Genomic DNA, 42,666 nt, shown 5'->3' with positions numbered 1-42,666 from the left:
GCTCGGCTGCGCCCGGCTGACGCCGGTCTTGAACGGGCGATTCGTCATAAGACGAATCTTACATCAGCTCGACCCGCCGATTCTTGCCCAGTCTCCATGCAATTCTCGTCATCGCTGCCCCGGATGCTGGCGGCGGACGAATCAGCGCGCCGCTCTCCGAGCAAGTCTCGGGTCAGGGCAGCAAACGCACCAGTACGCAAGATCACCTGTGCGCGGGCACTGCTGTGTCGTCGACCCAGCCGCGCTGCAAGGCGAGCACGCGAGGTCCAGCGGCGATGGAGCGCTCACCTGCTCCATGCCCGAAGCGGGTGAGAAATTCAGGACTTTCGGTGAGAAATGGAAAATGGCGCGCCCGACACGATTCGAACGTGTGACCTTTGCCTTCGGAGGGCAACGCTCTATCCAGCTGAGCTACGGGCGCCTGCGGGCCTGGATAGCCGATCGGGGCGGGCCGGGCAAGCGGGGCTGCCGCGCGAACGGCGGGAGACCGGACCGGGCGTGCAGGCGGGCCGGCGCTCGCGGAAGTGGTCGCAGCTGGCCGTCCGGCCGCCCGCCGCCCCTTCCCAAGCCGGCGCCGGGGCCCTATGACGGCGGCCGCCCCCTCGCCCGACCCCGAAAAATCCCGCGGAGCCGACCCATGAAAGTCGACGGCAGGCACACCCGCACGATCTGGCTGGAGCCGGACGGCGTCACGGTCGGCACCATCGACCAGCGGCTCTTGCCGCACCGCTACGTCACGGTGCGGCTCGCGACGCTCGCCGACGCCGCCGAGGCGATCCGCTCGATGCTGGTGCGCGGCGCCCCGCTGATCGGCGCCACGGCGGCCTACGGGGTGTGCCTGGCGCTGCGCGAGGACGCCTCCGACGCCGGCCTGGAGGCCGCCTGCGAGACCTTGGCCAAGACCCGGCCGACCGCCATCAACCTGCGCTGGGCGCTCGGCGAGATGCTGGCGGCGGTGCGCAATCTGCCGCGCGAGGCTCGGGTGGACGCCGCTTACCGGCGGGCGGCCGAGATCGCCGACGAGGACGTCGCCATCAACGCCGCGATCGGCCGCCACGGCCTCGCCCTCATCGAGGCGATCGCGGCCCGCAAGGGCGGCGCCCCGGTCGAGATCCTCACCCACTGCAACGCCGGCTGGCTCGCCACCGTCGACTGGGGCACCGCCACGGCGCCGATCTACATGGCGCACGACAAGGGCGTGAAGCTCCACGTCTGGGTGGACGAGACGCGGCCGCGCAACCAGGGCGCCTCGCTCACCGCCTGGGAGCTCAGTCACCACGGGGTGCCCTGCACGCTGATCGCCGACAATGCCGGCGGCCACCTGATGCAGCACGGGCAGGTCGACATGGTGATCGTCGGCACCGACCGGGTGACGGCGCAGGGCGACGTCTGCAACAAGATCGGCACCTATCTGAAGGCGCTGGCGGCACACGACAACGGCGTGCCGTTCTACGTCGCCCTCCCCTCCCCCACCATCGACTTCGCGGTGTCGGACGGCGTCGCCGAGATCCCGATCGAGGAGCGCGGCGCGGAGGAGGTGACGCTGATGGCCGGCAAGACCGCCGACGGCCGCTTCGAGACGGTGCGCATCGCGCCGGACGGGGTGTCGGCCGCCAATTACGGCTTCGACGTCACCCCGGCCCGCCTGGTCACCGGCCTGATCACCGAGCGCGGCGTGCTGGCGCCCGACCGCGCCGCCCTCGCCGCGGCGTTCCCGGAGCGGAGCGGCGGGCCCGGCTAGACTCGGCTGTCGTTCCGGGGCGCGGACCGTAAGGTGCGCGAGCCCGGAACGACGGTGGCGGTCTCACCGGCTCGCCCGGTCGAACTGGCGCAGCAGATCGTTGCCGCGGCGGACCGCCGAGGCGAGCGCGTCCCTGGCGGTCTTCCTGCCGGCGAAGGCGAGCTCCAGCTCCTCCTCGATGACGTCGCGCACCAGGATGAAGGAGCCGAGCCGCAGGCCGCGCGAGTTGTCGGTCGGCGGCTTGAGCGTCACCTCCTCGATGGCGATGGCGGCGCCCGGGTTGCGGTCGTAGAAGCCCGCCGCGCGGGCGTGCTCGTAAGCCGCGCGGCTGACCGGCAGGTAGCCGGTCGCCTGATGCCAGCGCGACTGCACCTCGGGCCGCGCCAGATAGGCGAAGAAGCGCGCCGCGCCGCGATACTCGGCCATCGGCCGGCCGCGCAGCACCCACAGGCTGGCCCCGCCGATGGTGGAGTTGCGCGGCGCCCCCGGCACGTCCGGCCAGTAGGGCAGCATGCCGTAGCCGACGTCGAACTTCGCCTTGGCGCGGATGTCGGCGGCGAGCGCCGAGGAGCCGATGAAGATGCCGCAGGTGCCGGAATGCAGCATCGGCTCGGCCGCGGTGCCGCGCCCGCCATAGGCGTAGATGCCGCTCTTCTGCCAGGCGGCGAGCGCCGCGACGTGGCGCTCCAGCACCGGATTGTCGAGGGTGAGCTCGGCCCCCGGCCCGGCGAGCCCGTTCGCCCGCGTCGCCAGCGGCACGTCGTGGAAGGCGGAGAAGTTCTCGACGTTCACCCAGGACGGCCAGTGGGTCGAGAACCCGCACGTCACCCCGGCGAGGCGCAGCCGCCGCGCCGCCTCCTCCACCTCCGGCCAGGTGCGCGGCGGCCGGCGGTCGTCGAGCCCGGCGGCCCGGAACAGGTCGCGGTTGAAGTAGAGGATCGGGGTCGAGGCGTTGAACGGATAGGACAGCAGGTTGCCGGCCGGATCGGAGTAGAAGCCGGCGATCGGCGGCAGCACCGCCGCGGCGTCGAACGGCTCGCCCATGTCGCGCATCAGCTCGTAGAGCGGATACACGGCGCCGCGCGCCGCCATCATGGTGGCGGTGCCGATCTCGTTGACCTGGACGATCGCCGGATGGCTCTGGGTGCGGGCCGCGAAGATCGCCGCCGTCACGGTCTCGGTGTAGCTGCCCTTGAACACCGGGACGACCCGGACGGCGTCCTGCTCGGAATTGAACCCCGCGACGACGCGGTCGATCTGGCGGCCGAGCTCGCCGGCCATGGCGTGCCAGAACTGGACCTCGATCGCGGCCCGGGCCGGGCCGGCCCCGAGCGTCGCGCCCGCCCCGGCGCCGATCGCGGCGCCGATTCCGGCGAGGACGCGCCGCCGGTCGGGCGCCGGGCCGGCGGCCCGGCCCGAATCACGCGGCGCGGCCGGCTCGCCGGGTGGACTCGCGCCGCTCGGCATCGGCATGGACATCGTAACGCCACCGCGGTTCGGGATCGTCGGGCCGGGCGCCGGCGGGCGCCGGGCCGTCAGGATGGCCATCCGATCATGGTTTCGCTAAAATTTCGAGGTTCACGACGACGAGCCCCGATGGTCCGACGACAAGGCGGTGCGAATTTGTCGCCAGCAAGGAGCCTCCGTGTCCCCACCCCGGGCGCTGCCCCCGGGGTGCCCGCCGTCCGGTTCCGGGCGGTCCGGATCCCCGTGCGGCCCCTGACCGCCCTCGCCCGCGCCCTCGTGGCCGCGGCGGCGCTCGCCGCCGGTCTCGCGGCCGGTTTCGGTGCCGCGCCGGCCGCGGCGCGCGAGTTCCGGGTCGCCGACACCCAGGTCGAGGACTATCCGACCGTCCAGGCCGTGCTCCACATGAGCCGGCTGATCGAGGAGCAGACCGGCGGCCGCCATCGCCTGCGGGTGTTCCATTCGCGCCAGCTCGGCGAGGAGCGGGACACGATCGAGCAGACCCGGGTCGGCGCCATCGACCTCAACCGCACCAACGTGGCGCCGATCGGCGCCATCGTGCCGACCGCCGACGTGCTGTCGCTGCCCTTCCTGTTCCGCTCGACCGCGCATCTGCACAGCGTGCTCGACGGCCCGATCGGCGACGAGATCCTGCGGAGCTTCGAGGCCTACGGCTTCGTCGGCCTGACCTTCTACGACTCCGGCGCCCGCTCGCTCTACACCCGCGACCGGCCGGTCCGCGGCATCGCCGACATGAAGGGCCTGCGCATCCGGGTGCAGCAGTCCGACCTGATGGTCGCGATGGTCGAGGCGCTCGGCGCCATCGCCGTGCAGCTGCCCTACGGGCAGGTCGAGACCGGCCTCGCCACCGGCCTGATCGACGGCGCCGAGAACAACTGGCCGTCCTACGTGACCACCGGCCACTACCGGCTCGCCCGCAACTACACGCTCACCGAGCACACCATGAGCCCGGAGGTGCTGGTGATGTCGCTGCGCGCCTGGCGGAGCCTGTCGGCCGAGGACCAGGCGATCTTCCGTAGCGCCGCCCGCGCCTCCAACCGGGTGATGCGCGAGCAGTGGAACACGCTCGAGGAGCATTCGCGCGCCCAGGCGCGCGCCGCCGGCACCACCATCGTCGCCGACTTCGACCGCGCCCCCTTCGTGGCGGCGATGGCCGCCGTCAACGCCCGCGTCACCGACCCGCAGCTCCGGCGGCTGATCGACCGCATCCGCGAAAGCGAGTGACCTTTGAGTGCGTCTCCGACGGTGCAGAGCGGACCGGCCGACCTGACGCCCGGGCAGGCGTCGATCGTGCCGCAGCCGGTCGCCTCGCCCGCCGCGGCGGCCGACCGGCGCTGGTTCGATCTGGAGCGGCTCGTCCGGGCGGTGCCGATCCGCTGGCGCATCCTGTCGATCGCGGTGCTCAACACCGGCGTCGTGATCGTGCTCGCCGGGCTGATCTGGAACGGCGCCGTGGCGCTCGGCCGCGCCTGGGACGAGGTCCGCGAGGTGCGCGAGTCCGACGCCGTCCTGGTGCTGCTGGAAGGCGAGGCCGGCCGGCTGCAGAACCTGATCCACCGCTACATCAACGAGCCCGGCCCCGAGATCCTCGCCGAGATCCTGCTGGTGCGCGAGGCCGTGCTCGGCACGCTGCGCACCCGCCGGCCGGCCGACCCGATGCTGGCGAACGGCATGGAGCGGCTCGCCGGCGTCACCGAGAAGTTCCTCGACGGCTTCGGCGAGCTGCGCGCCGTACAGAGCGCCATCACCCGCGTCTACGAGGACGAGGTGCTGCGCCCGGCCCGCGAGATGGCCGGCCTCTACTCGATCGTCGAAGGCGCCGCCGGCCGCCGCGAGGCGCTGATCTGGCCGGCGCTCGGCAAGTCGCGCGACGCCTTCACGGCCAGCCTGGTGGCCGCCAACGCCTACTATCTGTCGCTCGATTCGAGCGCGGCCGCCGAGGCGCGGCGCAACCTGGAGACCATCGAGCGGACCATCCCGGTGATGTCCGACCTCGCCTCCGAGGACATGCAGCGCGCCGCCCTGGAGGCGCTCGGGCAGCGCGCCGCCGCGTTCCGCCGGGGCCTGTCGGCGCTCGCCGAGCGCTTCGCCACCCGCACCCATCTGCTGCGCACCGGCATCGACGGCAACCAGGCCTCGATGATCTCGACCATCGACACGCTGCAGAAGGAGATGCGCGGCCGCGAGGCGCGCGCCCAGGCGATGCTCGAGCGGACGCTCGATGCGATCTACCGCCAGGTCGTGCTGGTGGCGACCGGGTTCCTGATCGCCATCCTGGTCGGCGCCGCGGTGGTCACCCGCTCGATCCGCAATCCGCTGCGCGAGCTGATGGCGGCCATGCACGCCATCGTGGCCGGCCATTACGGGCAGGTGGTCCGCTCCACCCGCGAGACCGACGAGATCGGCGCCATGGCGCGCGCCGTCGAGGTGTTCCGCGAGAACGCCATCGCCAAGCGCCAGGCCGAGAACGATCTGCGCGCCGCGAAGGAGAACGCCGAGAAGGCGCTGGCCGAGCTGCGCACCGCCCAGAAGAGCCTGATCGACGCCGAGAAGCTCGCGGCGCTCGGCGGCCTCGTCGCCGGCGTCGCCCACGAGGTCAACAACCCGGTCGGCATCAGCCTGACGGTCGCCTCCAGCCTGGTGCGGCGCTCCGAGGTGTTCGCCGACGAGATCGCCAAGGGGCCGCTGCGCCGCTCCAAGCTCGACGACTTCGTCGCCGGCACCCGCGACGCCGCCCAGCAGCTGGTCGCCAACCTGCACCGCGCCGGCGAGCTGATCCAGTCGTTCAAGCAGGTGGCGGTCGACCGCAGCCACGCCGAGCTGCGCGACTTCGACCTGCGCGAGGCGACCGAGCAGATCGCCGCGAGCGTCCGCCCGGTGCTGCGCAAGGCGCAGCTCGCGCTCACCATCGAGGTGCCGGCCGGCATCGTGATGGACAGCTATCCGGGCTCCTACGGGCAGGTGCTGACCAACCTGTTCCTCAACTCGGTCGCCCACGGCTTCCCGGACGGCCGCACCGGCACCATCGAGGTGCGGGCCCGCCCGCTCGGCCCCAACCATGTCGAGATCATCGTGGCGGACGACGGCGCCGGCATGAGCGACGACGTGCGCCGCCGCGCCTTCGACCCGTTCTTCACGACGCGACGCGGCCGGGGCGGCACCGGCCTCGGCCTGCACATCATCCACAGCCTGGTGACCCAGAGCCTCGGCGGCCGGCTGACGCTCGACACCGCGCTCGGCCACGGCACGACCTTCCGCATGGTGCTGCCCCGCCGGGTGGCACGCATCGACGGCGCCGCGGCCGCCCTCCAGACGACGGACCAAGCCCATGGCTGACCACGACGACATCGTCGACATCGTCGAAGACGGCGACGACCGGCCGCTCGACAGCGGACCGCGCTGGAAGATCATGGTGATCGACGACGAGCCGGCCGTGCACGACGGCACCCGCTTCGCGCTCGCCGACTACACGCTCAACGGCCAGGGGCTGGAGATCCTCTCGGCCTACTCGGCCGAGGAGGGACGCGCGCTGCTGCCCCGCCACCCCGACACGGCCGTGGTGCTTCTCGACGTGATCATGGAGAGCGAGACGGCCGGGCTCGATCTCGTCGACTTCATCCGCAACGAGCTGAAGAACGAGACCATCCGCATCATCCTGCGCACCGGCCAGCCCGGCCAGGCGCCGGAACGGCGCGTCATCGTCGACTACGACATCAACGACTACAAGGCCAAGACCGAGCTCACCGCCGACAAGCTGTTCACCTCGCTCACCGCGGCGCTGCGCAGCTGGCAGCAGCTGCAGCGCATGGTGGAGACGCGGCGCGGCCTGGAGATCATCGTCGACGCCGCCTCCACGCTCTACGACTTCAAGTCGATCCAGCGGCTCGCCGAGGGCGTGCTGGTGCAGCTCGCCTCGCTGCTCAACGTCGACTGCGACGGCATCCTGGTGGTGCACGAGAACGGCCGCGAGAACCCGGTCTCGGTGCTCGCGGCGGCCGGCTGCTACGCCCGCCACGTCGGGCAGAACGGCGTCTCGGCGCTCGACGCCGACCTGCGGCAGGTGGTCGAGGAGGCGTTCCGGCGCCGCACCCACCAGTTCACCCCCGCCTGGTCGGTGCTGTTCATCCGCACGTCGAGCGAGCGCGAGGTGGTCGTCGTCCTGCACGTCACCCGCCCGCTCTCCGACACCGACCGCACCCTGGTCGAAATCTTCACCAGCAAGCTGTCGATCGCGTTCGACAACGTGATCCTCTACGAGCAGCTGCAGGAGGCCAACACGCGGCTCGAGGACCGCGTCAACCAGCGCACCCGCGAGCTCACCTCGGCGAACCGCCGCCTCTCCGCCCAATGGGCCCGGCTGCAGCGCGCCAACGCCTTCAAGACCGAGATCCTGGGCACGGTGGCGCACGACCTGCGCAACCCGCTGTCGGTGATCATCGGCCGCGCCGAGATTCTGGAGCGCATGGTCACCAGCCCGGCGCTGACCCCGGACGCCGCCAGGGCGCAGATCAAGCACATCCACAACGCCGCCGACCGGGTGGCCGACATGGTCGAGAGCCTTATCGCCGACGCCATGACGGACGCGCTCGACATCACCATCCGGCGCGACCCCGCCGACCTCGCCACCGTGGTGCGCGACGTCGCCGAGGCGAACCAGCCGCTCGCCGCCAAGAAGAGCCAGGTGATCGACGTCTCGATCGAGGCCGGCCCGCCGGTGCTGTGCGACGTCGACCGCATCCGCGAGGCGATCGACAACCTGGTCAGCAACGCGATCAAGTACAGCGTCATCGGCGGCCACATCGAGGTCGGCCTCGCCCACGGGCCGGCGGGCGCCCGCATCCGGGTGAAGGACTCCGGGCCCGGCATGACGCCCGAGGACCTCAAGCGCCTCTACGGCCGCTTCCAGCGCCTCTCCGCCAAGCCGACCGGCGGCGAGACCTCGATCGGGCTCGGCCTGTCGATCGTCAAGCGCATCGTCGACCTGCACGGCGGCACCATCACGGCCGAGAGCGCCGGCGAGGACCAGGGCACGACCTTCACGATCGCCCTGCCGGCGAAGCCGCCCGAGGCGGAAAGCGAGGTGGCGGCGGCGGGGTGAGGGGCACGGCCGGCGCGCACCGAGGCCGGCCCCCTCTCAATTCCTTAAATCCCCCCGTGTAGGCTCGCCGCACCCCGTCGGTCCGGAGCCGCCATGCTCGCGCGCGAACTGCTCGCCGTCCTGTCGCTGCTCGTCGCCAGCGTCTGCAGCGCCGCGCTGCTGACCGCGCTGCGGCTGCCGAGCGACATGGCGCCGCTCGTCTTCGCGGCCCTCTTCGCCGCCGCCGCGGTGGCATTCCGCCGGCTGCCGCTCGCCGCCGCCCCGGCGCCGCTGCGCTGGTTCGAGGCGGCGCTGATCGGCTGGGCGGCGCTGACCGGGCTCCTGCGGCTGGTGCCCTATGCGGCGCAGTCGCTCACCGGCCGGCTCGCCGCCGCCGTCCACTGGGACGACAACTGGCACGTCCAGGAGCTGGCGAGCCTGGTGAACAGCGAGCGGTTCCCGCCGCTGCTCAACTATCAGCCCGACACCCATCTGCATTTCTATTACGTCGCCTGGATGCCGGCGGCGGCACTGGCCGAGATGCTCCAGCGCTTCGGCCTCCCGGCGATCAAGCTGGCCTACGGGATCGGGGCGCTGCTGCTCGCCCTCTCGGCCGCCACGATCCTGGTCGCCTTCCTGCGCCACGTGCTGCCGGCGGAAAGGCGCGGCGCGGCGCTCGCCGCGCTCGTGGTCGCCGCCGCCGTGCCGGACGGCGTCGCGCTGCTGATCCGCTGGACCGGCGGACTCGCCGGCACGCCGCCGGCCGACTGGCTCGCCCATGCCGAATGGTGGCAGCGCGATCTCGGCGTCCCCAACCAGCTCTCCAGCCTCACGACGCTGCTGGTCTGGGTGCCGCATCACCTGATCGCCGGCGCGGCGCTGCTGCTCGCCGGCGTCATCGCGACCGAGCCGCTGAGCCTGAAGCCGCGCCCCTCGATCGCCGCCATGGTGGCGGCCGGGCTGCTGGTGGCGTTCGCGGCCTTCGCCTCGGTGTTCGCGCTGATCGGCGGGCTCGTCGCGCTGTCGCCGCTGCTGGTCCGCTTCGCGGCGCGGCCGCAGACCCTGGTGGCGCTCGCCGCCGCCGCGCTGGTGTCGGCGCCGCTCGCCTATCTGTATCTCAACGCCGACTCGGCCGGCGGCTTCCGGGTCCTGCTGATCTACACGCGCTGGGCGGAGACGTTCGGCGGCGCTGCGGCCGGCCTGACCGGCCTCGCCTTCGCGGCCCTGTTCCTCACGGCGGAGATCGGCTGGCTCGCCTGGCTGGCGCTGCGGCCGCCACCCTCGCCGCTGAAGAGCCCGCTCGGCCGGTGCGCGATCGCCGCCACCCTGTTCGTCGCCTCGACCGTGGTGATCGGCTTCTCGGGCGCCAACAACTGGGCGATGCGCGGCGCCATCGTGCCGGTCGTCGTGATCGCGACCTGCTGGGCCGCCGTGCGGGCCGACGCCGCCGAGGGCGCGTTGCGGCACGGGTCACGCCCCGCGCTCGCCGCCGTGCCGATCCTCGTCTCGCTCGCCGCCGTCACGCACGTCGCCGAGATGGCGCGGCACGGCCGCGACAGCGTCGCGGCGATCGACTTCGCGGGCGAGACCGAGGCCTGCAAGGCGCGCATCATGGCGGCCAATGCCGGCCCGCCCGGCCCGGTCGATCCCACCGGCTGGGACTGCCGCGCCATCTACAGCCTCTACGGCCTCGAGCGCCCGTTCACCAAGCGCGACCTCAGCCAGCCCGATCGCGAGCTGATGGGCCGGGGGCCGTGACGATGATCGGTTCGTCGTCATTCCGGGGCGCGAGCGGCAGGTTTGCGAACCCGGACTCCAGCGGCAGGTTCGGCGCGCCCGGCTGGAGTCCGGGTTCGCACTTGCGGTGCGCCCCGGAATGACCAGCAGCGGCCTCACCAAGTGTACGCCACCCGGCCCGTGATGGTGCGGCCGTTGCCCCAGTAGCAGCCGAAATAGCCGCAGCCGGAGACGTACGCCTCGTCGGCGATGTTGGCGATGTTGAGCGAGAGCTTGTACGGGCCGGTCGTGTAGGACGCGGCGGCGTCGAACAGGATGTTGGACGGCAGGTAGTTGGCGTTGGAGTCGAGGTCCCAGCGGGCGCCGACGTAGCGGATGCCGCCGCCGAAGCCGAAGCCGGCCAGCGGCCCGGTCCTGATGGTCTGGAACAGCCAGAGATTGGCGGCGTTCTTCGGCACGTTGGCGGGCCGGTTGCCGGCGTATTCGCCGACCTCGATCTCCGCCTCCGTGTAGGTGTAGTTAGCGATCAGGTCGAGCCCTTCGGTCAGGTTGGCGAGCGCCGAGAGCTCGACGCCCTTCGAGTGCACCACGCCGGTCTGAACGGTCTGGCTGACGCCGCCGACGAGCTGGGTGGTCAGCACGTTGGTCTGCTCGAGGTCGTAGACGGCCGCGGTGAAGAAGCCCTTGAACCAGGTCGGCTGGTACTTCACGCCGGCCTCGTATTGCTCGCCCTCGGACGGCTTGTAGGTGTCGCCGAGATAGTCGCTGCCGATCACCGGCTGGAACGAGGTCGCCCAGCTCACATAGGGGGCGAGGCCGTTGTCGAACAGATAGGAGAGGCCGACCCGGCCCGTGAAGGCGCGGTCGCTCTGGTCCTGGACCGCGCTGGTGCCGGCGAGCGGGTAGTTGGTCGTCGACTCGGCAGACGCCCAGTCGTGACGGACGCCGAGGGTGAGCAGCCACCTGTCGAGCTTCACCTGGTCCTGGGCGTAGAGCCCGGTCTGCATCAGCGTGCCGTCGACCTTGGAGGCGTACCAGACGTTCTTCGGGATGGCGACGCCGTAGGCGGGCGCGAACACGTTGGTGGACGGCGCGGTCCCGAACTCCGACAGGGTGTCGAGCGTGTGATGGCGCACGTCGAGGCCGAGCAGGACCGTGTGCGACAGCGGGCCGGTGTCGAACTTCGCCTGCAGGTGGTTGTCGATCGTGAAGGTGCCGTAGGTCTCGTCGTTGTAGGAGGCGCCGCGATTGGCCGTGTCACCGCTCAGGCTGGCGAAGTACAGGTTCTGATAGTCCCAGGTCTGGTACAGGTAGCGGGCGTTCTGGCGGAAGATCAGATTGTCGACGAAGCGGTGCTCGAACTCGTAGCCGATGCTGGCGATGGTGTTGCGCGAGTGGTCGAAGTTAGGGTCGCCGAGATTGGTGCTGCGGGGCAGCCGCACGCCGGAGAGGTTGGAGTAGAGGGTGTATTGGGCGGGCAGGCCGACCGGCGAGCTCCCGTCGTCGTGCTGCACGTTGGCCAGCACCGTGAGCGTGGTGTCGGCGTTCGGCTTCCAGGTGACGGCCGGCGCGATGAAGTAGCGGTTGTCCTTGGCGTCGGTCGCCTGGGTGTTGCCGTCGCGGGCGAGGCCGGTGAGCCGGTAGGCGAACTCCGAGGTCCCGGGCACCGGGCCGCCGAAGTCGAAGGCGCCGGTGTAGCGGTCGAAGGTGGCGCCCTCGACCATCGCGGTGCCGAAGCTGGTCCAGGTCGGCCGCTTGCTGACCAGGTTGATCATGCCGCCCGGATTGCCCTGCCCGTACAGCACCGAGGAGGGGCCGCGCAGCACCTCGATGCGCTCGAGCCCCCACGGGTCGATCGAGGTGGTGTCGTTGGTGCCGCGCATCAGCTTCAGGCCGTTCAGGTACTGGCTCTGCGCCGCCGAGAAGCCGCGGATGATCGGAGCGTCGAAGCGCGGGTCGAAGCCGAACGGCTCGGCGACCACGCCGGCCGAGTAGGTCAGCGCCTCGCCGACATTGGTGACGGCGCGCTGGTCGAGCTGATCGCGGGTGACCACCGAGATCGACTGCGGGATCTCGCGGATCGGCGTGTCGGTCTTGGAGCCGGTGAGAGTACGCTCGGCCACGAAGCCCTTGTCCGGGCCGGTCGGCGACTGGCCGGGACGCTCCGCCTCGACCGAGATCGGCGCCAGCTCGCTCGCCGTCTGGGCGGCGAGCGCCACCGGCAGCAGGCAGGCCAGCGCGACGCCGCCGGCGAGACGCGTGAGGACAGTCTTGGTTACGCTCGTGGACATGGCACCCCGCCGATTCGTCGTCCCGGGGCCGGCGGACTTGTGAATTGTTCTAATTCAATTCCAGCGGCCCCACCCCTCGTCGAGGCTTGTCATACCAACAGCAATACCGGACGGATTGTCTATCCCTGTTCCTCGTTGAACGGTCCTGGCTCCTCCGGTAAACTTCAAACGACGTGTGTTCCGCACGAAACAAAGCAGAACTCTTCCAAAAAACACACCCTGGACACCTGTCCCTGGACACCTAACCCTGGATCATCGTTCGACGCGAGACTCGAGACACCCCCGATGAGCTTCCGCCCCAACATGACCAGCCGCATCGAGGGCATCTCGGTCCTCGACGCCCTGCGCTGGCGCCGCTGGTCCGGCGCCGTGGCCGATGTCTGGCACGCCGCCTGCGCGGCCGGGGCGCGCGGCGAGTACGTGTCGCAGCATCCGCGGCTGTTCGTGGTGCTCGATCGCGAGGGCGGCGACTCGGCGCTGCGGCTCTCCGCCCGCGGCACCGACCTGCCGGCGCCCCTGACGGCGCATGCGATGAGCTACATCCCGGCCGGGGTGCCGATCTGGTCGCGGGTCGACGCCTCGATGCGCATCCGCCACCTCGACATCCATTTCGACGTGGCGACGCTCGCCGAGCGGATCGGCGAGGCGCCCGACCGCACCGCGCTGGCCACGCCGCGGCTGCAGTTCACCGACGAGCGCCTGTTCGCGCTGGCCCGGCTGATCGCCGAGGACTGCTGCGGGCCGGACGCCCGCCACGACGTCTACGGCGACAGCCTGGTCACGGCGCTGTTCGTCGACCTGATGCGGCTCGGCCCGTCGCCGGCGCTGCGCCGCCGCTCGGCGCTGTCGCCGCGCCAGCTCGGCCGCGCCACTGCCTACATCGAGGAGAACTGCCTGCGCGCGCTGCGGCTGCAGGAGCTGGCCGATCTGATCGGCCTGTCGCAGTCCTATTTCAGCCACGCCTTCAAGGCGGCGACCGGCGTGCCGCCCTACCAGTGGCACATGCAGGCGCGCATCCGGAAGGTGCAGGAGATGCTGGCCGGCTCCGCCCTGCCGCTGACCGAGATCGCCGTGTCGGCGGGCTTCGCCGACCAGGCCCACCTCACCCGCGTGTTCCGCCGCCACGTCGGCACCACGCCGGCCGCCTGGCGGCGCGACGTGCGGACGTGAGGGACAGCTCCTGCGCGCGAGAGTCGGGTCGCGGCGCCGGCGTCACTCGTCCTTCCCTCTCCCCTCGCGGGAGAGGGTTCAAAACGACGCGAGACAGGGCCGCCTCTCAGCACGCCGCGGCGAGCTGCTCGCGCAGGTGGGGATACTTCTCGGTGAGCAGCGAGCCCGGATAATAGGTGGGGCGGAAGGCCGGCTGCGCCCGGATCGCGGCGAGCCAGGCGCCGACCGCCGGGCGGTCCGCCCACAGATGCGCGAGCCGGATGTCGTCCATGCGGACGATCACCGGCATCACCGAAATGTCCGCGAGCGTCGGCGCCGGGCCCTGCAGGAACGGCCCGCCGCTCCTTTCGATGGCGTCGGCCATCCGCACCACCGTCTGCCCGAGCTTCTTCAGCGCGAGCGTCATCTCGGCCTCGGGGAAGCCGGTGCGGCCCATCGACAGCAGGAACTCGCGGCGCAGCGGCTTCGACTCCGCCATCGCCCGGAACGCCTCCTCGCTCATCGCCTGGAAGTGCGGCAGGAAGGCGAGGTTGTAGCTCGGCACCCGGATGGCCGGCGCCGGCACCTCGTCGGCGAAGCGCATCAGCGACCGCATCGTCGCGCGCGCCACCGGGTCCTCCGGCACGAGGCGCGGCGCCTGCGGGAAGACCTCCTCCAGGTATTCCATGATCACCGAGGAATCGATCACCACGGCGCCGTCGTGCACCAGGGTCGGCACCACGCCGTTCGGGTTGAGCGCCAGATACTCCGGCTTCAGCTGGTCGCCGGCGAACAGGTCGAGCCGCCGTTCCTCGAAGGCGAGCCCCTTGGCGTTCAGCACGAACCGCACCCGCTGGCTGCAGGTCGATTGCGGCGCGTCGTGGAGGATGAGGGCCATCGGCGTTCGCTCCCGTCTGTTCTGGTTGGCCGGGAGGCTCGCAGGCGGACGGGGCGGACGTCAAGGCCGGGACGCGCGTCATTCCGGGGCGCGCCGACGGCGCGAACCCGGAATCCAGCTTCGAGCCCGGGTGGTCGCGGCTGGAGTCCGGGTCCGGCGCTGCGCGCCGTCCCGGAATGACCGGAGCAAGCCGCCGGCGCTACCGCCGCCCGCGGCGCTGAGGCAGGCTCACCTCGAAGGTGAAGCGGTCGGCGCGGGCGAGGGTCTGGCCGATGATGGTGGGGGCGCCGCCCTTGGTGGTCATCGTGTAGTCGACCTTCATCATCGGCGAGCCGGCCGGCAGGCCGAAGCGCGAGGCGTGCTCCTCGGGCAGCGCCGTCGAGGAGAACTCGCAGCGCAGGTTCTCGACGTCGATCTTGCGCTGCTTGAGCAGCGGGAAGATGAAGGTCTCGGACAGCGCGCTGCGCAGCTGCTTGGCGAGCCGCGGCCGGAACCACCACGAATGCAGGGCCACCGGCTCGTCGTTGGCGAAGGTGAGCTTCTGGTGCAGGAACACGCGCGAGCCGCGCGGCACCCGCAGGCGCGCCGCGATCTCGTCGTCGGCGTCCACCTCGGTGAAGCCGATCTCCTCCAGCCGCGGCGCGAAGCCGGCGCGGGCGATCTCGTCGCCGATCGAGCGGTCGGGGTCGCCGGCGAGCACGCGATGGATGCGCGGCTTCTCCTTGACGAAGACGCCGAGGCCCTGGTGGCCGCGGATCAGCCCCTCGTAGGTGAGCTCGGTGAGGGCGCGCCGCACCGTGATGGCGCTGACCTCGAACTCCTCCATCAGCTCGCTGAGGCTGGGGAGCCGCTCGCCGGGCGGATAGGTGCCGCGGGCGATCCGGGTCCGCAGCGCCGTGGCGACGTCGTGATACAGGAAGGAGCGGCGAGTATTACGCATTTTGATAAAACTTGTCAGGTCGTCGGGGACCAGCGACCGAAAGTGCTCGGAGTCGGACGGCGGCCGGCGAATCGCCGCACCACTGGCGCACGACTGCCGGTTCTTGCCACGATCGGGGCGAGCCTGTCGATTGCACTTTCGCGCTTTTCCCGGATTCTGTGCGCGCGGCCGCCATGCGGACCCACGCACTGTCGACAGGTCAGGGCGTTTCCGGCGTGCTGCGGAACAGCGGGCGGCCGGCGGTGCGCCGCGCCGCGATCTCGTCGGTGTCGGCGCCGAGCGCCGGCGACGCCGCCGCATAGGCGAGCGGCGTGCGCGACATGAGGATCGGCGTGCGAACGCCGGGCACGCGGCCGGCGGCCGTGTCGGGCGCCGGCAGGTCGAGCCGCAGGCCGCGCGCCACCACCTGGGGATCCGAAAACACCTCGGCGACGTCGTGGATCGGCCCGGCCGGCACGCCCACCGCCTCCAGGGCGGCGAGGAGGTCGTCGCGCCGGCGCGTCGCCGTGATCGCGGCGATGGCGGCGGACAGCTCGGCCCGCCCGGCGACCCGGCCGGCATTGGAGGCCCAGCGCGGATCGGCGGCGAGCCCGGGCGCCTGCAGCACCTCGCACAGCCGCCGGTACTGCCCGTCATTGCCGACCGCGATGACGAGATGCCCGTCCGCCGCCGGGAACACCTGGTAGGGGACGATGTTCGGGTGGGCATTGCCCATCCGGTTCGGCGAGCGGCCCGAGACCAGGAAGTTGAGCGCCTGGTTGGCGAGCACGCCGACCATCGAATCGAGCAGCGCCATGTCGACGTGCTGGCCGAGGCCGGAGCGCTCGCGCTCGATCAGCGCCGCCTGGATGGCGACCGTCGCGTAGAGGCCGGTGAAGATGTCGGCGAAGGCGACGCCGATCTTCATCGGCTCGCCGTCGGGCGCGCCGGTGAGATGCATGATGCCGCCCATCGCCTGGATCAGATAGTCGTAGCCGGCCCGCGACGCGTACGGCCCGGTCTGCCCGAAGCCGGTGATCGAGCAGTAGATCAGCCGCGGATTGACGGCCTTCAGGCTGTCCCAGTCGAGCCCGTGGCGCTTCAGCCCGCCGACCTTGAAGTTCTCGATCAGCACGTCGGCCTCGCGCACCAGGTCGAGCACCAGCGCGCGTCCCTCCGGCGTCTCGAAGTCAGCGGCGACCGAGCGCTTGCCGCGGTTGGTCGAATGATAGTAGGCGGCGGCGCCTTCGCGGCCGTCGCGCTCCGGCACGAAGGGCGGCCCCCAGGTGCGGGTGTCGTCGCCGCCCTCGGGCCGCTCGACCTTGATCACCTCGGCGCCGAGATCGGCGAGCAATTGGCCGGCCCACGGGCCGGCGAGAATCCGGGCGAGCTCGAGGACACGGACGCCGGCGAGGGGAGACTGCGACATGGCGGGCACGCGGTGACGGACGTCGGAGGACTGTGGTAGCAAGGAAGCAGATTTCTCGCGTGGAGGCGAGCCCGATCCGGTTCGCCGCCGCGCCGGAGAGGTTGCGCCGCCCCGCCGTGTCGTTCCACCCGACGATTTCGCCGACGGATTTTTTTGATGACGGACCTGCCGACCGGCCCGATCGCCCTCCACGTCTCCGGATACGGCCCGCCGCTCGTGCTGCTGCACGGGCTCGGCGGCGACCACGGCTTCTGGGACTTCGCCGCACCGCTCGGCGACCGGTTCCGCCTGGTCGCCTACGACCTGCCGGGGCACGGCGACACCGCGGTGCCGGACGGCCCCTACACGATCGAGGACCTGTCGCAGCAGCTCGCCGACCTGTTCCGGGCCCAGCACATCGGCCGCGCCCATGTCGCCGGCATCTCGCTCGGCGGCCTGATCGCCCAGCATTTCGCCGCGCATTTCCCGACCCTGGTCGACCGGCTGGTGCTGATCGACACCATCCCGCGCTACACGGTCGAGATGCGGGCCGGCTGGACCGAGCGGGCCGCCGCGGCCCGCGCCCACGGCGTCGCCGCGCTCACCGAGACCCTGCTGCCGATCTGGTTCTCCGACGCGGCGATCGCGGCCGGCATCGCCGGCGTCGGCTATCTCCGCGACACCCTCGCCCGCTGCCCGGCCGAGGGCTACGCGCTCGCCTGCGAGGCGCTGGCGAACGCCGACCTGCTCGCCGAGGCCGGCCGCATCGCGGCGCCGACCCTGGTGGTCTGCGGCAGCGACGACCGGGCGGCCTTCGTCGAGGCCGCCCACTGGCTCGCCGCCACCATCCCGCACGCCCGCTCCGCCGTCATCCCCGGCACCCGCCACGCCTCGGTGCTGGAACGCCCCGACCTCGCCCTGCCGCTGCTGCGGGAGTTCTTGGGCGGGGAGTGATTTGCGGCGGCTTCCGGCTGCTGGTCGGGCACGGCCGTTTCTTCCCTCTCCCCTCGCGGGAGATGGGAAGAGAGCGGCGCAGTCGGGAACGCCTGCGTCGATCGGCCCGGAGCCGGAGCGCGCTCAGCTGGCGCCGCGCCAGCCGATATTGGCGGAGATGCGCTTGCCGGCCTCGAGGATGCGGCGGATCTGCTCCGGCGTCGGGCGGGCCGGGACGAACTGGATCAGGTCGATGATCGCCACGGTGCCGACGAGTGCGCCGGTAGCGTCGAAGATCGGCGCGGCGATCGCGTTCAGCCCGACCACTGCCTGGCTCGGCGCCGTCGCCCAGCCCTGCTTCCTGATCTGCTTGAGCTCCTCGCGCAGCACGTTCGGATTGGTGACGGTCTGCGGCGTGTTGGCCGGCAGCGTCTTGCGCAGCAGCTTCTCACGCGGCGCATCGGGGCCGAAGGCCAGCAGCAGCTTGCCCTGCGCGGTGGCGTGCGCCGGCAGCAGCGAGCCCGGCTTGACGCCGATCTCGAACGGCTGCGTACCGGCCACCGTGGACAGCACCCGCAGCCCGGCGAGCTCGACCTCGGAGAGCGTGACGGCGTGACCGAGCCGGTCGCGCAGCTCCTCCATCACGGTGCGGGCGGCGCTCATCAGCTCGAAGTTCTCGCTGACCACCCGGCCGAGCGCGATCAGCCGGCCGCCGGTGCGGTAGCGCTCGGTCTCGGTCTCCTGGATCACGTAGCCGGCCGCCATCAGGGTCTGCAGATGGCGGTAGATCCGGCTCTTGGTGGTGCCGAACACGCGCGCCAGATCCGTCACTCCGACGGTCGAGCGGCGCTGCGCCAGGTATTCCAGAATCTGCAGTGCGAACACCACGGCCTGAACGCCGTCACCCGGTTGCGACCCAGAAATCCGCGGCATCGGACTGCGCTCTCCTGCAACGACGGCCCCGGGCCGGCGGGCGCGGGCCTGCTTCGAGGAATGCCCGGCGGCACCGGCCGGGCGGCACGGAAGTCGTCGAACGTCCGAAGCGGAGCCGGTCGGGGGGAGAACGGACCCGGCCGCAGCGGTGGGATGCCGGCGGTGCGGCCACGCGCCCTTCGGCACCTGTTTGTCCTATGGATCAGGTCGACGCGAAGCACAAGCACCGGTCGCGGCGATGGCGGCCCGCCGCCGGCGTCGCGGGGTCGCAGGCCGGCGCGCGACGCCGGCGGCACGGGACCCGCGCGGAGCCCGCCGCCCGTTCCGTAATGCAAAACGCAGTTCTGAGTTCGAGAACGCCAGGAGTGACCGCCCCGGCCGGCCGCGAAGCCCTGCCGCACGGGCGTTTGGCGCGCCGGCCCGGCGGGCCGGAGCGGCCGGGCCGCATCCCGGCTCGACAGCGGCGGGCGCTTCGGCTCCAATCCCCGCGCCGGCCCCGGCTCCAGTCCCGGGCCGGCGCCGGCTCCGTCCGGGCCGGCCCCGAAGGGCCCCGCAGAAGGGCCCGCTCCCCGAAACGCGCGGCGGCCGCAGCGGCCGCCGGAAGGAGGACTCATGCGCTTTCGTCCGCTCGCCGCCGTCGCGGCCCTCGCCCTCGGCGCCGCCCTGGCCGCCGGTCCCGCGCCGGCATCGGCCCAGGACTGGCCGTCGCGCCCCATCACCATGGTGGTGCCCTTCGCGGCCGGCACCACCTCGGACGTGATCGGCCGGGCGCTGGTCGAGCATCTCGGCCGCAGCCTCGGGCAGACCGTGGTGATCGACAACCGCAGCGGCGCCGGCGGCAATATCGGGGCCGCGAGCGTCGCCAAGGCGCCGGCCGACGGCTACACGATCCTGCTCGCCACCACCGGGCAGGCCGCGACCAACAAGCTCATGTACAAGGACATCACCTACGACCCGCAGAAGGACTTCGCGCCGGTCGTGCTGATCGGCCGGGTGCCCGTGGTGGTGACGGCCCGGCCGGACCTGAAGGCGGGCACGCTCGCCGAGCTGATCGCGCTCGCCAAGGCGGAGCCCGGCAAGCTGACCGCCGGCTTCCCCGGCAACGGCACGCTCGGCCACATCACCGGGCTGCTGCTGATGGCGAAGGGCGACATCAAGCTCGGCCAGGCGCAGTACCGCGGCAGCGTGCCGATCATGACCGACCTGCTCGGCGGCCATATCGACGTCGGCATGGACTCGATGGCGGCCTATGTGCCGAACATCCGGGAGGGCAAGCTCAAGGCGCTGGCGATCGCCAGCCCGCAGCGCTGGAGCGGCCTGCCGAACGTGCCGACCGCCGCCGAGTCGGGCCTCCCCGGCTTCGAGGCCGCGGTGTGGTACGCCCTGCTGGCGCCGGCCGGCACGCCGCCGGCCGTCATCGCCAAGCTCAACGCCGCCACCAACAGCTTCCTGCAGACCGACCAGGCCAGGCAGATGTTCGACCGCCTCGGCGTCATCGCCGCCGGCGGCACCCCCCAGGACCTCGCCGCCTACCAGCAGGCCGAGATCGCCAAGTGGGGCCCGATCATCAAGGCAGCCAACATCTCGTTCTGAGGCGAGGGACCCGGGCCACACGGCCCGGGCCCCGTCAATTCGGGGACGCGGACCGCAGGTCCGCGCTCCGGGCCACCCGTCAGGGTGGGCGGTCGCCGATGGCGGCTCACTCGCGCTGCTGCGGCTCGTCCTCGGAACGGGTGATCACATGGCCGCAGCGCTTGCATTCGTAGGAGACGAGCGCCGGATTCGCCCCCAGGCGCGGCAGGCTGCGGGCGTAATGCATCCTGGCGCCGCAGACGACGCAATGCGGCCGGCGCGCTGGACTGTCGTCGGACGGAGTCATGGCCCCACACTCGGTTGCGGGGCGTATTCGAAATCCGTTTTCAGCCGTGGCACAATTCAGGGCAGTTACCTAGTCCGAAAGCCCCCTTGCCCACCGGAGCGGCACCGCCGCAGCCGGACCGGGTCCCGAATCACCCCCGCGCCCGGCCCGGCCCCCACGGCTCCCTTCACCCCCAGGAGGCCCCGATGACCCGGATCACCCGCACCTGCCCGCCCGACATCCACGCGCCGTTCTCGAACTACTCGCACAGCGTGAGCGTCGAGGGCGCGACCCGGCTGGTCTTCTGCGCCGGCCAGGTGGCGGCCGACCCGTCCGGCACGGTGCTGCCGCCGGACGACTTCGCCGCCCAGACCGAGATGGTGATGACGAACCTCGGGAAGGCGCTCGCGGCCGGCGGCGCGACCTTCGCGGACGTCACCAAGGTGACGATCTACGTCTGCAATCCGCACGACGTGCCGAAGGCCCGCGCCATCCTGCGCGACTGGTTCGGCGACAGCCCGCCGGCCTCCACCCTGTGCGTGCTCCGCGGCCTCGCCAACCCGAACTTCCTGCTGGAGGTCGAGGCGATCGCGGCGGTGTGATCTGTTTCCGGGTGCCCAGCTCCCCCGTCATTCCGGGGCGCACCGCAGGTGCGAACCCGGAATCCAGCGACAGTCTCCGAATCCTCGGCTGGATTCCGGGTTCGCCGCGGAGCCTGTGCTCGGGCGGCGCGAAGCGCCGATCCGAGTGCGGCGCCCCGGAATGACCGCCACCTGATCAGAGCCCTGTCCGAGGCGCCCCCTCACCACCGGTACTTCACGCTGCCGATCACCCGGCGGTCCTCCGAGAGGTAGCAGTAGCCGCCCTTGCAGGTGGTGTACTGCTCGCCGAGCAGATTCGTCGCGTTGACCTTCAGCTCGACGCCCTTCATCGACGCGACGACGCCGCCGACGTCGTAGCCGAGCATGCCGTCGATCACATAGGCCGAGTCGTTCCTGAAGGTGTTGGAGTCGTCGCCCCAGCTCGGCCCGATCCAGCGCACCCCCATGCCCATGCCGAGGCCGCGCAGGGCGTGCTCCTCCGGAACCTTGTAGTTCGCCCACACGGCGACCTGATGGTTGGGCACGCCGGACGGCATGCGGCCGACCTCGGTGGCCAGGCCCTCGGTGACCTCGAGATCCAGATACGTATAGGCGAGGCTGCCGCTGAAGCCGTTCTTCAGCGAGGTCGTCGCCTCGACCTCCAGGCCGCGCGAATGCACGGCGCCGAACTGGCGGGAGTCGAGGGTCGCCGGGTCGTAGACGACGACGTTCTGCTGGTCGATGTCGAACAGCGCCACCGTGAACAGGGCGTTGATGCCCTCCGGCTTGTACTTGACGCCGACCTCGCCGCCCTGCGCCGTTGTCGGCGCGAACAGATCGCCACCGTTGTTCGCCACCGTCAGCATCGGCGAGAACGAGGTGGAGTAGCTGACATAGGGCGCGATGCCGAGCGACGTGAGCCAGGTGAGGCCGACACGACCCGACCAGGCCGAATCCTCGCGCTCTCCGCCGACGCCGAGATTGTAGTAGTCGCGGGTCAGCCAGTCGTGGCGGCCGCCGAGCGTCAGCAGGAGCTCGCCGAGACGCGCCTGGTCCTGCAGATAGACACCGGTCTGGTGCTGCTTCAGCCCGGCCGCCGACGTGATGGCCGGATCGGCGAAGTATTGCGAGCCGTAGTCGAGCGTGTCGAGGTTCAGCGGCGGCGACGACGTGAAGTTGGAGCCCCACTTCTGCCGGTAGTCGCCATAGGCGTAGTCGACGCCGGCCAGGATGGTGTGGCTGATCGCCCCGGTCGCCACCTTCACCTGGGCCTGGTTGTCCACCACGACCGTGTCGAGATGGGCCAGGTAGTGCTCGTGGAACCGGCTCGCGCTGCCGGCCGTCCAGTCGACGACCCCGAGACCGGCGTAGCGGTAGTCGACGGCGATGCGCGCATAACGAAAATTCTGGCGCACCGTCAGGATGTCGTCGACGCGGTGCTCGAACGCCCAGCCGATGCGGCTCTGCTCCTGCACCGAGTCGTTGTAGTTCGGATCGCCGAGCGGCAGCCGGGTGTCGACCTGGCCGTTCTGGTTCCAGTAGGCCGAGGTGCCGCCGTAGACGCTGCGCGAGATCTCGGAGAGCACCGTGAGGCTGGTGTCGGCGTTCGGGGCCCAGGTGACGGCCGGCGCCAGATAGAGGATGTCGTCGGGCACGAACGACATCGGCGTCTTGCTGTCGCGGGCGACGCCGGTGAGGCGGTACAGCAGCGTCTTGTCGTCGTTGGCCGGCCCGGTGATGTCGAAGGCGCCCTGATAGCGCTCCTGGGTGCCGAGCTGCACCTCGATCTCGCGCCTGGCCGTCGCCTGCGGCCGCCTGCTGATCAGCTCGACCATGCCGCCCGGCGCGCTCTGGCTGTACAGCGCCGACGACGGCCCGCGCAGGATGGCGATGCTGTCGAGCCCGTAGGGCTCGACCCGGAAGATCGCCAGATTGCCGTTCAGCTCGCGCAGCCCGTCGCGGAACACGCCCGTGTAGGTCGCGTCGAAGCCGCGAATCATGAAGGCGTTGTAGCGCGGGTCGTAGCCCCACATGGTATTGGTGACGCCGGGCGTGTAGGCGATCGCCTCGTTGAGCGATTTCACGCCGCGGTCGTCCATCTGCTCCCGCGTGACGACCGAAATCGACTGCGGCGTCTCCAGCACCGGGGTCTGCGTCTTGGTGCCGACCGTGGTCGCGACCGGCACGTAGCCGTCGGTCACCACCGGTGCCGCGGCGCGCTCGCCGGCGGTGCGGCCGAGGGTGCGGTCGCCGGTCGTGGGAGCGGCCGTGCTGCGATTGCCCGTCACCTCGATGGTATCCAGCGACACCGCGCCGCTCGACTGCGCCTGCGCGGCGCCGGCCCACGTCAGGGCCAGCATCGAGCTCGTCGCCAGCAGGCGAACGAGACCGGACCGATCGTCTCCCACAACCATGACGCCCCCACTGTCTTCACGAGATCGGATGGCGAGCGTTAGTTCGGTTCGTTATGAGCGACAACGGAAACCGTGCTCAGTGACGGTCTCGCAAAGGAACCGATGCACCAGAACCACAAGCCCGAACTGTAACAAGTCCAGCCTTGGAATCGTTTTGAACTGGGGTGCGTGCGGGCCGGCGCGATTGTTCTGCGCCGTGCGCGTGTGCTACGGGCGGAGCATGACCGACATCGACCCCCGCGATCCGGCCCGTCCGCGTCCCGTCTCCGTCGCGATACAGCGCGAGGCCGCGACACCGCGCGAGGCCGCCCGATGACGCCGCGCGCCATCAAGGCGTGGTCGAAGGTGCACACCTGGACCAGCCTGATCTCGACGCTGTTCCTGCTGATGCTGTGCCTCACCGGGCTGCCGCTGATCTTCCACCACGAGATCGAGCACCTGACCGGCGAGACGGCGGAGCCCGCGGCGCTGCCGGCCGGCACGCCGATGGCCGATCTCGACCGCATCGTCGCGGTCGGCACGGCGCGGTTTCCGGGCTACGTGCCGCACTACGTCGTGTGGGACCGCGACGAGGCGGAGCTGGTGCATGTCGTGGTGTCGCCGACCTACACGTCGCCCGTCACCGACAACCGCCTCGTCACGCTCGACGGCCGCACCGCCGAGGTGCTGGGCCAGCCGGAGCCCGGCGGCTTCATGCACGTGATGCTGCAGCTCCATGTCGACATGTTCGCCGGGCTGCCCGGCAAGCTGTTCCTCGGCGCGATGGGGATCCTGTTCGCCGTCGCGATCGTGTCCGGCGTCGTGCTCTACGCGCCGTTCATGCGGCGGCTCGACTTCGGCACGGTGCGGGCGTCGTCCTCGCGGGCCCGCTGGCTCGACCTGCACAACCTGCTCGGGGCCGTCACCATCGTCTGGGCGCTCGTCGTCGGCCTCACCGGCACGATCAACACCTGGGCCGAGCTGATGATCGGCTACTGGCAGAAGACCGAGCTGGCCGAGATGGTGCGGCCTTACGCCGACAAGCCGCCGCTGGCGCAGCACGGCTCGGTGCAGGCGGCGGTCGATGCGGCGCGCGCCGTCACGCCCGGCAAGACGACCTTCTTCATGGCCTTCCCCAAGGCGCCCTACTACACCGACCAGCACCATTTCGTGGTGTTCATGCGGGGCGAGACGCCGCTCACCGCACGGCTGATGACGCCCGTGCTGGTCGACGGCGAGACCGCGACCGTCACGGCGACGCGCGAGCTGCCCTGGTACCTCACCGCGCTCCTGGTCTCGCAGCCGCTGCATTTCGGCGACTACGGCGGCATGCCGCTGAAGATCATCTGGGCCGTGCTCGACGTGATCACCATCGTGGTGCTCGGGAGCGGCCTCTATCTGTGGATCGCGCGCCGCCGCTCGCGGGTCGGCGTCCGCCGCGTCGCGGCGCCCGACGCGATCCCCTCCGCCCCGTCGACGCAGCCGGCCGAATGAGCGTGACCACGTCCCGCAGGCCCGCCGTACGGCGCGACAGCGCGGCCCGCATCTGGGCGTGGCCGATCGCGCTCGCCGTGCTCAGCAGCGCCGGCCTGCTCGCCGCCCTGGTCGGCGACGGCCTCCTCGATATCGTGTCCTGGCTGACGCTCGGCGTGCCGGTCGCCGTCACGGCGTGGTTCGTGGCCCGGCGGCAACGGGCGACGGAGCGGTAGAGCGGTTTCCACTGAAGCCGATCCACACTCCGCTCATTCCCGCGAAAGCGGGAATCCAGAGCGACACGTCGTGCGGCCCCTGGGTCCCCGCCTTCGCGGGGACGAGCACAAGTCGGGGCCCGGGTCGTCACCGCCGGAAGCTGCTCTGGACCACCCCGCCGGGCCCCAGCAGCGCCGCCCGCACGGCGGGGCGGTCGAGAAGCGCGGCGGCGGCGCGGTGAATCGCCGACGGCTCCGCGACCGGCGCCACCCGCTCGTCGTGGACGATGCGGGCCGGCCGCGCCGAGAGCACCAGCAGGCGGTCGGCGAGCCGAACCGCCTCGGTGACGTCGTGCGTGACGAACAGCGCGGCGAGCCCGGTGTCGCTCACCGCGCCGCGCACCAGGTCCTGCAGGTCGCGGCGCAGCCCGACGTCGAGGGCCGCGAAGGGCTCGTCCATCAGCACCAGGTCGGGCGTCGCGGCGAGCGCGCGGGCGACGGCGACGCGGCTCTGCATGCCGCCCGACAGCGCGTCGGGCCGCTTGGCGCAATCGGCCGCCGAGAAGCCGAAGCGGCCGAGCAGCCCGCCCGCCTTTTCGCGCGCTGCGTCGCGCGACACTCCTTGCGCCAGCAGCGCGAAGGCGACGTTGTCGCGCGCCGACCACCACGGCAGCAGCCGCGGCTCCTGGAACACCACGGCGGTGCGCCGGAAGCCGTTGACGACGCGGCCGCCGCTCGGCCGCACGAGGCCGCTGGCGAGCCGCAGCAGGCTCGTCTTGCCGCAGCCCGACGGCCCGAGCAGCACCGCGACCTCGCCGGGCGCGACCGCGAGGTCGAACCGTTCGAGCACCGGGCCGTCGCCCCAGCGCAGCGTGACCTCGTCGAAGCGCAGCACGGCTCACCCCGCCGCGACATGCGGCCGGCGGCCGCGCAGCACGCGCCGCATCGGCGCCAGCAGCAGACCGTCGCAGACCAGCAGCAGGCCGACGATCAGCAGGATCCACGCCATCGTCTCGGCGAGATCCAGATGGGCGCGCGCCTCGGCGATCCTGCCGCCGATGCCGCTGCCGCCGGCCAGCACCTCGGCCATCACCGCGACCTTCCAGGCGAAGGCGAGCGCGGTGGCGAGCGCCGGCAGCAGGTGATCGAGGAGCTGCGGCAGGAGGAGGGCGCGCAGCCGCAGCAGCGGCGGCGCCCCGCACACCCGCGCCATCTCGGAGAGCTGCGGGTCGCGCGCCGCGACGCCCTGGGCGGCGCCGGCGAAGACGATCGGCGCCGTCGTCACCAGCACCGTGAAGGCGGGCGCGCCGCCCTGCGGGCCGAACCACAGGAGCGCCAGCACCACGAAGGCGATCGGCGGCGTGCCGAGCGTCACGGTCATCACCGGCCGCAGCGCCGCGCCGAGCGGCCAGGCGAGCCCGGCCGCGATGCCGAGCCCGGTGCCGAGCGCGGCGCCGGCCGCCCAGCCGCCGAGCGCGTTGACGATGGTCACCCGCAGGGCCGGCCCCGCCTCGCCGTCGACGACCAGCCGGGCGAGCGTCTCCACCGTCTCGGCGGGCTGCGGCAGCACGAACGGGCCGAGCATGCGCCAGCCGGCCTGCCAGCCGGCCGCCACCACGGCGAGGCCGGCGAGACCGAGCGCGGCACGGGCCAGACGGTGCGGCATCACAGGTCGAGATAGAACGCGTCCGCCGGCAGCCGGCCGCCGAGCGCCGCGGGCTGCAGATCCAGGATCGCGCCGTAGAAGGTCTCCAGCTCGGCCTTCATGGCGCGGGCCGACTGCACGTCGATGTGGAAGTGATCGAGCGAGGCGACGAAGATGCCCGGCTTGATGCCCATCTTCTGCTCGGCCAGCGCGGCCGCCTCCTGGCGGTTCGCCAGCACCCAGTCCCTGGCCGGGGCGAGGCCCTGGCGCAGCGCCGCCAGCAGCTCGGGCGACTCGTCGATCAGGCTCTGGTGAAGGGCGACGCCCGCCATCGGGATGCGCGGCTTGCCGTAATGCCGGCCCCACATCTCCTGCAGGCTGACCACCCGGCGCAAGGTGCGGCCCTGCTGCCTGGCCATGGCGATCGCGGCGGTCGCCGAGGGCTCGTGCAGGATCGCGGTCGCCGCCTGGCCGGCCCCCATCATCTGGGCCGCCTCGGACGGGTTGCGCGTGTACGTGATGGTCATGTCCTTGTCGGGGTCGAGCCCCTCGCGCCTGGCGATGGTGCGGAAGACGAGATCCGGCATGTCGTTGCGGAAGAAGCCGATCAGCGCCTTGCCGCGCAGGTCCTGGAACGACCGGATCGTCTCGTCGCCGGAGACGAGCGACAGATGCCCCATGCTGATGATCGCGAGGAGCCGCATCGGCATGCCGCGGTTGGCGAGATTCGCCGGCACGTGGCTCGGCGTGGTGATCAGCCGCGAGCGGCCGGACACGAGGCCGGCGCGCAGGTCGTCGGTGTCGCGCCACAGGCGGAAGCCGGCGTTCGGCGCCGCGGCGGCGAGCCCGCCGGTCTCCAGGAGCCGCACCAGCACGATGGTCGCGGCATTGGGGGCGCCGAGAATCTCCAGCCCCTCGACGGGACGGGAGCGGGCGGGGCGCGGCAGGGCGGAAAGCGCCGCTCCGGCGAGACCGGAGGCGAGCACGCGGCGACGGGTCGGGATCATGACGGGCCTCGAAAGTCGGCGGCAGCGTTGAGCTATATCAATTACGATATAGCTTTGGGCACGGGTCGGCGCCCTCGGCGCGCGACGCGGGAAACGGGCGGAGACCGGCGCGGCTGGCGCGCCGGCGGTGCCGGCCGAGGCCGGCGGCGGGGGATGGACGCGGAGGAGACGGGCGTTCAGACGCCGACCATCACGTCCGACGCCTTGATCACGGCAAAGGCCTTGCCGCCGACCGCGAGGCCGAGCTCGTCGACCGCCTCGTTGGTGATCGAGGCGGTGATCACGCTGCCGCCGATGTCGAGCCGGACATGCGCCGTGGTGGCGCCCTTGTGCACTTCGACGACCTTGCCTTCGATCACGTTGCGGGCCGAAATCTTCATGGCTGATCCCCTGGGGGGTTGATGACGACATCGCCTCGCCGCCGGTCCGGCCCCCGGACGAGGCTGGATTCCTGTATCATTTCATATATAGGACAGCAAGCCGCGCGGTGACCCGCCACGGCGCCCGAGAGGTCCCCGATGCTGCCCGCCCTGCCCGACCACGCCCTCGATGCCCTGCTCGCCGACGACGTCCCGCTCGGCGACCTGACCACCCACGCGCTCGGCATCGCGGAGCGGCCGGCCCGCATGACCTTCACGGCGCGCGACCCGCTCGTGGTGGCGCTCTCGGAGGAGGCCGCCCGGCTGCTGGGGCGCGCCGGCGCGCAGGTCGAGCTGTTCGCGCCATCGGGCACGGAGGTCGGGCCCGGCGGGCCGATCCTCGCGGCGCACGGCCCGGCCGGAGCGCTGCATCGCGGCTGGAAGGTGGCCCAGACGCTCGTGGAGATCGCCTCCGGCATCGCCACGCGGACGCGGGCGATCGTCGCGGCGGCCCGCGCGGTGGCGCCCGACGTCGCGGTCGCCTGCACCCGCAAGGCGGTGCCGGGCGCCAAGGCGCTGTCGATCAAGGCGATCCTGGCGGGCGGTGCGGTGCCGCACCGGCTCGGCCTGTCGGAGACCATCCTGGTGTTCGACCAGCACCGGCGCTTCCTGGCCGACCTCGCGCCCGCCGAGATCGTCGCCCGGCTGCGCCGGAGCGTGCCGGAGAAGACGGTCGTGGTGGAAGTCGACGCGGTCGACGAGGGGATCGCCTGGGCCCGGGCCGGTGCCGACGTGATCCAGGCGGAAAAGTTCTCGCCCGAGGCGATCGCCGCCCTGGTCGCCGCCCTCAAGGAGGCGGCGCCGGCGACCATCGTGGCGGCGGCCGGCGGCATCGGTCCCGACAACGCCGCCGCGTATGCTGCCGCCGGCGCCCGCGTGCTGGTCACCTCGGCGCCCTACACGGCGAAGCCGCGCGACGTGCAGGTGCGCATCGCACCGGCGTGAGACGCCGACCGGCGCAGTCGGGCTCGCCTCACGGCGAGGATCGCCCGGCCGCGCTCTCGGAGGTCGCGGCCCCGTCGAGCTGCCCGGCCCGCCGGATCATCTGCGCCTCGAAGAACGCGATGTCGTCGGCGAGCAGCGTCTCCAGAGCGGACCTGACCCGAGCGTCCCGGAGAACGCGCTCGATCTCCGCCCCGTATCCGGCCCGCGGATTCTCGTTCACGCGGACGCGATGCCCTTTCACCCCGAGCAGCCGCTCCAGCCGCTCGATGTCCTCCGCGAGGCGGTCGACGTCGCCGATGAAGTCGAACGTCGCCATGTCGACGTCGCGGAAGAAGTGGTCGCGATAGAACCACCTCATCTGCGGGAGGGCGGCGAAATCGAGAAGCGTCATCCGCTCGCCGAGGACGCGATCGTGGAGCGCGTGGCCGTGCGGCGGGGTCTCGAGCCAGAAGTAGTAATGGGACAGCGTTCGCGCCAGCGGATGCCGCAGGACCGTGATGCGCCGCGCCGCCAGAACGTGGTCGTACTTCCTGATCCAGAAGTGCCCGTGGACGGCGCGGACGCTCGCGGCCAGCGGGCGCGCGTGGCACGCCGCCAGGAACGCGGCCGTCGCCGTGTTCATCGGAGACGACGGATCGATCGGCCGATCGTCGTAATCGAGGAGAAGCTGGGGTCCGGGGAAGACCGATTCCAGCCAGGCGCGAAACGACGTGCCGGCGCATTTCGGCACGTGAACTGACAGGAGTGGTCGATCCTGCATGCGAGTGCTCCCGGGGCTCTGCCGATCTATCACCCTCTCACCCGCGGCACCACCCGGCGAGAAGCGGCTCGGCACTTTTGCGGCGGGGTTCCGCGTCGATCGCGGTTCCGGAGCGCTCGTAGAGGACGTCGATGCCGGTCGCGCCATGCCGAGGCCGACCGGCCCGGCCGAGCCGGACTGGTCCGGCCGATCCGACTCCGACCCGGACCCGCCGTCCGAGTTCACCCTGACGCCGGGGAGGGCGCGCTCGTCCGAACCGCTCCGCGGAGGATGGCCGAGAGCGTGCAAAAGAGGCCGCGCCCGATTGTGTCGCTGTCCACCGCGCGGCATAGATCGCGGACGATCCCATTTTCGGGCGGGCGGGCTCTTCATGGACGACACGACCGTCAGGCGCATCTTTCCGCAGGCCGTCCCGGTCGCCGGGCGTCGGTGGCGTCTGGGAACCGCCCGGGGCGTCAGCTATCCGGCCGACCGGGCCGGTGTCGCCGAGATCGAGGACATCTCGTTCTGGTTCCGCCATCGCAACGCGGTGCTGTGCGAGGCCTGTCGCCGCTTCGGCAGGCCGGGCCCCTTCCTCGACGTCGGGGGCGGCAACGGAGCCGTCGCCCGGGCCCTGAGCGCACAGGGTGCCGACATCCTGGTCGTCGAGCCGGGAGCCGAAGGCGCGGAGATCGCCGCATCGCGCGGCCTGCCGGTGGTGGAGGGGCTCGTCGAGCCGGACGCCTTCGTCGAGGAGAGCGTGGCGAATGTCGGCGCCTTCGACGTGATCGAGCACGTGGCCGACGATCTCGCGCTGCTGCGGCTCCTTCATCGTCTGCTCGCGCCGGGCGGAATGCTGTTCCTGACCGTGCCGGCCAACACCTGGCTCTGGTCGAGCGACGACGATTTCGCCGGCCATGTGCGCCGCTACTCGGCGTCCGGTCTCGCTGCGCTCGTCACGAGCGCCGGCTTCGGCGTGGTCTATTCGAGCTACTTCTTCGCCCCGCTGGTGCTGCCGGTCCTCCTGCTCCGGGCGCTTCCCAGTCGGCTCGGCTTGCGCAGGGTCTCGACGGCGGCGGCCACGCTGCGGGACCATCGGCGGCACGGGATCGTCGAATCCGCCATCGAGGCCTGTCTGGCCCGCGAGGCCCGCCGGCTCGCAGCCGGGAAGCGGCCGCGCCAGGGAACGTCGATTCTGCTCGTCGCGCGCCGTCCGGCAAGGCCGGCGTGACACCGACCGTTGCTCGACCCGGCGAGACAGCTCTCCGGCGACCACGCACTCCTGCGCCATCGCCTTCTGTCGCATACACCACTTGCAGCTGTCGTCCGAGTCCTCTACGCCGCGATACGACACTGATGTCGCCAGTCCCCCCAGCGAGACCAGAACGATATGACGTCGCGCATTCCATTCAACCGGCCGACGATCGTGGGGCGCGAGCTCGCCAACATCGTCGACGCCGTGACGCGGGGGCAGCTCGCCGGCGACGGCTTCTACACGCGGGCCTGCGAGACGCGTCTGCGCGACATCGTGGGAGGCGGCTCGGTCTTCCTCACCCATTCCTGCACGGCCGCCCTGGAGATGGCGGCCATCCTGCTCGATCTCGGTCCCGGCGACGAGGTCGTGATGCCCTCCTTCACGTTCGTGTCGACGGCCAATGCCGTGGCCCTGCGCGGCGCGACGCCGGTGTTCGTCGACGTCGACCCGCAGACCCTGAACATCGACCCCGAGCGCGTCCGGACCGCCGTGACCGCGCGCACGAAGGCGATCTTCGCCGTCCATTATGCGGGCGTGCCGGCGGAGATGGACACGCTGCAGCAGATCGCCGACGCGCATCGACTGCCGATCGTCGAGGACGCGGCCCAGGCGCTCGGGTCGCGCTACCGGGGCCGCCCGGCCGGATCGCTCGGCCGCCTCGCGGCGTTCAGCTTCCACGAGACCAAGAACGTGATCTCGGGTGAAGGCGGCGCGCTCGTCGTCAACGATCCGCGACTCGCCGACCGGGCCGCGATCATCCGCGAGAAGGGGACCAACCGGACGCAGTTCTTCGAGGGCCGGGTGGACAAGTACACCTGGGTCGACATCGGCTCGTCGTTCCTGCCCGGAGAGCTGGTCGCCGCCTATCTGTACGGACAGATCGAGCTCGCGGACGCGATCAATGCACGTCGGCGGGCCGTGTGGCACCTCTATCACGAGGCCCTGGAGGAGCTCGAGCGAGGAGCGCTGCTGCGCCGCCCCGTCGTGCCGGCCCACTGCGATCACAACGGGCACATGTACTACGTCCTGCTTCCGACGCCGGACGCGAGGAGATCTTTCATCGCGGCGATGGCGAAGCAGGGAATTGGAACGCCGTTCCACTACGTTCCCTTGCACGGCTCGCCGGCCGGCCGCCGGCTCGGCCGCGTGTCCGGACCGATGCGGGTGACCGACGACCTCGCCGCCCGACTCGTCCGCCTGCCGCTGTTCCACAGCCTGTCCGACGACGCGGCCCGGGACGTGGTCTCGGCCCTGCGGAGCAGCATCACCGGAGGTCGGCCGTGAACCGCGCCTCGATGGTTCTTTCCGCGCCTCTCTTCGACATTCGATGAACCTGGCGACTCGAGTGGACGATCGTCGGTCCAAGATGGGTTTCGAGCCATGACCACGTTCCGACCTCCGATCATGGCGGTTGCGGCTGCCACTGCGACAATCGTCGTTCTCCTGGTCTACTGGTCCGTGTTCTCCGTCTGGACCGCGACCTCCTGGCTTTCCTTTCCGCACTTTCTCGGCGCCGTCCTGGTGCTGTTCGTGCTTCCGGGTAGCCTGCTGTCCGGACTGTTCCGCCTCGACGTGACGCCGATCGAGCACCTGACGCTCGCGACGGTTCTCGGCATGGCGGCGACGGGCGCGATCTACGCGGTGCTCCAGTGGAGTGGCGCCGGGTGGCTGCTCTGGGCCTGGATCGCGATCGGGACCCTCGGCGTCCGCGCGCTCTGGCGCACGATGTCCCCGGGCTCCGCGAAAACACCCGGCAAGGAGCACGTCGCACTCCCCCTGGTCGTCTTGGCGGCCTGCACGCCCCTCGCGGCGATCAACTTCTACTACACGAACTTGTCGCTGACCGGCGACGGGCGTCTCGTCTTCGTCGTCACGAACGACCTGCTCCTGCACGCCTCGATCACCTCGGAGCTGACCCACACGGTTCCGCCGCAGGTGCCGTTCCTGGCCGGCGCGGCCCTGAACTACCATGTCGGGATGGACGTCGCGACCGCGGTTCTGGTCCGCTTCGGCGGGCTCGCCCTGCCGGACCTGATGGTCCGGTTCTGTCCGACCCTGTTCATCGCGACGAACGTGCTCGCGGCCTTCTGCCTGATCCGGCGCGTGACGGGCTCCGGCCCGGCCGCCGTCGTCGGCGCTCTCCTGGCGGTTCTGGGCGAGGATCTGGCGTTCATCCCCGGATGGCTGCAGGGATCCGCAGGGGTCTGGAGCGTCGCCTACTTCCGCGTACCGACGGCATTTTCGCTGGCGTGGCATAATCCGATGGTGGTCGCGCACGGCTTCATGTTCATGTCCTTCTTCTGCCTGCAGCGTGCAGCCGCGACGTCACAGCTGCGGTGGGCCGCTCCGTTCGCGCTGCTGTGCGCCGTGCTGATCGAGATCAAGCTCTTCACCTACATTCATCTGGTCGGCGCCCTGGCGCTGTCGTCGGCTGTTCTCCTGCTCGCTCGCCGCGGTCCCTTCCTGATACCCGGGATCGCCGCGGCCTGCGCGAGCCTGCCGCTGGCAGGCTACATGGCGGTCGTGAATCTCGGAACGCCCAGCTTCGTCTGGATCTTCAAATCGGCGATCCCCTACTACGTGTCCACCGCGTGGACCGCCATGGCGCTTCCCTGGCTGGCCGGGCACACTGTGTTCGGGACCGCCGCCTATCTGGCGATGACCTTCGGGTATCGCCTGTTCGGCATCCCCGCCATGCTTCGCAGCCTCGTGCATTTCGTCGCGCAACCGTTCGAGTTCTTTCTCACCGTGTTCGTCGTTCTCGGACCGGTCCTCACGCTCGGCTCCTATGTCGTTCCGGTCGCCGCCGGCCCCAGCGCCTACAACAACTCGGTCTGGTTCCTGGGACAGGCGAAGTACGCTGCGACGGTCCTTGCGATGGTGGGCCTTTGCGCGATCTGGCGAAACAGCGCCCGCGTGGTCCGGATCGCCCTCGTGCCGCTCGTCGCCGTCGCCGGATTCGCATCGACGGTCCAGTACGTCAGCAAGGTCGCGACACGACGGCCGGTGGCCGAGCTGACCCGCTCCGAGCTCGCCATGATCGCCGCCGAGAACGACAAGGCGGCCCCGGGAGACGTGATTCTGACGACCCGGAACCCATCGGTCCTCACGCTGACCCGGCTGCGGGTCCCATTCCACGGCATCTTCGAGGCGTCGTTTGCGAGCGTCGCCGACCTCCCGAAGCGGAGGGCCGCCGTGGACCGGTTCTGGTCGAGCTGGGCGAACGGATCGGTGGAGAGCGAACCGCTCGTGCGTCATCGGGTCCGCTGGGTGGCGGCGGAAAAGAAAGCCACGCCCCCGTCACTCAGAGACGGCACGGCGTGCGTCGTGCAGCAGCCATGCCTGACCAAGGTCTTCGAGACCGACGACCATCTCTTGTTTCGAGTCGACCCGGCCCCGTGATACCGACCTTCTCCACCATGTGAGCATCGATTCAGCGGGACCGTGGATGCCACGTTCGCGCGACGAGCGAAGTGCACAAGCCACACCGTAGAGCGGGAGCCGGTCTCCACTGGAGGCGCGGCGGACATCTGCCGCTCGGTCCATCGGAATTGCCCGTTGTCCTCCGTTTCGACCGATCGGCTATGGCTGTTCGTCGGCCAAATACTGTCGCTCCAGTTCGAGCAGATCTCGCCGTCGCCGCTTCAGTCGTTTGGCCGGAACTCCGAAATAGACACTCCACGGCTGCGTGCTCTTGGTCACCATCGTCATGGCGCCGACGGCGGTGCCCTCGGCCAGCGTGACGCCCGGGAGCACGACGGACCTTGCGCCGACGATGCAATGACGCCCGATCCGCACCGCCGCCTTCTTCTCGGACTTGTACTCGTCCGGAACGGTCGAATTCGTCATCGTCCTGCCGGAGTAGTCATCGCTCTGAGAGAAAACATAGCAGCCGTAAGCGAGGCCGGTGAAATCTTCCATCACGACGCCGGGCTCCCCGCCTGCGACATTACAGAATACCGAAATAAAGACGTTCCGTCCGATCACGACCCGCCCGGAGACCACGCAGAAATCGTCGATCCGGGAGTTGTCGCCGATCTCGATCCGGTCGTGATCGTAGATGCTCGCCTTGTCGCTGACGAGCACGTTCTTGCCGAGCGAGCGGAATCCGAGCCGTTCGAGCTGATCACGCGAGAGGTAGGCCATTTCCGGATCCTCGGTTCGTCGTCCCGGCGCCCCGTCCGTAGACGCGACGCACGATGGTATAGGGTCTCTGCTTGACCTCGGTGAACACCTTCGAGAGATAGATCCCGACGATCCCGATGAAGCAGATGATCATCCCTCCGACCAGCCAGATCGAGGCGATCACCGACGTCCAGCCGACCAGCGGGCGCGTCAGGAACAGCGCGTTGAACACCAGATAGGCCACATACGCCGCCGCGAAGAACGAGATGGCGAGGCCGATGTTGAACACCCAGATCAACGGGGCGTTGCTGAACGACGTGACGGCGTTCACGGCGAGCGAGATCTTGCGGCGCAGGGTGTAGCTCGATCCCGGCCGCCCGTGCTTCTTCACCGCGAACGGCCGCTGGTCGAATCCCGTGAGATGGAACAGGCCGACGATGAACACCTCGCGCTCCCGGTGCAACAGCAGCGCGTCCACGAAGCGCCGCGTCATCAGACGCGCGGTCACGATGCCGCGCGGAAGATCCATGCCGCTGCTGAGGTTGAACACCCGGTAGAACAGATCGCCGCTCACCCGCTCGAACAGACCGCCCTTGCGGACCTCTTGCACGCCGTAGACCATGTCGCACCGCGTGTCGTCCATGGCCCGCGCGAACGGAAGCAGCCATTCGGGCTCTTCCTCGAGATCCGTGTCGACGAGGAAGATCCGATCGCCGCGCGCATGCTCGAGCCCGGTCAGCATCGCCTTGTGGTGGCCGAAATTGCGGGACAGGTCGACCACGACGACATGGGCGTCGACGTCGGCGATCCCGACGGCCAGCTCGAGGCTGTCGTCGGGCGATCCGTCGTTGACCAGGACGATCTCGTAATCGTCGCCGGCGAGGGCCCGTGCGGCGTCGGAAGCGCGGCGGTGGAACTCGCCGACGAAGGCGGAGGACTTGTAGAGCGTGGCGACGACGGAGAGCTTCATCGGCGCCGTCCGGCTGTCGGCGTACGGAGCGGCCCGGCGCGGCCGGGTCGGCCGTCGCCCCGGCACGTTCGCGATCTCGCGGAGCAAGTTCCATTTTCGATCATCGCGCCGCACTCCGCCCGGCCAATCCGTTCTCGGGCCGCATCACGGCGCGAAGGCGATTGGACCGAACAACATGCCGCTCGCGATCGCAGCGGCCAGGACCTGTCCGACCAGAATAAGCCAATCGTCGAAAGCTCTCGGAGGCCGCGACCACAGCAGGGATCCACGCGAGGCCGTCGCACAGGCGACTGCAACGGCGATGACCGGAACGAATCCGACGTAGTGTCGTCCATGACCGAGAACGACGAACGGGCCGACGGCAAAAAGCAGCCCCACGTACTTGAAGGCCACCGAGAGATACAGATTGAGCGCTGCAGGCGCGACGGGAACGAGCATCAGCGCGATTCCCACCAGCAGCAGGCTTCGCCATCCCCAGTGATTGATGCTCATCATCGAGCTGAAGAGAAGCGATCGCCACTCGGGACCCGGCCAGCGGTCGCTGGAAGCCGATATCGTCGCGAAACGAGTGAGAAACTGCTCGCTGTTCAGAAAGAAGCGCCCGACGTTCGGGGCGACCGCCTCGGCATAGCTCCGAAACGTGAGATCAGACAGTGCCGAATCACGCTCGATCCGGGCCTGATCACCATAGCTGAGCCCGGTTTCCTTGGCGCGTGCGCGGATGTGGTTCTCGACCGGCATGAACCGCTTGCCCACCGCGTCGATCGGTTCGATGTAGCTTCGACTTCCCAGCAATGCGATTCTGGATGCCGTCACGCTGGTCACCGTCAGATGGAACCCATGCAACGAGCTCACCGCCAAGGTCCATGGGGCGACCACGACCGCCAGCCCTACAGCGAAGACACCAAACTGAATCGCAAGCCGCGACAGACGCTCTCTCATCGTCTGACGTCCGATATTGCCGAGGAACAACAGCACGGCGAACATCGGCGCCAGAAGCCAATAGAAACCTCGCAGATAGGTGAGAGCGCCGAGCATGAGCCCGAACCGGAACACCGGCCCGTTGCCGGCCCACTCGATCGTCCCGGTTCGAACGCGGCGCAGGAACATCAGCACCATGATGAGCAGGGCGTGGGTGCCGACCAGATCGGCCCACAGCGTGAACGCATAGATCGAGTAATAGGGAACGATCGAAATGCAGAGCGCATAGACCAGAGGCGCGCGTCCTCCGAACTCATCACGCAGGAGTCGGAGAAGCACGCACAGCAGTACGAAGTTCAGCACGCCGACATAGAGGCGCAGCACGGGAATCGAATCGGTCACGAGGCTGACCGGCGCCAGAACGACGGCCATCCCGGGCATGAACCAGCCCGGGCCGACGAGCGCCGCGAGCGCCGCGTATGCGCGCGGAGCATCGAGCCGAGCCGCGTCGACCAGCAGCTCGGGGACCCGCTTCGAGGCGGAGAGATAGAAGAACTCGTCGCCGGAAAGAGGCACGTGCCTCGCCAGAACGACCCACATCAAAAGCTGGACAACACCCAGAACGGCCGAAACGCCGAGTAACGATGCCTGATCGCCGCGTGGCCAGGCTAGAGAAAGGCTCGTCACCCGCATCGACCCCTCCAGGTATAATTCGGAGTAGGGTGACGACGGCTTGCGACAGTCAAGCAACCATGCCGCCCGCAGAGGTTGTATGACTGCCTTTTCGAGTCATCTGGCTACGATCTACTAACATAACCGGCTACGCAACCTTTAGTAGGCCGCGGTAATATATTGCTCCAGCAGACAAAACTGCGGCTACTCGGCCACCAGCGGAGTAAAAAAATACCCCCGGACACGTCGGCCGCAGCGCCTCAGCCCCCCCGCACCCGCGCCACCACCTGCTCGGCCAGGGCTTCGGCGCTCTCGGCGGCGGTGTCGAGGACGAGGTCGGGGGCGTCGGGGCGCTCGTAGGGGGAATCGATGCCGGTGAAGTTCGTGAGCCGGCCGGCCCTCGCCTTGGCGTAGAGGCCCTTGGGGTCGCGCGCCATGCACAGGTCGAGCGGCGCGTCGACGAAGACCTCGACGAACTCGCCCGCGCCGAGCAGCTCGCGCACCGCCTGGCGCTCGGCCCGGAACGGCGAGATCAGGGCGCACAGCACGATCAGGCCGGCGTCGACCATCAGCTTCGCCACCTCGCCGACGCGGCGGATGTTCTCCACCCGGTCGGCGTCGGTGAAGCCGAGGTCGCGGTTGAGCCCGTGGCGGACGTTGTCGCCGTCGAGCATGTAGGTGTGCAGCCCCTCGGCGTGCAGGCGCTGCTCGACGAGACGGGCGATGGTCGACTTGCCGGCGCCGGAGAGGCCGGTGAACCAGACGACGCACGGCCGCTGGCCCTTCAGCCGCGCCCGCGCCGCCTTGTCGACGGCGAGCCGCTCCCAGCGCAGGTTGGCGGCGCGGCGCAGGCCGAAGTCGATCATGCCGGCCGCCACGGTGTCGTTGGTCTCGCGGTCGACCAGCACGAAGGCGCCGGTGGTGCGGTCGGCGGCGTAGGAATCGAAGGCGATCGGCGCCGCGACCGAGAGGTTGCACACCGCGATCTCGTTGAGCACCAGCCGGCGCGCGGCGAGCGGGGCGAGCGTGCGCACGTCGATGCGGTGGCGGATCTGCGACACCGTGGCGCCGACCCAGCGGGTGCCGATGCGCATCAGGCAGGCCCGGCCGGGCAGCAGCGGCTGCTCGCCCATCCACAGGAGATGCGCCTGGATCTGGTCGCCCACCTCGGCCGGCGCGTCGGCCGCCGCCAGCAGGTCGCCGCGAGACACGTCGCGCTCGTCGGCGAGCACCAGGGTGACGGCGTCGCCCGCCGCGGCGGCGTCGCGGTCGCCGTCGGCCGTGACGATGCGGGCGACCGTCGAGCCGGCGCCCGAGGGCTGCACCACGACGGCGTCGCCGACCGCGACGCGGCCGGACGCGACCGTGCCGGCGAAGCCGCGGAACTCGGCGTTCGGCCGCGCCACCCACTGCACCGGCAGGCGGAACGGCGCGGCGGCCGGATCGCTCTCCACGTCGATCGTCTCCAGGAGATCGAGCAGCGCCGGCCCGCCGTACCACGGCGTGCGCGGGCTCGCCGCGACGACGTTGTCGCCGAACCGTGCCGACACCGGCACGGCCGTGAGGGAGGCGAAGCCGAACGGCTGCACGAACGCCGCGAAATCGGCGACGATGGCGTCGAACGTCTCCTGCGAGAAGCCGGCCAGATCGATCTTGTTGACCGCGAGCACCACGTGGCGCACGCGGAACAGCGCGCAGATCGCCGCGTGCCGGCGGGTCTGGTCGAGCAGGCCCTTGCGGGCATCGACCAGCAGCACGGCGAGCTCGGCCGTCGAGGCGGCCGTCGCCATGTTGCGGGTGTACTGCTCGTGCCCGGGCGCGTCCATCACCACGAAGGAGCGCCGCGCCGTGGCGAAGAACCGCCAGGCGACGTCGATGGTGATGCCCTGCTCGCGCTCCGCCTCGAGCCCGTCGAGCAGCAGCGCGTAGTCGACGTCCTCGCCGGTGGTGCCGAAGCGGCGCGAGTCGCGTTCGAGCGCGGCGAGCTGGTCGTCGAACACCCGCCTGGAATCGACCAGCAGGCGGCCGATCAGCGTCGACTTGCCGTCGTCCACCGAGCCGCAGGTGAGAAAGCGGAGCTGGCCGCGCCCGGCCGCCTCGATCGCGCCGCGCGCCGGCGCGTCCTGGTCGGCCGCCGTCATCAGAAGTAGCCCTCGCGCTTCTTGCGCTCCATCGAGGCGGTCTCGTCGGCGTCGATCAGCCGCCCCTGCCGCTCCGACGTGGTCGCGGCGCGCATCTCGGCGACGATCGCGTCGAGCGTCGTCGCGTCGGATTCGATCGCCCCGGTGAGCGGATAGCAGCCGAGCGTGCGGAAGCGGACGCGCCGCATCCGCGGCACCTCGCCGGGGCGCAGCGGAAAGCGGTCGTCGTCGACGACGAGCAGCATGCCGTCGCGCTCGACCACCGGCCGCTCGGCGGCGAAATAGAGCGGCACCACCGGGATGCCCTCGGCCCGCACGTACTCCCACACGTCGCGCTCGGTCCAGTTGGAGAGCGGGAAGACGCGCATCGATTCGCCCGGCGCGAGGCGGGTGTTGAACAGCCGCCACGGCTCGGGGCGCTGCCGCCGCGGCTCCCAGCCGTGGCTCGCCGACCGCAGCGAGAACACCCGCTCCTTGGCGCGCGAGCGCTCCTCGTCGCGCCGCGCCCCGCCGATCGCCGCGTCGAAGCGGTGCTGCTCCAGCGCCTGCTTGAGCGCCTCGGTCTTCATCACCCGCGTGTGCACGGCCGAGCCCGAGCGGAACGGGTCGACGCCGGCGCGTACGCCCTCCTGGTTCACGTGCACGATCAGGTCGAGCCCGAGATCGCGCGCGGTGCGGTCCCGGAACGTGATCATGTCGCGAAATTTCCAGGTCGTGTCGACGTGCAACAAGGGAAACGGCAGCCGGCCCGGAAAGAATGCCTTGCGCGCGAGATGCAGCATGGCGCTCGAATCCTTGCCGATCGAGTACAGCATCACGGGCCGCTCGAAGGCGGCCGCGACCTCGCGCAGGATGCCGATGGATTCGGCCTCGAGCTGGCGCAGATGGATCGGCAGGGACGGCATGGTGCGGCGTCGGTGGATCGGTCGGGACCGGGGGTGGACAGTGCTATGGCACGGTCGGACCCGGCGCGGAAGGGGCCGCCGGGCGGGTCAGCATCCGTTGATCTTGAGCTGTGGATTGACGATGTCGAACTGGAGGTCCTGGTTGACCACCACCACATAGGCCCCGGCGCGGGTGACGGCGCAGCCGACCGGCTCGTCGAAGGTCGCGGCGAAGCCCGCCTTGATGTAGTCGGCCGGAAACAGCAGGTAGTCGGCGACGTCGTCGCGCGGGGACGTCGTGCGCACGACGAACACGGCGACCTTGGGGGCGACGATGACCACGTCCACGGGCCGGTTGCCCTTGCGGGTGTCGACCGCCCAGCCCGCCACCTTCAGCCGCCCGTCGGGCAGCACGTCGGCCGCGTCGACGATGCCCTTGAGGCCCTCCGAGCGGGTGAGGCCGGCCTTGGCGGCCGCCCTGGCGAACTCGAAGGCCGGCGTGTTGCCGAGCCGGCCGACGACGCCGGCGACGTCGGTGTCGCTCCGCACCCGGCGCCAGTAGAGCGCGTTGTCGACATAATCGACCAGCGGGTACGAGACCACCGCCCACACGCAGGCGAGGGCCGCACCGGCCAGGATGGCGAGAACCGTCCGGATCGACATCGGGGGCGGCAGCCTCGTCAGCGCGTTCGGGTCGGACGCGCCGGGCGCGGCGGGAACGCCAGGGCCCAGGCGCGATCGAGCGACAGGTTCGCATTGTAATACGGGTCGGCCGCCAGATCCTCCGCCCAGCGTTCCCGCATCAGCCGTACATCCTCGGCGAATCGCGCCGCATGGGCCGTGTCGTGCGGCCCCAGCGAGGCCGATTCGTGGTGCACGAGCGCGGCCGCCGGCGTCCACAGGATGCGCCAGCCGGCGCGCCGGATCCGCAGGCAGAGGTCGACGTCGTTGTAGGCGAGCGGCAGCGCCTCGTCGAAGCCGCCGACGTCGCGGAACACGTCGGCCCGCACCGCCATGCAGGCGGCCGTGACGGCGGCGACGTCCTGGTCCAGGGCGAAGCGGCCGAACGGCCCCGGGCTGCCGCGCGGCACCCGGTGACCGGCATGGCCGGCGATGCCGCCGAGCCCGAGCAGGACCCCGGCGTGCTGGATGGTCCCGTCCGGATAGTACAGCATGGCGCCGGCCGCCCCGACCTCCGGCAGCATCGTGCGCGCCGCCAGCGCAGCCAGCCAGCCGGGGCCGAGCGCCTCGGTATCGTCGTTGAGGAAGCACAGGAACTCGCCGGTCGCCTGCGCGGCGCCGTGATTGTTGACCTCCGAGTAGTTGAACGGCCGGTCGGGACCGACGACGAGCCGCACCCGCGGATCGGCGGCGAGCCCGTTCAGGAAGGAGGCGCGCTCCGGATCGGCGAGCGCCGGTTCGGCGACCAGCACCAGCACCTCGAGCGGGTCGTAGTCGGTCGCCCTCAGCAGCGTCTCGAAGCAGCGCCGCGCCACCGCCGGCCGCCCCGTGGTGGCCACCAGCACGCTGACCCGCGGGGCCGGGCGCGGCAAGGCCGTCGCCACCCGGTTGCCGACCGGGCCCGGCTCGACCGTGGCGGCGACATCGAGGGCGGCGAGGTGCTCCGCCACCGCCCGGCGCGCGGCGGCGCCGCCCTCCGGCATCCGCCAGCCGCCGGGATGCCGGCCGCCCGGGCGCCGGTGGAGCAGGACGCGCGGCAGGTGCCGGATCGCCGCCGGCGGCACCGCCCGGGCGATCCGCAGGGCGAGATCGTGCTCCTCGGCGCCGGCCAGTCCGGGCCGGAAGCCGCCGAGCCGGAGAACGGTCGCCCGGTCGTGCACGGCCGGCCGGC

At 70.9% G+C, this 42,666-nt stretch carries 34 protein-coding genes, 1 tRNA gene and 1 pseudogene (1 of these 36 only partly in view); 15 read left to right on the top strand and 21 right to left on the bottom strand.

Translation table 11 applies throughout. The features are described from left to right. Window positions 1-344 precede the first annotated feature (344 nt). Window positions 345-421 (bottom strand) — tRNA-Arg (locus J2S22_RS25195). 216 nt (window positions 422-637) lie between these two features. Here J2S22_RS25195 and mtnA point away from each other — a divergent pair. Next, the gene (gene mtnA / locus J2S22_RS25190; protein WP_272778229.1) at window positions 638-1,741 is read left to right on the top strand and encodes an S-methyl-5-thioribose-1-phosphate isomerase; all 1,104 of its coding nucleotides are present in this window, start codon (window positions 638-640) and stop codon (window positions 1,739-1,741) included. Between the two features lie 63 nt (window positions 1,742-1,804). On the opposite strand, the gene ugpB is transcribed toward mtnA, so the two are convergent. Next, the gene (gene ugpB / locus J2S22_RS25185) at window positions 1,805-3,220 is read right to left on the bottom strand and encodes a sn-glycerol-3-phosphate ABC transporter substrate-binding protein UgpB (protein WP_272778230.1); all 1,416 of its coding nucleotides are present in this window, start codon (window positions 3,218-3,220) and stop codon (window positions 1,805-1,807) included. A 225-nt stretch (window positions 3,221-3,445) separates the two neighbouring features. On the opposite strand from ugpB, the gene J2S22_RS25180 reads away from it, so the two are divergent. The 4 genes and pseudogenes from J2S22_RS25180 to J2S22_RS25165 all read left to right on the top strand — a co-directional run bounded on the left by J2S22_RS25180 (window position 3,446) and on the right by J2S22_RS25165 (window position 10,061). Continuing rightward, on the top strand, window positions 3,446-4,450 hold the full coding sequence (locus tag J2S22_RS25180) for a TRAP transporter substrate-binding protein (protein ID WP_370878251.1): 1,005 nt from the start codon (window positions 3,446-3,448) through the stop codon (window positions 4,448-4,450). Between the two features lie 141 nt (window positions 4,451-4,591). Next, window positions 4,592-6,582, top strand: a pseudogene (locus J2S22_RS25175) (sensor histidine kinase); the annotation flags it as partial. Next, complete coding sequence (locus J2S22_RS25170; protein WP_272778231.1) at window positions 6,555-8,324, top strand: ATP-binding response regulator; 1,770 nt, start codon at window positions 6,555-6,557, stop codon at window positions 8,322-8,324. The pseudogene J2S22_RS25175 and the gene J2S22_RS25170, both read left to right, overlap by 28 nt. Before the next feature lie 93 nt (window positions 8,325-8,417). Continuing rightward, on the top strand, window positions 8,418-10,061 hold the full coding sequence (locus J2S22_RS25165) for a hypothetical protein (RefSeq protein ID WP_272778232.1): 1,644 nt from the start codon (window positions 8,418-8,420) through the stop codon (window positions 10,059-10,061). A 134-nt stretch (window positions 10,062-10,195) separates the two neighbouring features. Here the strand turns inward: J2S22_RS25165 and J2S22_RS25160 are convergent, their stop codons facing one another. Then, on the bottom strand, window positions 10,196-12,331 hold the full coding sequence (locus J2S22_RS25160; protein ID WP_272778233.1) for a TonB-dependent siderophore receptor: 2,136 nt from the start codon (window positions 12,329-12,331) through the stop codon (window positions 10,196-10,198). A 285-nt stretch (window positions 12,332-12,616) separates the two neighbouring features. On the opposite strand from J2S22_RS25160, the gene J2S22_RS25155 reads away from it, so the two are divergent. Further along, window positions 12,617-13,501: a helix-turn-helix domain-containing protein gene (locus tag J2S22_RS25155; RefSeq protein WP_272778234.1), complete on the top strand. Its 885-nt coding sequence runs from the start codon at window positions 12,617-12,619 to the stop codon at window positions 13,499-13,501. Between the two features lie 106 nt (window positions 13,502-13,607). On the opposite strand, the gene J2S22_RS25150 is transcribed toward J2S22_RS25155, so the two are convergent. The 3 genes from J2S22_RS25150 to J2S22_RS25140 form a co-directional block, all read right to left on the bottom strand. Next, window positions 13,608-14,378: a glutathione S-transferase family protein gene (locus J2S22_RS25150; RefSeq protein ID WP_272778235.1), complete on the bottom strand. Its 771-nt coding sequence runs from the start codon at window positions 14,376-14,378 to the stop codon at window positions 13,608-13,610. Window positions 14,379-14,577: 199 nt separating this feature from the next. Continuing rightward, entirely contained in the window at window positions 14,578-15,318 is a 741-nt protein-coding gene (locus J2S22_RS25145) for a GntR family transcriptional regulator (protein WP_272778236.1), read from the bottom strand. Window positions 15,319-15,517: 199 nt separating this feature from the next. Next, window positions 15,518-16,726: a CaiB/BaiF CoA transferase family protein gene (locus tag J2S22_RS25140; protein ID WP_272778237.1), complete on the bottom strand. Its 1,209-nt coding sequence runs from the start codon at window positions 16,724-16,726 to the stop codon at window positions 15,518-15,520. 156 nt (window positions 16,727-16,882) lie between these two features. Here J2S22_RS25140 and J2S22_RS25135 point away from each other — a divergent pair, with 156 nt between their 5' ends. Further along, entirely contained in the window at window positions 16,883-17,659 is a 777-nt protein-coding gene (locus J2S22_RS25135; RefSeq protein ID WP_272778238.1) for an alpha/beta fold hydrolase, read from the top strand. A gap of 123 nt (window positions 17,660-17,782) precedes the next feature. On the opposite strand, the gene J2S22_RS25130 is transcribed toward J2S22_RS25135, so the two are convergent. Then, the gene (locus J2S22_RS25130; RefSeq protein ID WP_272778239.1) at window positions 17,783-18,571 is read right to left on the bottom strand and encodes an IclR family transcriptional regulator; all 789 of its coding nucleotides are present in this window, start codon (window positions 18,569-18,571) and stop codon (window positions 17,783-17,785) included. Between the two features lie 612 nt (window positions 18,572-19,183). On the opposite strand from J2S22_RS25130, the gene J2S22_RS25125 reads away from it, so the two are divergent. After that, complete coding sequence (locus J2S22_RS25125) at window positions 19,184-20,164, top strand: Bug family tripartite tricarboxylate transporter substrate binding protein (protein WP_272778240.1); 981 nt, start codon at window positions 19,184-19,186, stop codon at window positions 20,162-20,164. 106 nt (window positions 20,165-20,270) lie between these two features. On the opposite strand, the gene J2S22_RS25120 is transcribed toward J2S22_RS25125, so the two are convergent. After that, window positions 20,271-20,450 carry a hypothetical protein gene (locus J2S22_RS25120; RefSeq protein WP_272778241.1) on the bottom strand — a complete coding sequence of 60 codons (180 nt, stop codon included), beginning with the start codon at window positions 20,448-20,450 and terminating at the stop codon, window positions 20,271-20,273. Window positions 20,451-20,635: 185 nt separating this feature from the next. Between J2S22_RS25120 and J2S22_RS25115 the strand changes: the two genes are divergently transcribed. Continuing rightward, window positions 20,636-21,031, top strand: a complete 396-nt coding sequence (locus J2S22_RS25115; RefSeq protein WP_272778242.1) for a RidA family protein — start codon at window positions 20,636-20,638, stop codon at window positions 21,029-21,031. Window positions 21,032-21,231: 200 nt separating this feature from the next. On the opposite strand, the gene J2S22_RS25110 is transcribed toward J2S22_RS25115, so the two are convergent. After that, window positions 21,232-23,370: a TonB-dependent siderophore receptor gene (locus J2S22_RS25110; protein WP_272778243.1), complete on the bottom strand. Its 2,139-nt coding sequence runs from the start codon at window positions 23,368-23,370 to the stop codon at window positions 21,232-21,234. 366 nt (window positions 23,371-23,736) lie between these two features. Here J2S22_RS25110 and J2S22_RS25105 point away from each other — a divergent pair, with 366 nt between their 5' ends. Further along, window positions 23,737-24,897 carry a PepSY-associated TM helix domain-containing protein gene (locus tag J2S22_RS25105; RefSeq protein WP_272778244.1) on the top strand — a complete coding sequence of 387 codons (1,161 nt, stop codon included), beginning with the start codon at window positions 23,737-23,739 and terminating at the stop codon, window positions 24,895-24,897. Then, complete coding sequence (locus J2S22_RS25100) at window positions 24,894-25,112, top strand: hypothetical protein (RefSeq protein ID WP_272778245.1); 219 nt, start codon at window positions 24,894-24,896, stop codon at window positions 25,110-25,112. Before J2S22_RS25105 ends, J2S22_RS25100 begins: the two co-directional genes overlap by 4 nt. Window positions 25,113-25,239: 127 nt before the next feature. On the opposite strand, the gene J2S22_RS25095 is transcribed toward J2S22_RS25100, so the two are convergent. From J2S22_RS25095 to J2S22_RS25080, 4 genes are all read right to left on the bottom strand, one after another. After that, on the bottom strand, window positions 25,240-25,986 hold the full coding sequence (locus J2S22_RS25095; RefSeq protein WP_272778246.1) for an ABC transporter ATP-binding protein: 747 nt from the start codon (window positions 25,984-25,986) through the stop codon (window positions 25,240-25,242). Between the two features lie 3 nt (window positions 25,987-25,989). Continuing rightward, entirely contained in the window at window positions 25,990-26,757 is a 768-nt protein-coding gene (locus tag J2S22_RS25090) for an ABC transporter permease (protein ID WP_272778247.1), read from the bottom strand. Continuing rightward, entirely contained in the window at window positions 26,757-27,743 is a 987-nt protein-coding gene (locus J2S22_RS25085; protein WP_272778248.1) for an ABC transporter substrate-binding protein, read from the bottom strand. The genes J2S22_RS25090 and J2S22_RS25085 overlap by 1 nt, the downstream gene beginning before the upstream one ends. 176 nt (window positions 27,744-27,919) lie before the next feature. Beyond that, window positions 27,920-28,123: a TOBE domain-containing protein gene (locus J2S22_RS25080; RefSeq protein WP_272778249.1), complete on the bottom strand. Its 204-nt coding sequence runs from the start codon at window positions 28,121-28,123 to the stop codon at window positions 27,920-27,922. 138 nt (window positions 28,124-28,261) lie between these two features. Here J2S22_RS25080 and modD point away from each other — a divergent pair, with 138 nt between their 5' ends. Beyond that, on the top strand, window positions 28,262-29,107 hold the full coding sequence (gene modD / locus J2S22_RS25075) for a ModD protein (RefSeq protein ID WP_272778250.1): 846 nt from the start codon (window positions 28,262-28,264) through the stop codon (window positions 29,105-29,107). Between the two features lie 28 nt (window positions 29,108-29,135). Here the strand turns inward: modD and J2S22_RS25070 are convergent, their stop codons facing one another. Then, complete coding sequence (locus J2S22_RS25070; protein WP_272778251.1) at window positions 29,136-29,867, bottom strand: sulfotransferase family protein; 732 nt, start codon at window positions 29,865-29,867, stop codon at window positions 29,136-29,138. Between the two features lie 370 nt (window positions 29,868-30,237). On the opposite strand from J2S22_RS25070, the gene J2S22_RS25065 reads away from it, so the two are divergent. The 3 genes from J2S22_RS25065 (at window position 30,238) to J2S22_RS25055 (ending at window position 34,503) form a co-directional block, all read left to right on the top strand. Next, window positions 30,238-31,077 carry a class I SAM-dependent methyltransferase gene (locus tag J2S22_RS25065; RefSeq protein ID WP_272778252.1) on the top strand — a complete coding sequence of 280 codons (840 nt, stop codon included), beginning with the start codon at window positions 30,238-30,240 and terminating at the stop codon, window positions 31,075-31,077. A gap of 159 nt (window positions 31,078-31,236) precedes the next feature. Continuing rightward, the gene (gene rffA / locus J2S22_RS25060; RefSeq protein WP_272778253.1) at window positions 31,237-32,385 is read left to right on the top strand and encodes a dTDP-4-amino-4,6-dideoxygalactose transaminase; all 1,149 of its coding nucleotides are present in this window, start codon (window positions 31,237-31,239) and stop codon (window positions 32,383-32,385) included. Between the two features lie 96 nt (window positions 32,386-32,481). Further along, window positions 32,482-34,503, top strand: a complete 2,022-nt coding sequence (locus J2S22_RS25055) for a hypothetical protein (RefSeq protein WP_272778254.1) — start codon at window positions 32,482-32,484, stop codon at window positions 34,501-34,503. A gap of 180 nt (window positions 34,504-34,683) precedes the next feature. On the opposite strand, the gene J2S22_RS25050 is transcribed toward J2S22_RS25055, so the two are convergent. The 7 genes from J2S22_RS25050 to J2S22_RS25020 all read right to left on the bottom strand — a co-directional run. Beyond that, complete coding sequence (locus tag J2S22_RS25050; RefSeq protein WP_272778255.1) at window positions 34,684-35,247, bottom strand: acyltransferase; 564 nt, start codon at window positions 35,245-35,247, stop codon at window positions 34,684-34,686. Next, window positions 35,228-36,196 (bottom strand): glycosyltransferase family 2 protein, encoded by a 969-nt coding sequence (locus J2S22_RS25045; protein WP_272778256.1) that lies wholly within the window; start codon window positions 36,194-36,196, stop codon window positions 35,228-35,230. Before J2S22_RS25045 ends, J2S22_RS25050 begins: the two co-directional genes overlap by 20 nt. A gap of 144 nt (window positions 36,197-36,340) precedes the next feature. Next, a complete protein-coding gene (locus J2S22_RS25040; RefSeq protein WP_272778257.1) occupies window positions 36,341-37,810 on the bottom strand; it encodes a hypothetical protein in 1,470 nt (489 codons plus the stop codon). A gap of 239 nt (window positions 37,811-38,049) precedes the next feature. Then, window positions 38,050-39,930 (bottom strand): sulfate adenylyltransferase subunit CysN, encoded by a 1,881-nt coding sequence (gene cysN / locus J2S22_RS25035; RefSeq protein ID WP_272778258.1) that lies wholly within the window; start codon window positions 39,928-39,930, stop codon window positions 38,050-38,052. After that, window positions 39,930-40,835 (bottom strand): sulfate adenylyltransferase subunit CysD, encoded by a 906-nt coding sequence (cysD, locus tag J2S22_RS25030; protein ID WP_272778259.1) that lies wholly within the window; start codon window positions 40,833-40,835, stop codon window positions 39,930-39,932. The genes cysN and cysD overlap by 1 nt, the downstream gene beginning before the upstream one ends. 87 nt (window positions 40,836-40,922) lie before the next feature. Next, window positions 40,923-41,477 carry a hypothetical protein gene (locus tag J2S22_RS25025; RefSeq protein ID WP_272778260.1) on the bottom strand — a complete coding sequence of 185 codons (555 nt, stop codon included), beginning with the start codon at window positions 41,475-41,477 and terminating at the stop codon, window positions 40,923-40,925. A 17-nt stretch (window positions 41,478-41,494) separates the two neighbouring features. Next, a protein-coding gene (locus J2S22_RS25020) for a glycosyltransferase family 2 protein (protein WP_272778261.1) crosses the window boundary here: on the bottom strand, window positions 41,495-42,666 show its 3' portion. It continues 658 nt past the right edge of the window; 1,172 of the gene's 1,830 nt are visible here — the last part of the coding sequence; its start codon lies off the right edge, out of view — the gene reads right to left on this strand; its stop codon occupies window positions 41,495-41,497.

The organism is Rhodoplanes tepidamans, assembly GCF_030813915.1.
GTDB lineage: Bacteria > Pseudomonadota > Alphaproteobacteria > Rhizobiales > Xanthobacteraceae > Rhodoplanes > Rhodoplanes tepidamans.
The sequence above is the reverse complement of the archived record's forward strand: the minus strand, read 5'-3'. Positions and strand labels throughout refer to the sequence as shown.

Coding starts and splice junctions, on each gene's coding strand:
- J2S22_RS25080 (WP_272778249.1), bottom strand. CDS start 28,123: ATGAAGATTTCGGCCCGCAACGTGATCGAAGGCAAGGTCGTCGAAGTG.
- J2S22_RS25130 (WP_272778239.1), bottom strand. CDS start 18,571: ATGCCGCGGATTTCTGGGTCGCAACCGGGTGACGGCGTTCAGGCCGTG.
- J2S22_RS25110 (WP_272778243.1), bottom strand. CDS start 23,370: ATGCTGGCCCTGACGTGGGCCGGCGCCGCGCAGGCGCAGTCGAGCGGC.
- J2S22_RS25135 (WP_272778238.1), top strand. CDS start 16,883: ATGACGGACCTGCCGACCGGCCCGATCGCCCTCCACGTCTCCGGATAC.
- modD (WP_272778250.1), top strand. CDS start 28,262: ATGCTGCCCGCCCTGCCCGACCACGCCCTCGATGCCCTGCTCGCCGAC.
- J2S22_RS25105 (WP_272778244.1), top strand. CDS start 23,737: ATGACGCCGCGCGCCATCAAGGCGTGGTCGAAGGTGCACACCTGGACC.
- J2S22_RS25050 (WP_272778255.1), bottom strand. CDS start 35,247: ATGGCCTACCTCTCGCGTGATCAGCTCGAACGGCTCGGATTCCGCTCG.
- mtnA (WP_272778229.1), top strand. CDS start 638: ATGAAAGTCGACGGCAGGCACACCCGCACGATCTGGCTGGAGCCGGAC.
- J2S22_RS25170 (WP_272778231.1), top strand. CDS start 6,555: ATGGCTGACCACGACGACATCGTCGACATCGTCGAAGACGGCGACGAC.
- J2S22_RS25150 (WP_272778235.1), bottom strand. CDS start 14,378: ATGGCCCTCATCCTCCACGACGCGCCGCAATCGACCTGCAGCCAGCGG.
- cysN (WP_272778258.1), bottom strand. CDS start 39,930: ATGACGGCGGCCGACCAGGACGCGCCGGCGCGCGGCGCGATCGAGGCG.
- J2S22_RS25145 (WP_272778236.1), bottom strand. CDS start 15,318: ATGCGTAATACTCGCCGCTCCTTCCTGTATCACGACGTCGCCACGGCG.
- J2S22_RS25155 (WP_272778234.1), top strand. CDS start 12,617: ATGAGCTTCCGCCCCAACATGACCAGCCGCATCGAGGGCATCTCGGTC.
- J2S22_RS25055 (WP_272778254.1), top strand. CDS start 32,482: ATGACCACGTTCCGACCTCCGATCATGGCGGTTGCGGCTGCCACTGCG.
- J2S22_RS25025 (WP_272778260.1), bottom strand. CDS start 41,477: ATGTCGATCCGGACGGTTCTCGCCATCCTGGCCGGTGCGGCCCTCGCC.
- J2S22_RS25165 (WP_272778232.1), top strand. CDS start 8,418: ATGCTCGCGCGCGAACTGCTCGCCGTCCTGTCGCTGCTCGTCGCCAGC.
- J2S22_RS25160 (WP_272778233.1), bottom strand. CDS start 12,331: ATGTCCACGAGCGTAACCAAGACTGTCCTCACGCGTCTCGCCGGCGGC.
- J2S22_RS25125 (WP_272778240.1), top strand. CDS start 19,184: ATGCGCTTTCGTCCGCTCGCCGCCGTCGCGGCCCTCGCCCTCGGCGCC.
- J2S22_RS25045 (WP_272778256.1), bottom strand. CDS start 36,196: ATGAAGCTCTCCGTCGTCGCCACGCTCTACAAGTCCTCCGCCTTCGTC.
- J2S22_RS25065 (WP_272778252.1), top strand. CDS start 30,238: ATGGACGACACGACCGTCAGGCGCATCTTTCCGCAGGCCGTCCCGGTC.
- J2S22_RS25100 (WP_272778245.1), top strand. CDS start 24,894: ATGAGCGTGACCACGTCCCGCAGGCCCGCCGTACGGCGCGACAGCGCG.
- ugpB (WP_272778230.1), bottom strand. CDS start 3,220: ATGTCCATGCCGATGCCGAGCGGCGCGAGTCCACCCGGCGAGCCGGCC.
- J2S22_RS25085 (WP_272778248.1), bottom strand. CDS start 27,743: ATGATCCCGACCCGTCGCCGCGTGCTCGCCTCCGGTCTCGCCGGAGCG.
- J2S22_RS25070 (WP_272778251.1), bottom strand. CDS start 29,867: ATGCAGGATCGACCACTCCTGTCAGTTCACGTGCCGAAATGCGCCGGC.
- J2S22_RS25115 (WP_272778242.1), top strand. CDS start 20,636: ATGACCCGGATCACCCGCACCTGCCCGCCCGACATCCACGCGCCGTTC.
- cysD (WP_272778259.1), bottom strand. CDS start 40,835: ATGCCGTCCCTGCCGATCCATCTGCGCCAGCTCGAGGCCGAATCCATC.
- J2S22_RS25040 (WP_272778257.1), bottom strand. CDS start 37,810: ATGCGGGTGACGAGCCTTTCTCTAGCCTGGCCACGCGGCGATCAGGCA.
- J2S22_RS25090 (WP_272778247.1), bottom strand. CDS start 26,757: ATGCCGCACCGTCTGGCCCGTGCCGCGCTCGGTCTCGCCGGCCTCGCC.
- rffA (WP_272778253.1), top strand. CDS start 31,237: ATGACGTCGCGCATTCCATTCAACCGGCCGACGATCGTGGGGCGCGAG.
- J2S22_RS25120 (WP_272778241.1), bottom strand. CDS start 20,450: ATGACTCCGTCCGACGACAGTCCAGCGCGCCGGCCGCATTGCGTCGTC.
- J2S22_RS25140 (WP_272778237.1), bottom strand. CDS start 16,726: ATGTCGCAGTCTCCCCTCGCCGGCGTCCGTGTCCTCGAGCTCGCCCGG.